The organism is Mesorhizobium sp. B2-7-2 (assembly GCF_006440775.1).
Lineage (GTDB): Bacteria > Pseudomonadota > Alphaproteobacteria > Rhizobiales > Rhizobiaceae > Mesorhizobium.
In genome coordinates this window covers 1-55983 of record NZ_VFTZ01000009.1, presented here as the reverse complement: position 1 = coordinate 55983, position 55983 = coordinate 1, and the positions used below count along the sequence as shown (strand labels likewise).

At 63.5% G+C, this 55983-nt stretch carries 53 protein-coding genes (1 of these 53 only partly in view); 18 read left to right on the top strand and 35 right to left on the bottom strand.

The window, feature by feature from the left end; genetic code table 11:
* The 4 genes from ptsP to FJ425_RS14315 all read left to right on the top strand — a co-directional run.
* Nucleotides 1–1427, top strand: partial view of a phosphoenolpyruvate--protein phosphotransferase gene (ptsP, locus tag FJ425_RS14330; protein ID WP_181175922.1) — the 3' portion only. 148 nt of this gene lie to the left of the window's left edge; 1427 of the gene's 1575 nt are visible here — the last part of the coding sequence; its start codon lies off the left edge, out of view; the stop codon is at nucleotides 1425–1427.
* 7 nt (nucleotides 1428–1434) lie between these two features.
* Entirely contained in the window at nucleotides 1435–1866 is a 432-nt protein-coding gene (locus tag FJ425_RS14325; RefSeq protein WP_140724343.1) for a hypothetical protein, read from the top strand.
* Nucleotides 1867–1943: 77 nt separating this feature from the next.
* Complete coding sequence (gene dhaK, locus FJ425_RS14320; RefSeq protein ID WP_140628939.1) at nucleotides 1944–2930, top strand: dihydroxyacetone kinase subunit DhaK; 987 nt, start codon at nucleotides 1944–1946, stop codon at nucleotides 2928–2930.
* Nucleotides 2931–3195: 265 nt separating this feature from the next.
* The gene (locus tag FJ425_RS14315) at nucleotides 3196–4221 is read left to right on the top strand and encodes a nucleotidyltransferase family protein (protein ID WP_140628936.1); all 1026 of its coding nucleotides are present in this window, start codon (nucleotides 3196–3198) and stop codon (nucleotides 4219–4221) included.
* Between the two features lie 20 nt (nucleotides 4222–4241).
* On the opposite strand, the gene FJ425_RS14310 is transcribed toward FJ425_RS14315, so the two are convergent.
* The 3 genes from FJ425_RS14310 to FJ425_RS14300 are packed head-to-tail and all read right to left on the bottom strand — an operon-like array spanning nucleotide 4242 to nucleotide 5937.
* Entirely contained in the window at nucleotides 4242–5222 is a 981-nt protein-coding gene (locus tag FJ425_RS14310; protein ID WP_140628933.1) for a serine kinase, read from the bottom strand.
* Nucleotides 5219–5650, bottom strand: coding sequence for a lasso peptide biosynthesis B2 protein (locus FJ425_RS14305; protein WP_140544101.1), 432 nt, complete (start codon nucleotides 5648–5650; stop codon nucleotides 5219–5221). The genes FJ425_RS14310 and FJ425_RS14305 overlap by 4 nt, the downstream gene beginning before the upstream one ends.
* The gene (locus FJ425_RS14300; RefSeq protein WP_140628930.1) at nucleotides 5650–5937 is read right to left on the bottom strand and encodes a PqqD family protein; all 288 of its coding nucleotides are present in this window, start codon (nucleotides 5935–5937) and stop codon (nucleotides 5650–5652) included. The genes FJ425_RS14305 and FJ425_RS14300 overlap by 1 nt, the downstream gene beginning before the upstream one ends.
* Before the next feature lie 458 nt (nucleotides 5938–6395).
* On the opposite strand from FJ425_RS14300, the gene FJ425_RS14295 reads away from it, so the two are divergent.
* The 3 genes from FJ425_RS14295 to FJ425_RS14285 all read left to right on the top strand — a co-directional run bounded on the left by FJ425_RS14295 (nucleotide 6396) and on the right by FJ425_RS14285 (nucleotide 9612).
* On the top strand, nucleotides 6396–8303 hold the full coding sequence (locus FJ425_RS14295; protein WP_140724340.1) for a propionyl-CoA synthetase: 1908 nt from the start codon (nucleotides 6396–6398) through the stop codon (nucleotides 8301–8303).
* Between the two features lie 121 nt (nucleotides 8304–8424).
* Nucleotides 8425–8748 (top strand): hypothetical protein, encoded by a 324-nt coding sequence (locus FJ425_RS14290; RefSeq protein WP_246677939.1) that lies wholly within the window; start codon nucleotides 8425–8427, stop codon nucleotides 8746–8748.
* Nucleotides 8749–8898: 150 nt separating this feature from the next.
* Entirely contained in the window at nucleotides 8899–9612 is a 714-nt protein-coding gene (locus FJ425_RS14285) for a metallophosphoesterase (protein ID WP_246677938.1), read from the top strand.
* Nucleotides 9613–9788: 176 nt separating this feature from the next.
* Here the strand turns inward: FJ425_RS14285 and FJ425_RS14280 are convergent, their stop codons facing one another.
* From FJ425_RS14280 to FJ425_RS14255, 6 genes are all read right to left on the bottom strand, one after another.
* Entirely contained in the window at nucleotides 9789–12170 is a 2382-nt protein-coding gene (locus FJ425_RS14280; protein ID WP_140724333.1) for a polysaccharide biosynthesis tyrosine autokinase, read from the bottom strand.
* 167 nt (nucleotides 12171–12337) lie between these two features.
* Nucleotides 12338–13234 carry a UTP--glucose-1-phosphate uridylyltransferase GalU gene (gene galU, locus FJ425_RS14275; RefSeq protein WP_140724330.1) on the bottom strand — a complete coding sequence of 299 codons (897 nt, stop codon included), beginning with the start codon at nucleotides 13232–13234 and terminating at the stop codon, nucleotides 12338–12340.
* A 28-nt stretch (nucleotides 13235–13262) separates the two neighbouring features.
* The gene (locus tag FJ425_RS14270) at nucleotides 13263–14249 is read right to left on the bottom strand and encodes a glycosyltransferase family 2 protein (protein WP_140724327.1); all 987 of its coding nucleotides are present in this window, start codon (nucleotides 14247–14249) and stop codon (nucleotides 13263–13265) included.
* Complete coding sequence (locus FJ425_RS14265; protein ID WP_140724324.1) at nucleotides 14239–15177, bottom strand: glycosyltransferase family 2 protein; 939 nt, start codon at nucleotides 15175–15177, stop codon at nucleotides 14239–14241. The genes FJ425_RS14270 and FJ425_RS14265 overlap by 11 nt, the downstream gene beginning before the upstream one ends.
* The gene (locus FJ425_RS14260) at nucleotides 15177–16160 is read right to left on the bottom strand and encodes a glycosyltransferase family 2 protein (protein ID WP_181175924.1); all 984 of its coding nucleotides are present in this window, start codon (nucleotides 16158–16160) and stop codon (nucleotides 15177–15179) included. Before FJ425_RS14260 ends, FJ425_RS14265 begins: the two co-directional genes overlap by 1 nt.
* 26 nt (nucleotides 16161–16186) lie before the next feature.
* Nucleotides 16187–17359, bottom strand: a complete 1173-nt coding sequence (locus FJ425_RS14255; protein WP_140724321.1) for a glycosyltransferase family 4 protein — start codon at nucleotides 17357–17359, stop codon at nucleotides 16187–16189.
* Between the two features lie 71 nt (nucleotides 17360–17430).
* Between FJ425_RS14255 and FJ425_RS14250 the strand changes: the two genes are divergently transcribed.
* The gene (locus FJ425_RS14250) at nucleotides 17431–19008 is read left to right on the top strand and encodes a polysaccharide pyruvyl transferase family protein (protein ID WP_246677937.1); all 1578 of its coding nucleotides are present in this window, start codon (nucleotides 17431–17433) and stop codon (nucleotides 19006–19008) included.
* Here FJ425_RS14250 and FJ425_RS14245 read toward each other — a convergent pair.
* The 9 genes from FJ425_RS14245 to FJ425_RS14205 all read right to left on the bottom strand — a co-directional run bounded on the left by FJ425_RS14245 (nucleotide 18910) and on the right by FJ425_RS14205 (nucleotide 29424).
* A complete protein-coding gene (locus FJ425_RS14245; RefSeq protein ID WP_140724318.1) occupies nucleotides 18910–20376 on the bottom strand; it encodes a lipopolysaccharide biosynthesis protein in 1467 nt (488 codons plus the stop codon). The genes FJ425_RS14250 and FJ425_RS14245 overlap by 99 nt on opposite strands.
* Nucleotides 20373–21542, bottom strand: coding sequence for a glycosyltransferase (locus FJ425_RS14240; RefSeq protein ID WP_140724315.1), 1170 nt, complete (start codon nucleotides 21540–21542; stop codon nucleotides 20373–20375). The genes FJ425_RS14245 and FJ425_RS14240 overlap by 4 nt, the downstream gene beginning before the upstream one ends.
* A 164-nt stretch (nucleotides 21543–21706) precedes the next feature.
* Nucleotides 21707–22786: a glycosyltransferase gene (locus FJ425_RS14235; protein ID WP_140724312.1), complete on the bottom strand. Its 1080-nt coding sequence runs from the start codon at nucleotides 22784–22786 to the stop codon at nucleotides 21707–21709.
* Between the two features lie 49 nt (nucleotides 22787–22835).
* Entirely contained in the window at nucleotides 22836–24056 is a 1221-nt protein-coding gene (locus tag FJ425_RS14230; RefSeq protein ID WP_181175920.1) for a glycosyltransferase family A protein, read from the bottom strand.
* 88 nt (nucleotides 24057–24144) lie between these two features.
* Entirely contained in the window at nucleotides 24145–25476 is a 1332-nt protein-coding gene (locus tag FJ425_RS14225) for a UDP-glucose/GDP-mannose dehydrogenase family protein (protein ID WP_140628899.1), read from the bottom strand.
* Nucleotides 25477–25605: 129 nt separating this feature from the next.
* The gene (locus tag FJ425_RS14220; RefSeq protein ID WP_140724306.1) at nucleotides 25606–26490 is read right to left on the bottom strand and encodes a glycoside hydrolase family 16 protein; all 885 of its coding nucleotides are present in this window, start codon (nucleotides 26488–26490) and stop codon (nucleotides 25606–25608) included.
* A 138-nt stretch (nucleotides 26491–26628) separates the two neighbouring features.
* Nucleotides 26629–27006, bottom strand: coding sequence for a hypothetical protein (locus FJ425_RS14215; protein ID WP_140544964.1), 378 nt, complete (start codon nucleotides 27004–27006; stop codon nucleotides 26629–26631).
* Nucleotides 27007–27128: 122 nt separating this feature from the next.
* Nucleotides 27129–28157 carry a glycosyltransferase family 2 protein gene (locus FJ425_RS14210; protein WP_140628893.1) on the bottom strand — a complete coding sequence of 343 codons (1029 nt, stop codon included), beginning with the start codon at nucleotides 28155–28157 and terminating at the stop codon, nucleotides 27129–27131.
* A 4-nt stretch (nucleotides 28158–28161) separates the two neighbouring features.
* Nucleotides 28162–29424 (bottom strand): nucleotidyltransferase family protein, encoded by a 1263-nt coding sequence (locus tag FJ425_RS14205; RefSeq protein WP_140724303.1) that lies wholly within the window; start codon nucleotides 29422–29424, stop codon nucleotides 28162–28164.
* A 500-nt stretch (nucleotides 29425–29924) separates the two neighbouring features.
* Here FJ425_RS14205 and FJ425_RS14200 point away from each other — a divergent pair, with 500 nt between their 5' ends.
* From FJ425_RS14200 to FJ425_RS14175, 6 genes are all read left to right on the top strand, one after another.
* Nucleotides 29925–30077: a lasso RiPP family leader peptide-containing protein gene (locus FJ425_RS14200; RefSeq protein ID WP_095769314.1), complete on the top strand. Its 153-nt coding sequence runs from the start codon at nucleotides 29925–29927 to the stop codon at nucleotides 30075–30077.
* A 156-nt stretch (nucleotides 30078–30233) separates the two neighbouring features.
* Nucleotides 30234–30533 carry a PqqD family protein gene (locus tag FJ425_RS14195; RefSeq protein WP_095769315.1) on the top strand — a complete coding sequence of 100 codons (300 nt, stop codon included), beginning with the start codon at nucleotides 30234–30236 and terminating at the stop codon, nucleotides 30531–30533.
* A 25-nt stretch (nucleotides 30534–30558) separates the two neighbouring features.
* Nucleotides 30559–30933 carry a lasso peptide biosynthesis B2 protein gene (locus tag FJ425_RS14190; protein ID WP_246673220.1) on the top strand — a complete coding sequence of 125 codons (375 nt, stop codon included), beginning with the start codon at nucleotides 30559–30561 and terminating at the stop codon, nucleotides 30931–30933.
* 3 nt (nucleotides 30934–30936) lie between these two features.
* Entirely contained in the window at nucleotides 30937–32847 is a 1911-nt protein-coding gene (locus FJ425_RS14185; protein WP_140628879.1) for a lasso peptide isopeptide bond-forming cyclase, read from the top strand.
* Nucleotides 32844–33824: a serine kinase gene (locus tag FJ425_RS14180; RefSeq protein WP_348639804.1), complete on the top strand. Its 981-nt coding sequence runs from the start codon at nucleotides 32844–32846 to the stop codon at nucleotides 33822–33824. Before FJ425_RS14185 ends, FJ425_RS14180 begins: the two co-directional genes overlap by 4 nt.
* Before the next feature lie 8 nt (nucleotides 33825–33832).
* Nucleotides 33833–35728: an ABC transporter ATP-binding protein gene (locus FJ425_RS14175; protein WP_140724300.1), complete on the top strand. Its 1896-nt coding sequence runs from the start codon at nucleotides 33833–33835 to the stop codon at nucleotides 35726–35728.
* On the opposite strand, the gene FJ425_RS14170 is transcribed toward FJ425_RS14175, so the two are convergent.
* Nucleotides 35702–35974: an exopolysaccharide production repressor exox gene (locus tag FJ425_RS14170; protein WP_140544959.1), complete on the bottom strand. Its 273-nt coding sequence runs from the start codon at nucleotides 35972–35974 to the stop codon at nucleotides 35702–35704. The genes FJ425_RS14175 and FJ425_RS14170 overlap by 27 nt on opposite strands.
* A gap of 607 nt (nucleotides 35975–36581) precedes the next feature.
* On the opposite strand from FJ425_RS14170, the gene FJ425_RS14165 reads away from it, so the two are divergent.
* The 4 genes from FJ425_RS14165 to FJ425_RS14150 all read left to right on the top strand — a co-directional run bounded on the left by FJ425_RS14165 (nucleotide 36582) and on the right by FJ425_RS14150 (nucleotide 41135).
* On the top strand, nucleotides 36582–37259 hold the full coding sequence (locus FJ425_RS14165; protein WP_140544958.1) for a sugar transferase: 678 nt from the start codon (nucleotides 36582–36584) through the stop codon (nucleotides 37257–37259).
* 184 nt (nucleotides 37260–37443) lie between these two features.
* Nucleotides 37444–38622: a polysaccharide biosynthesis/export family protein gene (locus tag FJ425_RS14160; protein ID WP_140724623.1), complete on the top strand. Its 1179-nt coding sequence runs from the start codon at nucleotides 37444–37446 to the stop codon at nucleotides 38620–38622.
* Nucleotides 38623–38737: 115 nt separating this feature from the next.
* Nucleotides 38738–39832: an acyltransferase gene (locus FJ425_RS14155; protein WP_140628873.1), complete on the top strand. Its 1095-nt coding sequence runs from the start codon at nucleotides 38738–38740 to the stop codon at nucleotides 39830–39832.
* 19 nt (nucleotides 39833–39851) lie between these two features.
* Nucleotides 39852–41135 carry an O-antigen ligase gene (locus FJ425_RS14150; RefSeq protein WP_140724298.1) on the top strand — a complete coding sequence of 428 codons (1284 nt, stop codon included), beginning with the start codon at nucleotides 39852–39854 and terminating at the stop codon, nucleotides 41133–41135.
* A 270-nt stretch (nucleotides 41136–41405) separates the two neighbouring features.
* Here the strand turns inward: FJ425_RS14150 and FJ425_RS14145 are convergent, their stop codons facing one another.
* From FJ425_RS14145 to FJ425_RS14070, 16 genes are all read right to left on the bottom strand, one after another.
* Complete coding sequence (locus tag FJ425_RS14145) at nucleotides 41406–41981, bottom strand: DUF1349 domain-containing protein (RefSeq protein WP_140724295.1); 576 nt, start codon at nucleotides 41979–41981, stop codon at nucleotides 41406–41408.
* A gap of 121 nt (nucleotides 41982–42102) precedes the next feature.
* Nucleotides 42103–43542, bottom strand: a complete 1440-nt coding sequence (locus FJ425_RS14140) for an aldehyde dehydrogenase family protein (protein ID WP_140724292.1) — start codon at nucleotides 43540–43542, stop codon at nucleotides 42103–42105.
* A gap of 126 nt (nucleotides 43543–43668) precedes the next feature.
* The gene (locus FJ425_RS14135; RefSeq protein ID WP_140724289.1) at nucleotides 43669–44154 is read right to left on the bottom strand and encodes a hypothetical protein; all 486 of its coding nucleotides are present in this window, start codon (nucleotides 44152–44154) and stop codon (nucleotides 43669–43671) included.
* A gap of 213 nt (nucleotides 44155–44367) precedes the next feature.
* On the bottom strand, nucleotides 44368–45435 hold the full coding sequence (gene ugpC, locus FJ425_RS14130) for a sn-glycerol-3-phosphate ABC transporter ATP-binding protein UgpC (protein ID WP_140724286.1): 1068 nt from the start codon (nucleotides 45433–45435) through the stop codon (nucleotides 44368–44370).
* Between the two features lie 3 nt (nucleotides 45436–45438).
* Nucleotides 45439–46287, bottom strand: coding sequence for a carbohydrate ABC transporter permease (locus tag FJ425_RS14125; protein ID WP_140724283.1), 849 nt, complete (start codon nucleotides 46285–46287; stop codon nucleotides 45439–45441).
* Complete coding sequence (locus tag FJ425_RS14120) at nucleotides 46287–47210, bottom strand: sugar ABC transporter permease (protein ID WP_140628853.1); 924 nt, start codon at nucleotides 47208–47210, stop codon at nucleotides 46287–46289. Before FJ425_RS14120 ends, FJ425_RS14125 begins: the two co-directional genes overlap by 1 nt.
* A 189-nt stretch (nucleotides 47211–47399) precedes the next feature.
* The gene (locus tag FJ425_RS14115) at nucleotides 47400–48677 is read right to left on the bottom strand and encodes a sugar ABC transporter substrate-binding protein (RefSeq protein ID WP_140628851.1); all 1278 of its coding nucleotides are present in this window, start codon (nucleotides 48675–48677) and stop codon (nucleotides 47400–47402) included.
* Nucleotides 48678–48702: 25 nt separating this feature from the next.
* The gene (locus FJ425_RS14110) at nucleotides 48703–49923 is read right to left on the bottom strand and encodes a PLP-dependent transferase (RefSeq protein ID WP_140628849.1); all 1221 of its coding nucleotides are present in this window, start codon (nucleotides 49921–49923) and stop codon (nucleotides 48703–48705) included.
* The gene (locus FJ425_RS14105) at nucleotides 49920–50651 is read right to left on the bottom strand and encodes a FadR/GntR family transcriptional regulator (protein WP_140628846.1); all 732 of its coding nucleotides are present in this window, start codon (nucleotides 50649–50651) and stop codon (nucleotides 49920–49922) included. The genes FJ425_RS14110 and FJ425_RS14105 overlap by 4 nt, the downstream gene beginning before the upstream one ends.
* A 140-nt stretch (nucleotides 50652–50791) precedes the next feature.
* The gene (locus FJ425_RS14100; protein WP_140544936.1) at nucleotides 50792–51451 is read right to left on the bottom strand and encodes a DUF2161 family putative PD-(D/E)XK-type phosphodiesterase; all 660 of its coding nucleotides are present in this window, start codon (nucleotides 51449–51451) and stop codon (nucleotides 50792–50794) included.
* A 51-nt stretch (nucleotides 51452–51502) separates the two neighbouring features.
* Nucleotides 51503–52780, bottom strand: a complete 1278-nt coding sequence (locus FJ425_RS14095) for an L-fuconate dehydratase (protein ID WP_140628843.1) — start codon at nucleotides 52778–52780, stop codon at nucleotides 51503–51505.
* Between the two features lie 52 nt (nucleotides 52781–52832).
* Nucleotides 52833–53564, bottom strand: coding sequence for an SDR family oxidoreductase (locus tag FJ425_RS14090; RefSeq protein WP_140628840.1), 732 nt, complete (start codon nucleotides 53562–53564; stop codon nucleotides 52833–52835).
* 16 nt (nucleotides 53565–53580) lie between these two features.
* Nucleotides 53581–54027, bottom strand: coding sequence for a MaoC/PaaZ C-terminal domain-containing protein (locus FJ425_RS14085; RefSeq protein WP_040993608.1), 447 nt, complete (start codon nucleotides 54025–54027; stop codon nucleotides 53581–53583).
* Nucleotides 54028–54035: 8 nt separating this feature from the next.
* Entirely contained in the window at nucleotides 54036–55109 is a 1074-nt protein-coding gene (locus tag FJ425_RS14080) for a Gfo/Idh/MocA family oxidoreductase (RefSeq protein ID WP_140724281.1), read from the bottom strand.
* A complete protein-coding gene (locus FJ425_RS14075; RefSeq protein WP_140628834.1) occupies nucleotides 55102–55431 on the bottom strand; it encodes an L-rhamnose mutarotase in 330 nt (109 codons plus the stop codon). The genes FJ425_RS14080 and FJ425_RS14075 overlap by 8 nt, the downstream gene beginning before the upstream one ends.
* Before the next feature lie 10 nt (nucleotides 55432–55441).
* Nucleotides 55442–55983: enolase C-terminal domain-like protein (locus tag FJ425_RS14070; RefSeq protein WP_281407505.1), on the bottom strand; the 542-nt coding region annotated here is incomplete at its 5' end.

The window sequence follows — 55983 nt, the reverse complement described above, 5'->3', positions numbered from 1 at the left end:
GGCTGGCGGCGCTGATCGAAACCGCCAATGGCGACGCCGCCGGCATTCTCGAATTCCACATCGCCATGCTGGAGGACGACGCGCTGAGCGGTCCGGCCTTGTCGGCGATCGGTTCCGGACAGCCGGCGGACGCCGCCTGGCGCGCGGCGCTGGACAGCGAGATCGCCAGCTATGAAACGTCGGACCAGGACTATTTCCGTGCCCGCGCCGCGGATTTGCGCGACATCCGCGACCAGGTGCTGCGGGCGTTGAGCGAGGACAGCGAGGCCGCGACACCGCCGGGCGCGATCCTTTATGGCGACGACATCGCGCCGACGCGCTTCCTCGAAACCGATTGGAGCAAGGGCGGCGGCATCGCGCTCAGGCGCGGCAGCACCGCCAGCCATGTCGCTATGCTGGCGCGCTCGCGCGGCGTGCCGATGGTTGTCGGTCTCGGCGATGAGGGTGAAACGCGCACCGGTGTCGCGCTGCTCGATGCCGAACGCGGCGCGATCGTCTTTTCGCCCTCGCCCGCCGAGATCGAAGCCTTCCGGCAGTCCGCCTCCACCTTCGCCGACCGCCAGGGCGCTGCGCGGACATTCCTGACGGAGCCGGCGGTGACCAAGGCCGGCACCGCCGTGCGCGTCCAGGTCAACATCGCCTACCCTTCCGATGTCGACGGCATCGAGATCGAAAGCTGCGACGGCGTCGGCCTGATGCGCACGGAGTTCCTGTTCGGTAAGACAGTGCCGGATGAGGAGACGCAATACCGTGCGTATCGCAATGTGCTGGAATGGGCAGGCGACAAGCCGGTGACCATCCGCACCGTCGATGCCGGCGGCGACAAGCCGGTGCCGGGTTTCACCGTCGAGGAAACCAACCCGTTTCTCGGTCTGCGCGGCATAAGGCTTTCGCTTAAGCGGCGCGACATTTTTCGCGTGCAGATACGGGCATTGCTGCGCGCCGCCATCCACGGCAATCTGAAGGTGATGTTCCCGATGATCGCCACGCCCGAGGAGTACAGCCAAGCCGCCGCGCTGTTCGCGGAAGAACAAGCCGCGCTTGCCGCGCAGGGCGTCGCGCACAGGCTTCCGCCGCTCGGCATCATGGTCGAGGTGCCGTCCGTCGCGCTGGCGCCGGAAGCCTTCGCCGATGTCGCCTTCTTCTCGATCGGCTCCAACGACCTGACGCAATACGTGATGGCGGCCGCGCGGGACAACGCGGCGGTCGCGCATCTCAACTCCGTCCGCAACCCGGCGGTGCTGCGGCTGATCGCTGCGGTCACCGCCTTCGGACGTGAGAGAGGTATTCCGGTCAGCCTATGCGGCGACGCGGGCGGCGATCCGGCAGCCATCCCGGCCCTGCTCGAGGCCGGCTTGCGCGACCTGTCGGTCGCCCCTGCGCAACTCGCCATGGCCAAGGCGGCCATCGCAGACGTTGCGGTGTAGACGCGGCATGGCCAGGACCGAGAAGATATCGGAAACAGGCTCGGAGGAGGCGATCCGCGCCTACAAGACAATCCTGTCGCAGGTGATCGACCAGCGTCCGTCGGGTATGCGCCAGCGGCTTGCCGACGCGCTCGGCAAGCACCGCAGCTTCGTCACCCAGATTTCCAGCCCGGCCTATTCGATCCCGATCCCGTCAAGGCATCTGCCGTCGATCTTTTCCGTCTGCCACTTCAGCCAGGCCGAGCGCGACCAGTTCATGGCCGCCTATCACCAGGCGCATCCCGGCAAGGCGCCCGTAGCCTCGGGGCCGCGCAAGACGCGCCACGTCTCGCTCATCGTGCCGGATTTCGGCGACGACAGGCAGAACGCCGCGCTCGACCGGGCGATCAACGAATTCATCCAGAAAATAACCAGCATCGCCGGCAAGGGCAGCGGCTGAGCAAGAGCAATTCCAGGAAAAGTGTCCAGCGGTTTTCCGTTCGGAATTGCGTAAACTAAGACGTCGGGAGGACTGCCATGAAGAAATTCATCAATTCGGTGGACACGGTCCTGACCGAGAGCCTCGATGGCTTCGCAGCCGCCCATGCCGATATCCTTGTGCTTGGCGACGAGCACAAATTCATCCGCCGCAGGGCGTTGAAGCCGGGCAAGGTGGCGCTGATCTCGGGCGGCGGCTCCGGCCACGAGCCGCTGCATGGCGGTTTTGTCGGCCACGGCATGCTGGACGCCGCCTGCCCCGGCCAGGTCTTCACCTCGCCCACGCCCGACCAGATGCTGGCGGCCGTGCGGGACGTCGATACCGGCGCCGGCTGCCTGTTCATCGTCAAGAACTACGAAGGCGATGTGATGAATTTCGACATGGCGGCAGAGATGGCGGATGGCGTGCTGCAGGTGGTGACGAATGACGACGTCGCGGTCGAGAACTCGTCCTACACGACCGGACGGCGCGGCGTCGCCGGCACGCTGGTGGTGGAAAAGATCGTCGGCGCGGCCGCCGAGCAAGGCATGCCGCTGCCCGCGCTCAAGGCGCTGGGCGACCGCGTCAACGCCGCGACGCGCTCGATGGGCGTGGCGCTGACCAGCGGCACGGTGCCCGCCGCCGGCAGGCCGACCTTCGAGATCGGCGACGGCGAGATGGAATTCGGCGTGGGCATCCACGGCGAGCCCGGCCGGCGGCGCGACGCGCTGAAGAGCGCCGACGCCATCGCCGAGGAGGTCTGTGCGGCGATTGCCGGCGACCTCGGCGATCGCGCCAAAGGACCGGCGCTGCTGTTCGTCAACGGCTTCGGCGGCACGCCGTCCATGGAGCTTTATCTGATGTACAACAGCGCCCGCAGGATGTTCGAGAGGCAGGGCGTGACAGTGGTCCGCTCGCTGGTCGGGTCCTATGTGACCTCGCTCGACATGGCGGGATGCTCGATCACGCTGACCATGCTGGACGACGAAACGTCGGCATTTTGGGACGCGCCGGTACACACGGCGGCGCTGCGCTGGGGGATGTAGCCAGCTTCAGCCAAAACCGAAGCCCGAACGCCTCAAAACGCCGGTGACGCCACGGCCACCACGCTGGACAGTTTTCCAGCCTTGCGCAGCAAAGGCGCCGCATATTTCTTTTTCGTCATTTCCAACACCCTCCGGATCGAATCCGGAGAATGGACGATCCGCTCGGAAAGTCAAACTCACAAGCTGGCTCTGCCGCCGCACTGGTTTCCGGCGTGCTTTTCTGTAAGCATGGCTTGTTCCTGTCGTTCGAACGCCGCCCGGGTTGATGCTGCCTTCTCTTGCGCCTGCCGATGAAAAGCTGCTGCTGACCTTTGCCGACCCCGAAGCACTGCCTGCTGTCGGCCGGGATATTGCAGCCGCAACCCTGCTGGCGCTGCTCGTCAACGCCGAGTTCCATGGTGTGCTGCCAATCATGCTGCGCAAACTCCGGCAAATCGGCGACGCTCAACTGCCGCAGGACGCAGCCTTGCAGCGGAAGTTGTCGGAGTTGCGCGACGAGGCGACGATGGCGACCGGCCAATCGATGCTGTTGCAGTACCACGGCGACCGCATCATGAAGGCGCTGGCGGCAAAGGGCGTGCCGGCCCGGATCGTCAAGGGACCGGTGTTCGCGCGCAAGCTCTATAGCCAGGTTGCGGACCGTCCCTTCACCGACATCGACATTCTCGTCGACCCCGCCAGCATCGATGAGGCCAACAAGACCATCGGCGAATGCGGCTTCGAGCTCGGCAGCGACGAGGCCGAGTCGCACGAGCTGCAGGAATTCAAATGGCTGGAGAAAGAGAACTCCAGCCTGCTGATCGAATTGCATGGCAATCTGGTGCACGACACCGTCATGCGCAGACGCCTGTCGCTTGGCTTTCGCGAGTTGCAGGCGATCGACGGCGGCGAAACCGACACACCGGCCGCGCTGCTCACCATCGCCATCGTCCATGCCGCCGGCGGCCACAAGTTCCACCGCCTGCAGCTCTGCGTCGACGTGCTGCAAGGCGTGCGGGCGCTGAAATCGCCTCAAGAGGAAGCGCGGCTGCTCGATGCCGCCCGCATGACCGGCATCGAGCTCGAGCTGGCCACGGTCCTCAACGTCACCGGACGCCTGTTCGGCGCGCCGCGCGCGATCGAGCTTGCCGACCGCATCAAGCCGGACCTCTCGATACGGTTGGCGAAATGGCTGATCACCGGCAACATGCTGCTTCGCGTCAATTCGCGCGAGAAGCTGCGGTCGCGCCTCAGCCGCGATGCCTTCCGCTGGGTGCAGAGGCTGGCGCGGCCGCGACCATATCCAGCCTGAGAGAGGAAACTCACTCACAGCTAAATCTCAACCGCAGCCTGGATCAGCGCCGCCGCCTCGACCGGCCTTGCCCCGACTTCCAGCGTGAAGGTCGGCACCGCCTGCACCAGTGCCACGATCGTCGCCATGCGCCTTTTCTGCAGCGACAGCAGGCCGGTCATGCCGGTCCTTACATTGTCGGTGGCCAAAGCCACCATGGCATCTGTCCTGGCCATCGGCAGCAGCCGGGTCTCGGCGTCTGCCGAGCGTGCAAGGTGCAAGAGCGCCGCGACGGGCCTGGCGCGCACATCCTCGACACGGATGATTTCGCCAAGGCGGTCCAGCGAAACGGATTGCTCGCCCTCGGCGTCCCACTTCTCGCCCAGGCAGGGCGCGACGAAGGGCAGCATCGCCGCCGTGTTGCGGTGGACCTTCACCTTGCGCGGCATGCCCCAGGCCGTGATGCCCTGCGCGCTTGCGTCGAGGATCATCACGTCGTCCGAGCAGAGGCCGAAGCCCCGCGAGGCAAGCGCGAGCGATGTGGTGGACTTGCCCGTGCCGCTTGGCGCATGAATGAGAACCAGGGCGTCCTTTCCAGGCAAGGTGAGACCCGCGGTGTGCAGCATATGCTGGCCGTCCGCGTCGAGTGCTGCATCCAGCACCATCATCAGCAAAGTCCACTTGATCTTGCTGTCGGGATGAAGACGGATTTCGGCCCGGCTCTCGCCGTCGTGGATCGACAGCGTCTGCTGGCCCGGAAAGACGAGATGGAAGGCGCGTCCGGCGTCGATCATCCGGCAATGGCCATCCAGCGGCACTTCGCCGTCGAAAGCCAGCTTTCCTTCGGGGTTCTCGTGCAACTCAAGCGTTTCGACAATGTCGACGCGAAAACCGGGCTGGACAGGCTCGTTCATACGCAGGGCGCCGAGCATCAGGTCGAAGCTCGGCCACAGATCGGCACGCGCGGCGGTGATGCCTATGACCTGGCCGTTGAGATCATAGCGGAAGGTCTGGTTGCTCAAGCGGCTGGCGCCTTCATGCTGGCCGGGTGGCGGTAGATCTCCACCATGCCGGGCTGGCTGTCGCTGATCACCGGCGTGCCGTCGAGGCAGACCCAGCAATGCGCCGACAGGCGAGGCTCGTGCATCGACTTGGCGTCGACGCCGAAACGCAGCTCTGGATCAAGACCGGCCATGCGCAGAAAGCGGAAGCCGAGCAGACCTTCGCGAAGGCATCTGCGGTCGCGCATCAGCCAGGGGCGTCGCACCGTCCGCTTGACGCGATGGACGATGTAGGTCCAGGGCAAGTCGCGATAGGGTGCGGGCGACTGCAGCGGCGCCAGTTTCAACACGCTTTCGAAATCGCGCCGGCCGACCAGCACCGGCATCAGCCGGGCGCTGAGCCACAAATGGACGCGGAACAAGGCGCGCAGGACCGGTCCGTCGGCCATCACGCGTCCGGGTCGGCGAGGATGCCTTCAGCCACCAGCTCGGCGGCCAATTCGGCCATATCCTGATCGAGCGTTGCCTTGTCGATCTCGAATTCCTCCGACAGCAGATCGACGATCTGGTCGAGCTTGCGCGCGCCGTTCACCTTGTCGAGAAAAGCCTCGGTCGTGTCGTTGCAGGTGTAAAGCTGACCGCTGCGCGCCAAAAGCACGACCGCGCCATCGCCGACATGCTGCACGGACGCATCGTCCGCCATGCGCAGCACCGTTTCAGAGCCGATTTCAGCCATCCGCCCGCTCCCTTCGCTGAAAAAGCAATTAGCGCGGCGCCGCAAGGCTGTCCATCGCCATGCATAGCGAAGGAGGACGATCGACCCTGCAGGTGTCTGCCCGCTAGCAGGCAATATTAGCGAAGTCTTGCCTTGCTTCCCCTAAGTAAGCTATGAGTCCGCCGGGCTTTGGGGAGTGATCTGTATGCGTTACAATTGGGAACGGGCTCCGACGGCGTTCGAGCGCCATCGGAAGGCGCTTGCGGCGGCCATCCTGATCGCCGGCGGCGTCGGGCTGATGCTGGCGGCGCTGCCGCTTTAAGCCGGCTGATATCTCGGACCGTGACGGCGACGCCTCCACCGAAGGCGCCGAACAGAGACGTTTGCCGGCGATGTCGACCAAAATGCAGGAAGACATGGCCGCCACGCGCGGCTTAGTCTATGGCAGGGCGGCAGAACGTTTCTTGGGAGGAAGGCGGATGGCCTCACGCTATCACGAAGTCTATGAGGGCTGGAAAAGCGACCCCATAGGGTTCTGGGCCGAGGCGGCGAAGGCGATCGACTGGTATAGGCCGGCCGAAAAGGTCTTCGATCCGAAAGCCGGCGTCTATGGACGCTGGCTCACCGGCGCCACCTGCAACACCTGCCATAACGCAATCGACCGCCATGTCGCGGACGGCCGCGCCGACCAGCTGGCGCTGATCCATGACAGCGCGATCACCGGCACAATCCGGACATTCACCTATGCCGAATTGAAGCGCGAGGTCGTCGCGCTGGCCTCGGTGCTGAGGCATCGCGGCATCGACAAGGGCGACCGCGTCATCATCTACATGCCGATGGTGGCGGAAGCCGCTATCGCCATGCTCGCCTGCGCGAGGCTAGGCGCCGTGCATTCGGTGGTGTTCGGCGGCTTCGCCTCGCACGAGCTCGCCACCCGCATCGACGACGCCAAGCCGAAGCTGATCATCACCGCCTCCTGCGGCCTGCAGCCAGGCCGTGTCGTCGCCTACAAACCGCTGCTCGACAAGGCGATCGAGATGTCGAAGCACAAGCCTGACGCCTGCCTCATCCTGCAGCGCGAGCAGCTGCGCTGCGAGATGAAGGACAATTACGACTTCGACTATGCCGATGCGGTTGCGCGCGAACGCGCCGCCGGCGCCAATGTCGATTGCGTGCCGGTTTTAGCCACTGACCCGCTCTACATCATCTACACCTCCGGCACGACCGGCCAGCCGAAAGGCATCGTGCGCGACAATGGCGGCCACATGGTCGCGCTGAAATGGACCATGGACCACGAGTTCGGCGTCAAGCCGGGTGAAGTGTTCTGGGCGGCTTCCGATGTCGGCTGGGTGGTCGGCCATTCCTATATCGTCTACGGGCCGCTTTTGCATGGCTGCACCAGCGTGCTGTTCGAAGGCAAGCCGATCGGCACGCCGGACGCCGGCACCTACTGGCGGGTGATCTCGCAGCACGGCGTGGTAGCGCTGTTCACCGCGCCGACCGCCTTCCGCGCCATCAAGGGGCAGGATCCCAGGGGCGAGTTCGTGCCGAAATACGACCTGTCGAAGTTCCGCACGCTGTTCCTTGCCGGCGAGCGCGCCGACCCCGAAACGATAAAATGGGCGGAGCAGAAGCTCGACCGTCCCGTCATCGACCATTGGTGGCAGACCGAGACCGGCTCGCCGATGACGATCAATCCGGCGGGGCTCGGGCTTTTGCCGGTGAAATACGGGTCGCCCGGCGTGCCGATGCCGGGCTACGACATTCGCATCCTCGACGATGCCGGCCACGAGGTGGCGCGCGGCACGCTCGGCAATGTCGTGGTCAAGCTGCCGCTGCCCGCCGGCTGCCTGCCGACGCTGTGGAACGCCGACGCCCGTTTCCGCCAGGCTTACCTCGAGGAGTTCCCCGGCTACTACAAGACGGCCGACGCCGGCATGATGGACGAGGACGGCTACCTCTATGTGATGGCCCGCACCGACGACATCATCAACGTCGCCGGCCACCGGCTCTCGACCGGCGCCATGGAAGAGGTGCTGGCGGCCCATCCCGATGTCGCCGAATGCGCGGTCATCGGCATTGCCGATGCCATGAAGGGCCAGGTGCCGCTCGGCTTCGTGGTGCTCAATGCCGGCGTGTCGCGCGATAGCGGCGCGATCGAAGGTGAGGTTGTAGGGCTGGTGCGCGAGCGGATCGGCCCGGTTGCCGCCTTCAAGACCGTGGTGACGATCAAGCGGCTGCCCAAGACCCGCTCCGGCAAGATACTGCGCGGCACGATGCAGAAGATCGCCGATAAGGAGGAATGGACAATGCCGGCGACGATCGACGATCCGGCGATCCTGGACGAGATCACGGCGGCGCTGAAGGGACGCGGCATCGGGGTGTAGTCGCCGGCAGACGACCGCGTTAAGGATCAATTCACCAATTTGTCCCGCACTGCAATCGCTTATTGTGCAACGCAGCAATAAACTTTAAAATTTGCGTGGGGGGCCATACCGAAGGTACGGCATGGCCCAGCACAAGACGACATTCGGCGGCGTCGACATACTGCGGTTCCCGGCTGCCGTCATGGTGATGTTCTATCACTATATGGCGGCTGTCGCGCTGATGGCGTTGTCGCTGCGCCCCGACTTTTCCTGGCCCGGCTGGCGGCGGATCGGGCTGATGACCTATCCGCTCTATCTCATCCATGATGTCGTCGGCGCGGCGATGCTCGGCGCCCTGATGCGCGCCGGCGTGCCTTATCTGGCCGCTATTGCGACCGAGGCCGAGCCGCGCATCCGGCTGCTCTTGGACCACACGCTGTTCCGCTATCGGTTGAAGGTCGCCTGACGACGCGACTGCCGATCGCGCGCCGGTGTGGAATTGTTTGCATTCGGCATGATATCGAGGCGCAGATCAGTGCAAGTAGCCGAGCCTCAATCCGTGAATCTTTTCCAACGATCGAGACGCCCTCGACCCGCGCCACGCGAGCGCCTCGTCATGGACATGCGCGATATGGTCGTCTACGCAATCGGCGACGTGCACGGCTGCCACGACGAACTGCGCGCGCTGGAGCAAAAGATCCAGATCGATGCGCAGCGCTTCCGCGGTCGCAAGATCATCATCATGCTGGGCGACTATATCGACCGCGGGCCGCAGTCGCGGCGCGTGATCGACCATCTGATGGCGCCGCCGCCGAAGGGCTTCCAGCGCATCTGCCTCGTGGGAAATCATGAAGTCGCGCTGCTCCTCTATCTGGATGGTCATCTCTCGCGTGAAACCTGGCTCGGCTATGGCGGCCGCGAAACCCTGTTCTCCTACGGCGTTGACCCTGACCGGCTGATAAGCCTCTACGGTTCGAGCGAGCAGGCCGATGCGCGCATACGCGAGGCCATTCCAGCCAGCCATGTCGAGTTCCTGCGCACGCTGCCGGCGATGGTCTGCTCCGAGCATTTCGTCTTCGTGCATGCCGGCATCCGTCCCGGCCTGGCGCTCGAGGCGCAAGACGAGGGCGATCTGCTCAACATCCGCGAGGAGTTCTTCCAGGCGGCGCACCGTCTCGACCGCTGGGTGGTGCACGGACACACGATCGTGAATGTTCCGACACTCGACGGACGCCGCCTCGATATCGACACCGGCGCCTTTCAAACGGGACGACTGACGGCGCTCAGGATCGTCGGCAAATACGGCCGGCTGCTGTCTTCGCGGGATTAGGACGGTTCACGCTCCTAGAGCCGGATGATTTCAGGTCGAGTCGACCTGAAATCTGAATCCGGCTCTAAATCAAAGAGATAGAGCATGATGTCGTCCGAAAACCGCTCCACACTTTTCGGCATCATGCTCTAGGCTGAACCGCCCCCGATCTCTGTCTCTCCGAACGGAAACACGCCTCAGGCGGCCTGCTTGGGACGCTGCTCCGATTTTTCCAGATAGTAGCTCGAATAGCGGTCGAAGAACCTTTCCGAGCCGCCGAGCGAGCCGTATTTCGCCAGCTTCTTCAGATCAACCTTGTTGAGCACCGCGCCGATCACCTTATTGGCGATATAGGGCTCGGATTCCAGCATCGAGCGCACCATGTTGCGGGGCGTGCGGCCCCATTCGGTGACCAGGACGAAGCCATCGACCAGCGGCGCGAAGGCCTTGGCGTCGACGACGGGCCCGAGCGGCGGCAGGTCGACGATGATGTATTCGAACGTCTCCTTGGCGTTTTCGATGAAGCGCCGCATGCCGGCCGAGCCCAGAAGCTCGCTGGTGTGCGAGAACTGGCCGCGCAGCACGGCGGGAATGATCGCCAGCTTGGTCTGACGATCGACCTTGCCGACGGACTGCCAGGTCTGGCCATTGACCACCGCTTCCATCAGGCCCTGCTCGGCCTCCATGCCGAGGCTGCGGCTCAGGCCTGGATTGCGCAGGTCGCCGTCGATGAGCAAGGTCTTGGCACCGTTGGCCGCGAGCAGGCCGGCGAGATTCGCGGCCACCGTCGACTTGCCTTCTCCAGGCAGCACCGAAATGACGCCGATGACCCGGCTGCCGCGGTCTTCCATCACCACGTCGAAGGCGATTTTGGCGTTACGCAGCGTCTCGGCGAACATCGAAGCCGGGGCGTCGATGCTGACGCGCATGCGCGCCCGTCTCTCAGCCGCGGAGAGGCTGGCCACCTTGCCGTCGGCCGGCAGGTCGTCGGCTTTGGTATCCTTGGCCTTGCCGCCGCCGATCGTCGGCAGATAACCGAGGAATTTCAGGCCGACGCGGTCGCGAACGTCCTCGCCCGTCCTGAAGAAGCGCTCGTTGAACTCGTTGAGGCCGCCGAAGCCGGCGCCAAGCATCAGGCCGAGCACCAGCGAGAGCGCCAGCACGCGCAAGGTGCGCGGGCTGGAAGCCGCGAGCGGCATCGTCGCGTCGGAAATGATGCGGACCTTGCCGACCGGGAAGGATTGCTGCTGCGAAGCTTCCTCATAGCGGCTGAGGAAGGTCTGATAGAGCGTGGTGAGCGCCTGTGCCTGCTGGTCAAGCTCCTTGAGCTTCACCTGCGACTGGTTGTCGATCGAGCTCTTGCCGGCGGCGGTGGAAATCTTGTCGCGCAAAGCCGTTTCGCGCGCCTGCGCCACCTCGAAATCGTTGCGGTAGCTTTCGGTGAGCTGTTTCAACTGGCCGAAGATCTGCGCCGAGACATCGGCCTTTTCCTTGGCCAGCGCGACCGCTTGCGGGTGATCCTTGCCAAAATTCGTCTCGACGTCCTGCAGGCGCTTGGCAATGGCCAGATAGCGGGTCTTGAGCGCGATGATGACCGAGCTGCTCGGCTGGTCGGCGCCGATGGCCGAATCGTTGAAGGCGCTTTCGGAACCGCTTTCGACGATCGCCTTGTATTGCTGATAGCGGGCGCTGGCTCTGGCGGTATCGGCCTGGGCGACGATGAGCTGTGCGTTGAGATCGGCGAGCTGCTTGTCGCTCAGGAGTTGTCCGTCGCTGTTGGCAGACAATCCATGTTCGGCCCTGAACTTCTCGACGGCCATAGCTGCCCGCTGAGAGCTTTCACGCAACTCCGTGAGCCGGCCCTGCAGCCACAAGGCCGCGCGCTCGGTGGCGTCGAAGCTGGCGTTGAGCTGGTCGGCCAGATAGGCGTCGGCATAGGCCTTGGTGATGGCCGTGGCGAGTGCCGGATTTGTCGACTGATAACCGATGCTGATAACGTTGGCACGGCCGACGCGATCCGCCAGCAACCCGGTCTGCAGCATGAGAACCGCGTAGTCGTGGGTCGCGGTCTTGATCATGGCTTCGCGCGTCGCGGCGTCGACATTCTCGATGCCGGGGAGCTCGCTTGCCGAGCTGCCGCGGAAATAGCCGACAATACTGCGCAGGAACCCCACACCCTTGGCCAAAGCCGACTGCGGCGGGCTCATGAAGTCCGGGTTCTGATCGAGCTTCAGCTTGTCGACCACCACAGACGCCAGCCGCGCCGAGTTGAGAACCTCTATCTGGCTGAGAATCGTCGCGTCCGTTTGCACCGTGGCGCTCGCCGCCGAGATGTCGTCGACGACCTTGTTCAGCCCTTCATCGATCAAAACGCTGGCGACCGCCGTATACTGCTTGGGCGTAGTCTGCAGATAGATGACGCCCAGGCACAGACCGATAATGGCGCAGACCGCCACCACCTTGGCCTGTCGGGCGGCCATGCCAAGCAGACGCTCGATATCGATGAAGTCTTCACCCTTTTCCGGATCGGTGCTGGGCAACGGCATCCTCTTGTCGAGGGGGAAGGTGGCATAGTTCATTTTCGGTCCAATTCCAGGTTGCAGGCGCTATCGGCCTTGGTAGATCGGCGTCGTGACCAGAAAAGACCGCGCAACGTTGCTGCCAGGATGCGCCGGGCCGGAAGGCCCGGGCGCTGGTGTGGCTGTCGCGCCATCGCGAAACCGCATATGCACCCGAAAGATGGGCATTATGCGGCTACTTCCCGGCGCTCATGCGACCGGACAAATTGCTGCAGCATCTCGAAGACAGGGCCCTCCATGTCGTCGCGCGCCAGGGCGAAGGCGATGGTCGCCTCGATGAAGCCCTCCTTGGAGCCGCAGTCGAACATGCGACCGTCGAAAGGCTGAGCGTAAAAAGGCTGGCTCTGAGCCAGGCGAACCATGGCGTCGGTGAGCTGGATCTCGTTGCCGGCGCCGCGCTGCTGATTGCCAAGCAGGGCAAATATCTCCGGCTGCAGAACGTAGCGACCATTGATGTAGAAATTGGACGGCGCATTGGCCGGCGCGGGCTTTTCGACCATCGCCGTCACTTCGAAGCCGGATGCCACGTCGGCGCCGCGGCCGACAATGCCGTATTTGCTGGTTTCGGCCGGCTCGCAGCGCTCGACGGCGATCACATTGCCGCCGGTCCGCTGATAGAGATCGACCGTCTCGGCGAGACAGCCGCGCGCGCCGAAGGACACCATGTCGGGAAGCAGCAGCGCGAAAGGCTCATTGCCGATCACCTCGCGCGCGCACCATACGGCGTGGCCGAGGCCCTGCGGCGACTGCTGGCGGATGAAGGAGGTGGCGCCGGCCTCCGGCAGCAGGCTCTCCAGCGACTGCAACTGCGCCTTCTTGCCGGTCTGCTCCAGCGTGCCGATCAGTTCAGGATGCAGGTCGAAATAATCCTCGATGACCGCCTTGTTGCGGCCGGTGACGAAGACGATGTGCTCGATGCCGGCCTCGAACGCCTCGTCGACGGCATATTGCACGACAGGCTTGTCGACGACGGGCAGCATCTCCTTGGGCATCGACTTGGTCGCCGGCAGGAACCGCGTTCCGAGCCCCGCCACCGGGATGACTGCCTTCCTGACTTTCTGCATCTGCTCTTCCTTCTGAGAGAAAAGATTTCTACCTGTCGCCGGCTATCAAATCGCCAGCATGCTTCATCTCCCCACCCCCACGGCGAACTTGCGCCGCAAGCCTTCTGAGCCGGACGGCGATCGGCATCGACATATGCCCGATCGCGGCCGGATCCCTGAGCGCCGCGCCGATCGCCTTGAGCGGGGCGCGTGCCTTGATGTGCTGAACCAGGGACAGGAACGACGCCGCCTTGCGCAGGCTGCGGCCACGCCTGGCGAAAGCCGCCTTTGCGTCGCTGTCCATGGGATATGCCACCGCGAACACGGCATCGGCGCGCGTCATCGCCTCGACGTGATGCAGTTCGAGCACGCGCGAGATCGAGCCGGTGCGGATGTGGTAGGCATAACCGACGGTCGGCTCGACCACGCAACGGCCGCCGCTGGCCAGCGCGCTTGCGAGCAGAATGTAGTCCTCGCCGATGCGCAGCTTCTCGTCGTAGCGCAGCTTGTTGTCGTCAAGGAACCGGCGCTGGAAGATCGGCTTGAGATAGCCGAAATTGAAGCGCGATTCGAAGACCAGATTGCCGGCGATGTAGTCGGCCAGCGAGATTTCGCGCAAGCCTTCGAGATAGCCGGCCGGGAACATGGTGTCGTCGGGCGTGCCGTCCTCGCGCACGACCTGCACATTGTCGACCGCAATCTGGGCGTCCGCGGCTTCGGCGCGGGAGATCATCGCGGCCAGGCGGCCGGGAAGGACCGCGTCGTCGGAATCGAGCACCGCCACCCAGCGGCCGCGCGCCAGGTCGAGGCCGGCATTGCGGGCGCCGCCCGGACCGCGATTGGCGGGCAGCGCCACAACCTTGACGATATCTTGCGGATAAGCGCGCGCCACATCCAGCGTGCCGTCGCTCGACTGGTCGTCGACGACGATGACCTCGACGGTCACGCCGAGTTGCGCGATCGCGCTGGCGATGGCGCGGTCGAGAGTCGCCTCGGCGTTGTAGGCGGCGATGACGAAGCTGACGTCAGGCTGCACGCTTGTTCCCTTGTTCTGGCGACGTGAGGCCGTATTGGCGGATTTCACGGACGCCGACCAAACCGCTGACGACACCAACGTGCATAATGCCGCGCAGCACGCTGCGGTTCCGCCGCACCGGGCTGATGGCGGTCAAAATAGCCATGCCGAAGCAGTAGGCGGCCTTGGCCGAAGCGAGCCCGACCTGGCCGGCGCGGCGCAACCCGCCGGCGCCGTGTCCTATCAGGTGGCCATGCGTCTGGCCGAAGCGGAAGCGCCGGCGGCGCAGCCAGTCGAACGCGGCCCGGGCGCGGGGCACGACCTCGTCGACGAAGGCTTGCGGCGCGAAGGCGATGCGGCCGCCAGCCTTGACCATGGCATCGAAAAACTCGGTGTCCTCGCCGCCGGTCTGGCCGCGCGCCAGGCTGAAGCGCCGGCCACGAAGGCTCGCGTCGGCCATTTTGAGCAAGACGTTGCAAGTGTAGCCGGTGCGGATCTCGCCGCGCACCCAGACCGGCAAGGTGGAGTGGAAGTCGCCCTTCTGCATCCAGTCCGGCGCGTCGGGGCGATAATGCGCCCGCACCGGACCGAGCACCGCCGCAGCGCCCGTGGCATCGGCCGCCGCCATCAATTCGACTAGCCAGGAGGGCGACGCCGTCTCGTCGTCATCGATGAAGGCAACGAAGTCCGACACGCTGGCGTCGAGGCAGGCGTTGCGGGCAATCGAGATGTTGCGCGCCGGCGCGTGACGATAGCGGACCGGCAGCTGCAGCTCCTCGGCCAAAGCCTTCACTAGTTTCTGCGCGCCGGGCTCATCGTCATTGTCGGCAACGACGATACCAATCTCGGCTCCCACCGGCTTCTCCAGCGCCGCGACGGAGCGCAGCGTGTCGGCCAGTTCCGGCCGGCGGAAGGTGCAGATGCAAATGTCGATCGAGCGCCCAGCCATCACGCCACCTTACGCTGCAATCGAGACGCCAAAAGCTGCTGCCAGAAACCGGCCGACCAGCCGAAATGCATGACCATCGCCGAAACCCCGGCCAGCGTTATGCCGGCGTTGCGCTGGCGTATCGCCGTTACCAGGCCGTAACCGAGGCACACCGCCGCCCATAAGAGGAACGGCACCGCCGCCAGCCAGTGGACGAAGGAAAACAGGGCGAGCAGCACCACCGGCGCAACCAGCAGCGGAATCATCTGCCGGACCTTCGGCACCATGCGGTGCTTCAAGACGTTTCTCGCGCGGCCGCGGCCATAGCCGAGATACTGGAAATAGAGGCTCTTCAGCGTCGAGCGCGGATAATAGACCATCTGCGTCCTGCCGCTCATCCAGATGCGATAGCCGGCCTGGCGGAGCCGATAGTCGAGCTCGGCGTCCTCATTGTGGCTGAAGCTCTCGTCGTAACCGCCGACATGCCTGAAGGCGGCGACGCGCATCAGCGCGTGATGGCCGTGATCGACCCATTCGCCCTCGGACATGTGCCGGTGCTTCGAGCCGCCGGTGCCGAGCTTGGAGTTCTGCGCCGCCGCCACCGCCTTCTGCACGGCCCCAGTGCCGGCGGTCAGCATCGAAACGACGACCGAATCGGCGCCGGTGGCAAGGGCCTCCGCGACCAGCCGGTCGCAGTAGTCGTCCGGATAGCCGCCATGCGCGTCGATGCGGATGAGATAGTCGGCGCCATCGCCAAGGTCCGCCACCGCGAGATTGATGGCGGCGCTCTGGAGGCGCTTCGGATTGGCGAGCAGGATGACCCGGGGATCCTTCGCCACGACGTTTTCGACGATGGCTTGCGTGCCGTCGGTGCTGCCGCCGTCGGCGACGACGATGCGGCCGCCGAGCCGGGCCGCCGCGGGCCGCAATTGGTCGAGCAGGCCGCCGATATGGGCGGCCTCGTTGAGGCAGGGAATGACGATCAGGATCGTGGACTGCGCCATCGGTTTTTGTTCGCCCTGTTGCGCCATCACGCGGCCGCCTCCGCCGCAAAAGCCGAAGGCATGGCGGCGAGGCCGCGCAGCTTGTCGACGAAGGCCGCGCAGTCGCTGCGGTCGTAGCTCCAGGTCTTCGGATTGCGCGCCGACACGCGCGACTTCAGGCCGCGATATTCATCTTGATCCATCCGGCTCAGCATCGCCTCGAGGCTTTCGGGCGTCGCTTCGGGCAGAAGCACGCCGATATCCCGCTGCTTCAGGAACCTGCCGGTTTCGGTGTCCGCCATGGAGATCGGCACGGCGCCGAAGCGGCAGCCCTCGTAGAGGCGGTTGGGAAGCAGCCATTCGGAATTCTGGCCGGCCTCGAAAAAATCGATCGCCCAGGAGAAATGCACCTCACCGTAGATGGCTGCCATGTCCTCCGGATTGCGGTAGGGGCCGCGGAAGGAAAGCCACGGCTCGGCCTCGACGAAACCGTGAAAGTCCGGAAATTCGGACAGCGCCGGACGGCCCCTGAGCACGACTTCGAAACGGCCCGCCTGCCGACGGGTGAAATCGGCCAGCAGCTCCAGCGAGCGGCGGCAGCGCAGAGCGCCGAACCAACCGATGCGCCAGGGCGGCGGCGACGGGCTGTCGTCCTCGACAGAATGCGCGGCGACAACGGATGCTGCCTCGAAATATTTGTTCTCGATCAGCTCGACAGGTGCGACGATCTGCCCGAAAGGCTCGAAATAATTGGCGATGAAGGCCGGCGAGCTCGTCACCAGAAGCTTCACGTCGCGCGCGAGATGGCGTTCGGCGCCACGCAGCGTCCTGCCGACGAGGTCATCGCGCAGCACCAGGCGATGGATATCGAGGCATTCATAGACGATCGGCACGCTCGCCCCGAGCGCGCCGTTGGCGCGGCGGGCCAGCGCCAGCATTTCGAGGTTGCGTGCGATGATCAGATCGGGCCTTGGCATGGCGCCAAGTTTCGCGCCGATTGACATGGCTGCCTTGGCGACCGCACCGAGGCGCTGCGCGAATCGGCCGTCGCGCGTCGCGCCAAGGTCGACAGGCTCGATGCCCTCGATCTCGGAGACCGGGCTGGTGGTGCGGCGGAAGCCCGCCAGGGTGACCCCGGCGCCGCCTGCCTTGAGCATCTGTATTCTCCGGCGCACCGCCGGGTCGGATACGTCATGCACAAGGTACAAGACATGCAGCATGTAACTCGACCGCTGTTGGGCCCACCCATCGGGGATGCTAGTACAGCTTTTGCTGCATCGCAACAATTTTGGTGCGGCGTAGCAAGCGCCCGCACATTTTTTGTTGCACTGCAAAAATCATAAGCTACTCTCAGCCTGCTTGGCGTCGATCCGGATTTCGCGTTGGCTATCAGCGCGGAGCAGCACGCCAGATCGCGACGCGGATCGCGTGGCGGCACTCCGGCAAACATGCCGTTTTAACCGACGTGGCCTGCCACGGACGCGAAACGAGGTTCCCCATGAAAGTCGTGATCGAAAACACGGTGTGTCTGAACACTGGCGATGCCGCGATCCTTTTGGCTATCCGCCATATTCTCAGATCGATCGTCGGCGGCGATGTGCAGTTCCTGGTTTTCGACAGTCAGCCCGACGTCGCGGCCAGGCTTTACCCGAAGAAAGATTACCCGGATCTCGAATTCCACAAGCTGCTGTCGGAATCCCTGTTCAGGGATCAGCATGGCGGCGGGATAAAGGGCTGGCTCAAGTCGATCTACAATCGAGGAGTCTTGCGCGCCTTGCGCCGCTTTGCCCAAAACGGCGCCAGCAGCGTTTTCTTCAGCAGAAGCGACCGCCACGGCCTCGAGGCCTATGCGAGCGCCGACCTGGTGGTGACGACAGGCGGAACCTATCTCGTCGAGAACTACGATCTTGAAAAGCGACTCAATCAATTCCGCATCGATGCGATCTTGGGCAAGGACCCGATCTTCTTCACGCAATCGCTCGGCCCGTTCAACAAAAGCTACAATCGCCAGGAGCTAGGTCCGATCTTCGATCGGGCTCCGCTCATCCTGCTGCGTGACGAGCGATCCAGAAATCACATACTGGATCTGGTGAAAGATCCGGGCAAATGCCATGTGGTCGCCGATGCCGTCTTTGCCCTGGCTGATACAGACAGGATCAAGAAACATCTCGGCAGCGCACCGGCGCCAACGGGCCGTGTCGCTATTTCCGTCCGCCACTGGAGCTTCGTCAGCGACGGTGAGGACGGCATGCGCCGCTATCTCGATTCGATCCGGGAGATCGCCACAATTCTTGTCAGGGACCACGCCAAGGAGGTGACCTTCATCTCAACCTGCCAGGGTGTGCCGGAATATGCACATGACGACGCCAGGACTGCACGGGCGATCGTGGCCGAACTCGACCCGGAAATCGCCGAACACGTCAATGTCGACGCCGCATTTCATACGCCCGACCAATTGATGGCGCTGGTGAAGGATTGCGACTTCGTCGTCGCCACGCGCATGCATATGATGATCATGTCGCTTTGCGTCGGCACGCCGGTGCTGCCGATCGCCTATGAATTCAAAACCAAGGAAGTCGCCAAGCACATCGGCGTCGCCGACCTTCTGCTCGACATCGATACCGTAACGCCGTCGGAAGCAGCCGAAAAACTCGGCAGATTCATCGCCAGTCTCGACCACTATCGCCGGGCAAGCCTCGAGGCCGTGCTGGAAGAGCATGCGTCGGCAATGTCGGCAACCAGGCCGTTGTCCTCCTTGATAGGCAACCGCTCACCCAATGTTGCTGACGACGTTGGCAAGAGTGGCGAACAACGCCTTGCGCGACTGCGGAACAGCAAGCATGAGGGCCAAGGCGAACCCGTAGTTTAGGACAACCGCCACAAGGATCGTGAGCAGGTCCGACTGATTGGTCAGCAACGCCGGCAGCGACAGATACGAGAGCCAGGCGAGCAGGGACGAGACGATGAAGAGCCCCTGTATGCCCAGAAAATCGCCGGCGGTCACCGGGCCGACACGATGGATCAGGGCGGCAAGCACCGGGATACGCAGCACGTAACCGCTGATGGCATAGGCAGCCGCGACGCCGATGGCGCCCCAATGCAGGCCGACGACAAAGGAGGCGACGGTCGTCAAAGACGAATAGATGCCCCAATGAAACATCGTCTTCGTCTTGCCCTGGCAGATGAATATCCACCCCGTGGTGCTCGATACGGACTGCATCAGGCCGGCGATGCCCAGCCAGGCGAAAATGGGCGCCACGGCCATCCAACGCTCGCCGAAGAGAAGCCTGACCACCTGCTCCGAAGTCAGTGTCAAGGTGGCAATGCCGGGCATGGTGATAACGGCCAGCAGCCAGTTTGTCCGGACATAGATGTCTCGAAATCGTTGCTTGTCCTCATGGATGCGGCTGAGCAGCGGCACCATGATACGCGTCAGCGGTTGGTTGATGTTCTGCAGCGGAAACAGCAGAAGCTTGTAGGCGCGATCATAGTAGCCCAGCTCGACCGCGCCGGAATATTTTCCGATGAGGATGTTGTCGAGGTTACGAGACAAAAAATTGACGAGGTTGAAGCCCGTAAGGTTCGCGCCGAACCTGAATATATCGGCGTCGACCTTCAGATTCGGCCAAGACGGCGTCCAGCGCGTCACCAACCAGCCGGCAACCAGCGCTACGACAGCCGACACAGCCGGACCCAAAACCAGAGACCAATAGCCAAATCCTAAATACGCCGCGGTTGCGGTGGCGAGCAGCCCCACGGCCGCGGTGATTGCGTCGTTGAGCGCAAGCTGGCCGAATTGCAGATGGCGGTTCATCAGGGCAAGCGGCACTGCGGCAAGACTGCCAAAAAGCAGCGGCGCGGCGGAAGCAAGTGTTATCCCCCACATTCGCTGATCGCCGTAGAAAGCAGCAATGGCGGGGGCTAGGCAAGCCACGACCGCCCCGGCGCACAGGCCGACAACCGCGCTCAGCCAGAAGACTTGATTGAGTTGCCGTTGATCGATCTCCTTGCGCTGGATGACCGCCTGCTGGAGGCCCAGATCCTGAAGCAGGCCGACGAAGGCCACGATCGGTCCCACGGAAGCCACCAGGCCGAAATCCTCGGGGACGAGCAGTCGGGCAAGGATGACGACCGAAAGGAACTGGATCGCTATCTTGAAGCCTTGCGCGCCGGCCGTGACCAGCCCGCCGCGCAAGGCAACGCGACCAAATTGCGGGGGCGGCGGATTGGCATTCATGTGACGGATCCGGTCTCCGCTAGCCGCGCGACGATCTGCGCAAAGCGTTCATTCAAGGTATCGGCATTGAAATCCGCCTCTACCTTCCTTCGAGCGGCAAGCGCTATCGGCTCGCACAGGCCCGGGTTCTCCGCGATCCAGGTGAGTGTGCCGGCAAGCGCGGCGACGTCCCGTTCGGGCACGAGGAAGCCAGTCTTGCGATCCTCGATCAGCTCCGGAATCCCAGAATGGTAGGTGCTGACAGCGATCAGGCCGCCGGCCATCGCCTCCATGAGCGCGACCGGTATTCCTTCCAGATCGCCGTCTCGCCCGGCGACGCTTGGCAGAAGGAAGACATGGGCGTCGCGCAGGCGCTGCTTCACCTCGCCGTGCGGACGCGGTCCGAGGAAGGTCACCCTGTCGGCAATACCGAGGTCGACGGCGGTAAGCTTCAATTCCTCCAACAATTCCCCGCCGCCGATCACCGAATAGGTCCAATCGCGGTGCGGCAGGCAAGCGAGGGCGCGAAGCGCATATTCGGTCCCCTTTTTCTCGGTCAGCCGGCAGACCGAGATGAAAGACAGCGTACGTCCCTGCCAGGAACGCCAGCGATATTCGATCTCGCTTGGGCGAATGCCCATATGGTGAACCGCGACTTGTGCCGGCGCGGCACCGGCATCGATCAGGGCCTGACGGAAGAATGCGTTCACGGGGAGTTGGAGAGCCCCTTTTTCGAAAACGGGCCTGTACTGGTCCAGGGTGCCGTCATGCAACGGCCTGCCGACATCGGTGCCATGGAATATGGTCACCAAAGGCGCGGAAATCCTGCGCCGCTTCATGACGCGGGCGACGCGCAGGCCGTTATGGCCAAAATGCGCCACGATCACATCGACGTTTCGCAGCTTGCGCGCGTTGGACAGGTCGATGAAGGTCGAAAGCTTGTCCCAAAATCTGCCGGACCATTTCCGGAGCAGTGAGCGGCAGCGATTCAGGCCACCCCACCAGGAAACGACAGGGCCGGGCAATGTCTGCCAACGTGCATCGTCCACATTGCTATCCTTGCCAAAAGCCATCTCGTTGCAGACGACGCTGACTTTCATTCCTCTTTCAAGGCATCCGGCAATCTGATCGAGCACGAATGTCTCGGACAAAGTGGGAAATTTATCGACTACGAAACAAATTCTCATCGGCAGGATGTTCTCGCCCAGATCAGGCTGGAAACGTCGCCGGCAGGGCCTGACGCATGCGGCATGAATTCTGACTCCTGTCGGCGCAACCTATTGCAGGTTTTGCTGCGTCGCAACATTTTTGGTGCTGCGCAGCAAATCGGTTCCATCTCCTTGCTTGCAAGCTACGCAGCGTGGCGGACGCCCTGCCGAGCCGCTCTTTCCAGCAGATCGAGAAACACCACCAATTGCCGCGCGGGATCGAGCTCCGGGCGCTTGGAGAAGGCCAGAGCCGAGGCCGAAAGCCGTTCGTATTCCTGGCGATCATTCCACAGGCGCGTCACCGCCGACGCCCAGTCGGTAAGCGGGGCGTCGTAGTCGAGCACCACGCCGCCGGGACCGATGGCTTCGGGCAGGCCGCCGCGCCTCGAGCCCACGACAGGGATGCCGCTGCAATGCGCCTCGGACGCTACGCGGCCCCAGGCTTCCTCCCATTTGCTCGGGGCAAGCAGGATCCTGGTGCGGCCATAGACCGTCTTCATGTCGTCGGTGCGGTTTTCCAGCGTGACATTCGACAGCGGCGCGATGGTGTTTTCGATGCGGGCGCGATGCTCGTCTTCCAGCTTCCAGCTTTCCACGAACAGGAAGGGAATTTCCGGGCAGGCGGCCGCAATCCTCACCGCCAGATCGAACCCCTTCTCCTCATAGGGATTGATCATAGTGACGAATTCGCCGGTCGTATGCGTGCAGTAGAGCGCGTCGTTGATGGTCGGCGGAAGAACGGTGGACTCGATGCCGAATTGTTCCTTGTAGGTGCGCGCGGTGAACTCCGAATTGGCGATGTACAAAGCCGAATTGAGTTCGCGCGGATCGCCGGCAAGCTCGTGAAATTCGACATTATGCAGATAAACGACCAGCGGCACGCCTTCGGCAAGAAGCGCCTTTCCGAGCAGGACGGATTTGTGGCACTGCACGACCGCGACGTCCGGTTGGGTCTTCTCGACGGCGAAGCCGGCCGCCTCCCAGGGAAACCAGGCGCGCATCACCGGATAGCCGGGGAAATTGTCAACAACCGCGGGCTGCCGCAACAGCTTCATCTTGGCGCGCGCCTTGAGGCCGAACATGCCGTCGCCGAACAGCGAGGCGAGGACCGACGCCTGATGGCCGTGCTCGATCAATTGTTCGACCAGGTGATGCGTGTTGGATTGCACGCCGCCGGTGAACTCGGGAATGTACCCGTTGCCGCTTGCAAAAAGCACTTTCATCGTTCTGCTCCTAATCCGGCCCGGGCGAGTATCCGCAAGCCACGGCTCATCAGCTTGCGCCGCGCGCCAAGGGAAGCTTCGACGTCATCGCCCGACACAGCCGGCCGAGCGAAGCGGAAAGCGACAGCGCCGAATACTCCCGCAACAATTTCGAAGCCGGGATCACCTTTCCCGCCTTCAGGTCCCGCGCCAGATAATGTGGGAAGGAATGCATGTATTCCCTGACGATGTCGGCCTTCAGCGGTCCCGACCTCCATGCCTTCACCGCCGAGACGAATTCGTCGGCCGGGGCGGATGCCAAACCTGTATCGTAGGCTTCGAACGTACGCCGCACGATGGCGCGTTCCTTGTCGCTGAGCGACGTCTTTCCGGCTCGTTCGGCAAGCAGGGCGTAGCGGCGGATGTCCTCGGCCGCGTGATGCCACAAACCCTTCCTGGCCATGATGCTCGATCGCTGCAGCAGCGCCTGCATCTCGAGATCGGCCGTCCTCGACAGGGCCTGCTCCGAGCGATCCAGATACTCATGCAGATCGACCGACTTATAGACCTCTTCCATGATCGCCCGGTCGTACGCGCCCCAGGCCTTGATCCGGTCGGTGTAGGAAATGACCACCTTGGTGCTGCCGCGGACCATGTCGTGCTGGCGCTGGAAGAACATCAAGCCGTCGACCCTGACGCCCTTGAACCGGCGCGCAAGCCTCAACATCATCTCGTAGTCCTGCGACCGGACCAGGGTCTCGTTGAAGCCACCCACCTCGTCGTAGCATCGGCGGCGCACCAGGAGACCCGGCTGGTGGACGTGGCAATATTCGAGATGCGACGGGAAGAAATTGTCCTGGCTGACATGGCCGAAGGCGACGATCTCGTAGTCCTGCTCCTCAATCTGGGCCGAACGCTGGAAACGCGCATATTCGCCGAATGCGAAATCGGCGGCCGGCTCGCGCTCGAAGGCGGCGAGAAACCGCTCAAGCGCCGTCGGGTGCGCGACGTCGTCGTCATCGAATATCCAGACGAAATCTCCTGTGCAGCGCTTCAGGGCAAAATTCAGCGCCGTCGATTTCCCGCCATTCTCCTTGCGGTAGTATTCCACCGGCGCCGGGAAAGAGGCCGCCACCGCGCCGGTGTCGTCCGTCGAGCCGTCGTCCACGATCAGGATCTGATCCGGCACCACGGTCTGCCGCAGCAGGCTGCCGACGGATTCGGGCAGGAATTTTTGCCGGTTGAAGGTGGGGACGATGACGGTGACCGTCGGTTTGCGCTGCGCAGCCATTGATGACCTCATACTGTTGCCGATGCCCCGTTCGCCGGCATGAATCCACAGCCATGGCGACGGCCATTGTCCTTGAGGCAATCAGCAGTCATGCCGCCATCCTGCCGATCGAGAAGTATTCGATGCCGTAGCGCGCGATCACCTTGGGATCGTAGAGATTGCGGCCGTCGAAGATGACCGGCGTGGTCAGCGCGTCCTTGAGCGCGTCGAAGGACGGCGCGCGGAAGCTCTTCCATTCGGTGCAGATCAAAAGCGCGTCGGCGCCGCGCAGCGCCGCCTCCTTGGTGCCGCACAAAAGCAGATCCTCGCGCAGGCCGTAGATCGCCTGGCACTCCTGCATCGCCTCGGGATCGTAGGCCTGCACCTTGGCGCCGGCCGCCCACAACGCTTCCATCAGCGTGCGCGCCGGCGCCTCGCGCATGTCGTCGGTGTTGGGCTTGAAGGCGAGCCCCCAGACGGCGAAGGTCTTGTCCCTGAGCGCGCCCTTGAAATAGTGGTTGACCTTGTCGAACAGGACCGACTTCTGCGCATTGTTGCGCTCCTCGACGGCGCGCAGCAATTTGGCGTCGAACTTGACGCCCTCGGCGGTCTTGATCAGCGCGCGCACATCCTTCGGGAAGCACGAGCCGCCATAACCGAGGCCGGGATAGATGAAGTGGTAGCCGATGCGCGGATCCGAGCCGATGCCCTTGCGCACCTCCTCGATGTCGGCGCCCAGCTGCTCGGCCAGATTGGCCATCTCGTTCATGAAGCTGATCTTGGTCGCCAGCATGCAGTTGGCGGCGTATTTGGTGAATTCGGCGCTGCGCACGTCCATCACGATCATCTTCTCGTGGTTGCGGTTGAACGGCGCGTAGAGCTCGCGCATCACCATCTCGGTGTCCTCGCTGGAGGTGCCGACGATGATGCGGTCCGGCTTCATGCAATCGGCGACCGCCGAGCCTTCCTTGAGGAATTCGGGGTTCGAGGCGACGTCGAAGGCGAGATCCTCGCGGCCGCGCTTCTTCAGCGTTTCGGCGATCCTGGCCTTCACCTTCTCGCAAGTGCCGACCGGCACGGTCGACTTGCCGACGACGATCTTGGCGCTGTCCATCTCGCGGCCGATGGTCTCGGCGACGGCCAGCACGTATTTCAGATCGGCCGAGCCATCCTCGCCGGGCGGCGTGCCGACCGCGATCATCTGGATCTGGCCATGCCTGACCGCCGCTGCCGCGTCGGTGGTGAAGCGGATGCGGCCGGCCGCGTGGTTTTCCCTGACGAGGGCCTCCAGGCCCGGTTCGAAAATCGGGACCAAGCCCTGGTTGAGCCGCTCCACCTTCTTCTCGTCGATATCGACGCACACCACCTCATGGCCGACCTCGGCCAGCACAGCGGCCTGCACGAGACCGACATAGCCAATCCCAAACACCGTCAAATTCATTTGGTTCTATTCCTGTCAAAGGCCGGGCCGCAAAAGCGGTCCGGCCGGTTCAGATGTCCCTCAGGCCCAACGGCCCAGTTGGTTCGGCATGATCCTATCCCAAAATCGGTTCCACTTTGGCGATCATGCCTAGTTGGAATTGCTTATGCTGCATGCCAACGATTCCGGAAATTGGCATGACTGGCCCAAAGCGGTGAAAGCGACGCGCTTGACCTCCATGGTCACCTTGCTGCCGGGATCGACAAAGGCGCCCATCCAGTTGGTCAGCTTGTCGCTGCCCCAGAGGCTGAAGAAGATTTTCTGTGAATGCTTCGGCAACTCGTCGGGGTTGGTCACCTCATGGACGAGCTTGCCGTTGACGTACCAGCGCAGCCGGTCCTTCTCCCAGACGAAGCCATAATCGTTGAAGCCCTTGTCGGCGCCGCCTTCGACGTCGACGAGCTTGCCGTTCTTCGGCTTGCCCTGGATGTAGCTGTTGACCTGCACCTTCGACGGATCCTTGGTGAGGACCTCGAAGTCGATCTCGTCCCAAGGCTGTTTGTCCTGCGGGCCGATATAGGAGAAGAAGGCGGCGTTGAGGCCGGAGCCGGTGCCGGTCTTCATCCGTGCCTCATAGACGCCGTAGCCGTAGCGCTGCTTGGTCTGGATCTCGGCGCAGGCGAACTCGCGGTCCTTCAGCTTGCGCTTTTCGAAGCCCAACGAAAGCACGCCGTCGGAAAGCCGCACGAGATCCTTCGACCACGTGCAGTTCTGATGGGCGCCATTGGTCCAGCCGTCCGAGACGAACCAGCGGGACTGGCTGAAATTCGAGAAATTGTCGACGAAGGACGGCGCGCTTTGCAGCTCTTGCTGCGCCGCTTGCGCATGCGCGGGATGCGGGCTCGCCGCAAGGGCCGCAACGACCCCAAACAGGGCGCCGACCACGCCGAGCCTCAGGCTGGTTAATCCGCTCCCTGGCGCCTGCGATATCGCGCAAGCCGCCTCGGTGGAGGTGTTGTCCGGATCTGCGTTCATAACAAACTCACCTTGTGTTGTCCGCCCAACCCAAAGTCATCCTCGGTTCGCATGAGCGAGCCGCTTCCGATCTTCCGCCCTGTGAACTCCTCTAGTGTCCTGTAACGTCTCGCACCGATGACGGCGCCCGGCGCGCCGTCAGCCTCTTGCCGTCGCCTGCGCAGCAGACCGGTCGGCACCATCCTCGACGATCGCGTCGAGCGAATGGCGCAGTTCCTTCACCAGGCTTTTCTGGCGAGCGAGCTCCGCAATGCGCCGCTCGCAGTTCAGGATCGACTTGGTCATCGCGGCGACATCCGATCCCTTGCTGGCCGACGCCGAACCATTCTCCATCGCCTCGACCAGAAAGGCGGCGTTGGCGGCCGTCGACTTATAACGATTCTCCAGTCCGGTTTTCTCCGCCTCGATCTCGGCCGCGATCTGGTCGAACAGCTTCGCCAGCCGGTCGAAACGCTGAAGATCGGTCTGCCGGTCGCGAGCCGGATCCCGGGATCTGAAGCTAAAAATCGAAGCCATGCTATCGGCCTTTCGAAATTGCTGCATTGCAACATAGAGTGCCATTCCAGTAGCGACTAGGCAACATCATAGTTTCCGGAATGCGATTTTTTGAGGGACGGCGGCTTCCGGGACAATGCGGATCACCCGCTTGCGGCGCTGGTTGCCGCCATCAGGAAGCGCGTCGGCGGCATCTGCTGCGGCGCAACAATCCCGGTGCGGCGGAACAGCGCGTCGAGCTTGTCGGTGGCGACGCCGCGCACGATCGGGATCAGATTCGACTGGCTTGCGAAAGCGTAGGCCGCGGCCGACGCCAGCCCACGCTCGGCTTTCACGTCAAGAAAGTTGCGCAGCCGGTATTTGTCGCGGACATGGCGCTCATGGCGCCGCAACGCGGCCTTTGAGCGCTCCGGAAGGCTGTCTATCTGGAGCAGCGCCAGATCGGCATCGGCAAGACGCTTCAAATCCTGCGTCCTGTGGCGGCCGCTCAGCGAATCGGCGCGCACGATCGCCCCATAGCCGCAAGACTTGATGATCTTGAACCGAGCCCCGTAAGCGACAGCGCGCGCGTAGAGCTCGTAGTCCTCGCCAAGCCTGAGGTTCTCGTCGTAGCTCAACCCATGCCGCTCGAGGAAAGCCCGGCTGATCACCGGCTTGAGGAAACCGAGCTCGCCGCGCCGCACACGGCGGCGCGAGATGTTGCCGTCGATGAAGCGCTCGAAATCGAGAAATTCCGGCTCGGCCGCGAAAGGCGGGGCGGCGACCTTGGCGAGGTCGGTCGCGGCATCGTCGCGGATCAGCATGATGTTGTCGGCGGCGAAATCCCAGTCGGTGCTGGCGAAAAGCCGGCGGAAGCGGCCTTCGAGGAAGAAATCATCGGCGTCGAGAATGCTGATGAAGGGCGATTTGGAGGCCTGGATAGCGGCGTTGCGCGCGGCGGAAGGACCGCGATTGACGTCGAAACGGATGACGGCAAGCCGGCCGCTGCCGTCGTCGGCGGCCAAAGCCACATCCTTGGTGTCGTCGGTGGAGGCGTCGTCGATCACGACGACTTCGGCGACTTCGGCCTCGCGCAGCGCCGAGGCGATGGCGCCGCGAATGGTGCGCGCAGCATTGCGCGCGGCGATGATGACGCAGACCCCGGAGGTCGTTATGGGCGTCGTCACGGGCATGGGCTCACCTTTCGCTTGCATGATTTGCCGCCCCGCCCACGATTTTGATCACTTCGCTCCGCGCCGGCTCGGCCGTGGCCGGGCGCTCGAAGATGCGCCGGCTGAGGTCGGCGGAGGCCGCCCAGCCGGCTTCGGCTAGGTAGCGGACCGGCTCGCGGCCGCAGAGTTCCCACAGCACATGGCGGCGCTGCGGCCAGCGCAGGGACGCGAGCCACGGCGCCATTACCATGTGGAAGAGGTCGGCGTTGTCGATGCGGGCCAGCATGCGGGTGGCGCGATCCGAAAGCAGCGTGCCGTCGCCGCCGAGCAGCACGTCGGCGGCGCGCAATCCCAAGAGCAGCGTATCCGCCAGGCCCTGTTCGGCGGCGTGGTCGAGCACCCTCCGCTGCTCGGCTTCGCTCAGGCGGCTGGCGCTGGCCCTGACGTCGCAGATATAGCCAGCGCAGGGCTCGCGGTTGAAAAAGGCCTTGGCGACGCTGATCGAGGACAAAAGCAAGGTGTCGGCCGCCGAGATGATCGGCATGGCGGCGCCGGCCACCTCGACTTCGCGCTTGCGGCGCAGGAAGCCGTCGGTGTCGCGCGGGCTGGGCGAACCCGGCTGCTGCAGCCGGTGGTGGAGGTCGACCGTCGAGGCCCTCGCGCCGTCCTCGCGCACCATATGCTGCTCACCGAGGAAGCGCACCCACCAGACCGAGCGCGACTTGCCGGCAACCTCGTAGCCCATCGTGCGCAACGCATCGCGGGCCTTGGCGAAACCGGTCGGCGAAACCAGAATGTCGACGTCGCCGGATGGCTTCATGAAATGGTCGCCATAGAGCAGATGCTGCTGGAGCGGCCCTTTGAGGAAGACGAAATCGACCTGCCTGTCGCGCAGCACACGAGCGATGGCCATCGAATCGCCAATGCAGGCGACGTTCATCGACATGGTTCGCCGGCGGTAGCTGTCGAGCCAGCCAGGCAATTCCGCAGGCACGGCATCCGCGGGCGCCCGCGCGAGCGCCTTGAGCAGGAAGACGGCGACCTTGTTCAGCCTGGCGATGTCGGCGACATTGGTTGCCGAAATTGGGGCCGCCGTGATCGGGGCCGCCGAGATTGGGACCGCGGTGTTCGGGGCGGCCGACACCGTCGGCGCGGGCACATCGACCCGGCCATCCGTGATGTTGGCTCGTGGCGCGAAAAACAGCCTCAGGCAGGCCTGCACATAAGCGACTTCGTCGGCGCAGCCGGCGGCGCGCAGCCTTTCATAGGAGCCATCCTGCACCGCCATGCCCGATGTCATTCTCCGCAAAATGCCGCCCAAAGGGGTTATACTGCAACTGCGAAGAAAAGCATCGGAAAAATTGACGCGATCACGTCAAAAGCGGCTGAGGTCGCCTCCTGACCGCAACCCCAGCGTTTAAAATCGTTACGCGTTCAATCACTTTTGAAGACAATTCCGGGGGCATCCCGGCTGGCCGGAAAATGGCGATTTTTTGAGGCAATTTCTTCGCAATTGCGATATGTCTTTTTCGCCTGAGAAATTATCGCAGATAAATCAAACGGTTACCTGAACGGTATGGACCTGCGGTTGAATTCCTGGATGGGTGAAGTTTAGGATGACGCTGCCTACGTCTTGATTAACAACGGATGCGAGCGCAACCAAGAATTGATTAATGCTTGGTAAATCAAGCTTGACTCATGGATGTTGCCATGCAGCAATTGCGCTGCAGCATAGCGATATGTTGGCGGCATTCTGCAGCCGCTTCCAGTCCTTAATTGGAGAGTACAATGGAACAGAATGTTGAAAAGCATGAGTATGAAACCCCCAGCCTGACGGTTCACGGTTCGATTGAAACTATCACGCAGGGCGGTGCGGGCACGACGGCGCTCGACGCGAGCTTTCCCGCGCACACGCCGGTCGGCGAGCTGACTTTCTCTTAAAACTCAGACAGGTATCCGGGTGTCTGAGTTGGGGCTCCGGATGCTCTCCAACAGGTGAGCCGGGGGGCTTTTGTCCCCCGGATTCCTGCCGAGGGTCGCAGGCAACCGATCCCGGTGGAAGCCATAGGGCGGACGGGCCAGCAACGAGGTTTTAGGATGCACTGGAACCCTTCGGACCATGACCGCGTCGTCGCGACGAACGAGGCGGTGGCTTGTGAATTCGGCGCCGGACTGGCGCTGCTCCACCTCAAATCCAATGTCTATTACAGCCTGAACGGCGTCGGCGCCTTCATCTGGGAGCAGATCCAGGAGCCGCGATCGATGCTCGATATCCGCAGCGCCGTGCTTGCGCGCTACAATGTCGATGCCGAACGCTGCAGGGCCGATGTCGAGGGCTTGCTCAAGGGGCTGAGCGAAGCAGGGCTTGCGAGGCTCCACAATGAGGAACTGGTCTAGGCTCCGCTCGCTGAGCGCCCGGGAAATGCTGTTTCTGGCACGCTGCCTGATGGTGGTAAGCGTTGTGCGGCTCGCGCTGACGCTGTCCTCCTATAATCGCGTCCGCAGCCTGGTGACGGGACTGCACGCCAGACGCGACGCCAGCGTCGCCGACCTGCGGCGTGTCGCATGGGGCGTTGCCGCCGCGGCGCGGCTCGTGCCGGGCGCCAGCTGCCTGACCCAAGCGCTGGCCGGACAATATCTGCTCGCCCGCCAGGGCAGCGCCTCGAAAATCAGCATCGGCATCGAGCAAGGGACTGGCAGCGAGCTCAAGGCGCATGCCTGGCTGATGAGCGGCAACCACATCGTGCTTGGCGGCTCGGTCAAAGGATTTGCCCATCTGGTCGACCATAGGTCCTGAGCGATGAGCGGCGTCGCTGGAATCGTGCTCAGCGACAACGGCCGGCCCGCCGCGGCCGGCGATATCCAAGAGATGCTTTCGCGCATGCGCCACCGCGCCCGCGACGGCAGCTCATGGTGGGCGGACGGCAGCGTCGCGCTCGGCCACGCTTGGCTCGACACGACCGGTGAGGACGGGCCCGGGCCGCTGACGATGGCCGACGGCAAACTCGCCATCACCGCCGACTGCCGGCTGGACAATCGCGACGAGCTTCTGGCGCGGCTCGGCCTGCGGGACCGGTCGGTCGCCGACGCAGTGCTCATCATGCGCGCCTACCTTAAATGGGGCGAGGCCTGCCCGACCTATCTGCAGGGCGATTTCGCCTTCGCCATATGGGATGGCGAGCGCCGGGCGCTGTTTTGCGCGCGCGACCATTTCGGCGTCAAGCCTTTCTACTATCATTCGACCGGCAGGCGCTTCGCGTTCGCCTCGGAGATCGGGCCGATCCTTGCGCTGGACGGCGTCGGCAGGCGGCTCAGCGAACACCAGATTTCCGGCTTCCTCGCCGGCTTGACGGACGATCCGCAGGCCACGCCGTACGCCGAGATCTTCCGCCTGCCGGCGCGGCACAGCATGACGGTCGCCGACCGCCGGGTGGTGCTGCAGCGCTACTGGCAGATCGAGCCTTCGCAGCGGCCGCCGCGCCCGGACGCGGCCGAAGAATTCAGGCATCTCTTTGCGCAATCGGTGGAGAACAGGATGCGCGGCACGCCGGCCGTTGGCGCGATGCTGAGCGGCGGGCTTGATTCCTCCTCGATCGCTTGCGTTGCCGGTCTTCGCGCGGCGGCGAGGCGCAACCCGAGGCTCAAGACCTTCTCGCTGGTGTTCGACAGAGGCTCGTCGATGGACGAGAAGCCGTTCATCGATGCGGTGCTCGACGGCAATCCGCTCGACGCCACGCTGATTGCGGTGAGCAATTACGCGCCCTTCGCCGAGTTCGACCGTATCCTGGAGGAGCAGGAAGGCACGTTCCTGGCGCCCGGTCTGTCTTTGACCCGCGATCTTTACCGCACCGCGGGCGCAAAGGGCGTCAAGGTGCTTCTCGACGGGCATGGCGGCGACGAGGTCGTCTCGCAGGGCCATGGGCACCTTCATGAGCTCGCCAATGCCGGCCGTTGGCTGGAGCTGTGGCGCGAATTGCACAGCGCCGCCAACACCTATGGCGAGGGCATGTTCTCCCTCTATTTCAAGTTCCTGACCATTTACGGACCAGCCTGGCGGATCGCCCGGATGAGATCGATGGCCAGACGCCTTGTCGGCAAGGTGCGGCAGAGGCCGGCATCGGCGCCGCGCGCCTGGGCGGGCCTGGTCAATCCGGACCTTGCCAAGCGCACCGATCTTGCCGAGCGCTTTCACCGCAGCGGCTACATGCCCGCCGCCGTGAGCGCCAGCGAAGCGCTGACGCATCGCTGGCTGCTGTCCACCGGACTGGTGCCGCATGCCTTCGAAGTGCTCGACAAGGCCGCCGCCAATTCCGGCGTCGAGCCCCGCTATCCGTTCTGGGACAAGGCGCTCGTCGAGTTCTGCCTGGCGCTGCCCGGCGAGGAAAAACTCAAGGACGGGTTTGGCCGCCACGTGCTGCGCCGGGCCATGCAAGGCATTCTGCCGCCGGCCGTGCAATGGCGGCGCGACAAGATCGATTTCACCGCCAATCTGGTCAAGGGCATGCTCGGCAACCACCGCGAGCTTCTGGACAGGCTGCTGATAGCGGACGGCGAGCGGATCGCGCCCTATGTCAACCTGCCTGAAGTGAACGCCGTCTATGAGCGCCTGCTCAGCCAGCCCGAGCAGGCAACGCTGCCCGACGTCCAGCATGTCTGGCGCTCGGTTTCGCTGTCGCTGTGGCTGCGGCAAGTCCAAGGAAGCCCCGCATGAATCTTCCGATCGCTTCCCTTGCGCGGCCCCTGCCCGCCACCGAAACGATGGCGCCGAGCGGACGCGTCCGCCATTTCTACAAGGCCTACGGGCTGATCGTCAGCTCGGACGTGGCCTTGCCGGAACTGACGCCGACGGCGCCGGCGACACCGGACCTGGAGATCGCGGTCGGGCCGATCGACTTTCCCGACGGCGCATCGCAGGGCGCCACGGCCTTTCGTTTCGAGGCGACGCGCCAATATCTTTCCTGGCAGGCGGTCGGCACCTTCATGATCAGCGATGCCAACCGGATCGATGTCGATCCGGCGCCGGGGATCGACGACCCGCTGCTTGCCTTTCCGCTGCTCGGGCCGGTGATGGCTCTTGCCCTGCATCGGCGCGGGCTGCTCGTCCTGCATGCCAGCGCCATTGCCGTCGGCGGCAAGAGCGTGATCTTCATGGGCGACAAGGGTGCCGGCAAGTCGACGACGGCGGGCGCGATGATCCGCGCCGGCCATCGGCTGCTCACCGACGACGTCGTCGCGCTGGATTTGTCCGACCCTGGACGACCGATGATCCTGCCCGGATTTCCGCAGCTCAAACTGGCCGCGGACGCGGCCGGCGCCATTCACCTCGAGCAGGCGGAAGTGCGCCCGCAGGTGCATCCGCAAATCGACAAGGCGCAGCATCGGCTGCACGACGGATTTGCCACTGAGGCGGTGCCGGTATCCCGCATCTATGTGCTCGAGCGCGGCGAACGCGCGGCGATTTCGCAGCTTGCCAGTGTCGCCGCGCTGCCAGCGATCATTAAATTCTCGTACATCACGCGCTTCGGCCGGCAGGCGTTGACCGGCGATCTCGCCGCCGCGCATCTCAGCCAATGCGCTGAGATCGCCGGGGTGATCGGCGTCAACCGCCTCGAAGTGCCGGCCGGACTCGCCAGGCTCGATGAAGCGGTCGCCGCGATCGAAACCGACCTGGCGTGCGGAACAAGGTGAGCCGGGGTATGGGCTGGTCCTCGAAGTTTCGCCTGTCGCTTTTGCGCGATGTCGCCGGTTTCGGCGCCATGGTGGCGCATGTCGGCGGACGGCGCACGGCGACGGCGCTTGCCTTCCTGATCCTGGGGAGCCTCACCGAAGGCATTTCGATCCTGCTGCTCGTTCCGCTGCTGCGCCTGATCGGCAAGCCCGACCAGGACTATGCGGTGCGGGTGCCGGAGGCCTTGCATCGACTGGTGCCCGGCGGAACGCTGTCGCTTGCGAGCGTGCTCTCACTGCTCGTCGCGCTGGTGGCGCTGCAAGCGATGTTCAACCGCTTCAAGTCGGTCTACATGGCACGGCTGCTCTATGACTTCGTCAACCGCGTGCGCATGAACCTGTTCGAGAGCGTCGGCAAGGCGCGCTGGGGCGTTTTCACCCGCATCCGCAGCTCGGATCTGGACCATGCGCTGAACGGCGACGTCGACCGGGTGCAGGTTGCGGCCTTCTCGCTGCTGATGCTGACCCAAGCCACACTGCTCCTGGCCGGCTATCTCATTGTCTCGCTGTTCATCTCGCCGGTGATGACGTGCTTCGCCATCCTTGTCGGTCTGGTGCTGCTGGTTGCGCTGCAGCCGTTCCGGGCGCGCGCCAGCGCCTATGGCCGCACGCTGACCGGCAATCGCCAGGACCAATACCGCACCGTCTCCGAGTTCCTCGGCGGCATTAAGGTCGCCAAGAGCCTGAACGTCGAGGCAAGCTATTTTGCCGAGCTCGGCGCAACGCTGGACAGGATGAAGGCCGACAACATCGCCTTCGTCCGCAACAACTCGCTCGGCACCGCTCTGTTCCAGGTTACGAGCGTGATCGGGCTGAGCCTCTTCATCTATATCGCGCTGGTTCGCTTCCACCTGTCGCTGGCCGAGATCGTCGTGCTGCTGCTGGTCTTCATGCGGGTCGCGCCGCGCTTCATGGACATGCAGCTTCAGACCCAACAGGTGCTGATCAATCTGCCGGCCTATGCTTCGATGCAAAGCCTTCAGGCTCGCTTCGATGCCGAGCGCGAGCCGGAAGAGAACGTGACCGAACAAGGCGCAAAACTGTCGCTTGAGACCGGCCTCAACATCCGCGATGTGGCGTTCGCCTATGGCGAGGGCGACGGCAAACCGGTGGTCAGCGACATCACCTTCGGTCTGCCGGCCGGCAAGGTGACGGCGCTGATCGGCCCTTCGGGTTCCGGCAAGAGCACGATCGCCGACATGCTGCTTGGGCTGCTTGAACCCACCCAGGGACGTATTCTGGCCGACGGCGTGGAGATCACGGCGCAGAATCGCAGGGCCTGGCGCGATCAGGTCGCCTATGTGCCGCAGGATGTGTTCCTGCTGCACGACACGATCGCCGCCAATCTGCGCCTTGCGGCTCCTGAGGCCAGCGACGAAGAATTGTGGGCAGCCCTGCGAAACGCCCATGCGGCCGATTTCGTGGAGCGGCTGGACTCGCGGCTCGATACGGTGGTGGGCGACCGCGGCGTCCGCCTTTCCGGCGGCGAGCGGCAGCGCATCGCATTGGCGCGTGCGCTGCTGCGCAAGCCCTCGCTGCTCATCCTCGACGAGGCGACAAGCGCGCTCGACTGGCAGAATCAGTCGCTGATCGCCCAATCGATCGAGGCGCTGCGCGGCCAGATGACGATTTTGACCATCGCGCACCGGCCGTCGATGATCGCCTTCGCCGACTGGGTCGTGGCCATCGAGAACGGACGCATCGTCGAGGTCGGACAATATCGGCGGTTGAAGGCGAAAGCCGGCAGCCGGCTTGCGAGGATGCTGTCCGGCGAGCAGGCGGAGCGCGAAAGCGCGCCACCGATCGCGGCCGGGCTGTCCTGCGCGCCGGTCGAACGTTCAGTGGAGGCTGCGTCTGGCGCTTAGCTTTTCGCCTTCGGCGACCTTGCTCAGGATCGGGCCGCGGTCCGCCTCGCGGGTCTTGTCGGCCGATGTCGGCGTGGCTCCTCCGATCATGGCAAAGACCAGAAGGAAATAGCCTGCCTGGATAATGACGGCGCAGACGATAGTGCGAAGCAGGATGGTACCCGCCGACGCGCCATCGAAATAGGACCAGCCGATGACGATCGCGAGCGCGAAGATCATTCCGACGATGAATTTCGGCAAAGACATGACCGCCGCCCTCTCAATCGAGACGAGCATGCAGAAGCTGCGACTTACCCACCCGCGTAACTCCCCGTTGCGCCAAAGAGCTCTTTCTGGCTGCCCAATCCGGCCGGTTGCTTCCGACCTTCCTTACCCATGCAGACTATGACAGGAACAATTTGCGACTCTATTAAGGCCGGCCTGCCGGAGCAAGGCCGTGCAGGTATGGTTTCCAACGATTTTACGAGATCGACTCTGCCATGCTGCGCCGCACACTCTGGCTCCGATAGCTATTCAATGAGACGTCTGCCGCTTCAGTCAAACTCATGGCTTTGATTAGTATTTTATGTGAATAACTTACCATTGCGAGTGCTTCCAGCGGCATGCAACCGCGTTTCTTCTGCAGCAAAGAATGCACTGTCCAAAAATGGCCCGAAAAGCGGACTACATTTTCCTGGTTTTCTCTCACCTTGTCATAAACGCGCCACAAAGGTGAAAATTCGGGCAAGGCAGATTTATTATTTAATCAATTCATGACGTGAACATTTCAACGCGATGGGAAATTGTGTGTTGCGCTGCAGCATTTTTTTGGTATCTTGCCGTAAACCATCCGTTCAACGTATGGAGCTTCTGCATGAGGGACGTCGCCAAGTCGGCAAATGCGAGTTTTGCGCAGGCCGGCGTTGATTTTCCACCCCCCATCGGCGGTCTGCTCAAACGCAGTTTCGATGTCGTTGGTTCCCTGGCTGGGCTGATCCTGCTGAGCCCGCTCTTCCTGATGGTCGCGCTGCTGGTCAAGCTTTCGGATAATGGTCCGATCTTCTATGGCCACAAGCGTATCGGCCGCGGCGGCAGGATTTTCTCCTGCCTCAAATTCCGCACCATGGTGCCGGATGGCGAGCGCGTGCTCGCTGCGTATCTGGCGGCCAATCCGGAAGCCAACGCCGAATGGATCGCGACGCGCAAGCTGAAGAACGATCCGCGCGTCACCCGCGTCGGCCAGGTGCTTCGCAAGCTCAGCCTCGATGAGCTGCCGCAGATCCTCAACATCCTGCAGGGCGACATGAGTCTTGTCGGCCCGCGCCCGGTCGTGCGCGACGAATTGGAAATCTACGGCAGCGCGGCGGTCTATTACCTGAAGTCGCGCCCTGGTCTCACCGGTTTGTGGCAGGTGAGCGGCCGCAACGACGTATCCTACGACACGCGCGTCGCCTTCGATCGCCATTATGTCGAGAACTGGTCGTTGTCCGGGGATATTCGCATCATCTTCAAGACTGTTCCTGCCGTGTGGATGTCACGCGGCAGCTATTGACCGACGGGCCTGCTCCGCCAGATTCGGGGCAGGCATCCGGCAGTGATCTCATCGGGCGGATGGGGCCAAAGCGAATCGGAAAACGTATTTGACAAAAGACCTCTTCGGACTGCCCTTCGCATGCAGTCTCATATCCAGGACCACAGCCCGCTTCGGGGGCGTCTTGCTTGCTGCGTTGCTGGTCATGCCGCAGGTCGCTGCCGCCAGCGACTATCGGCTTGGACCGCTGGACAAGCTCAACATCCGGGTCGCCGAATGGCAGACGGTCGACGGCACGTTCCGCGATTGGTCGGCCCTCAATGGCGAATACGCGGTCGGCCCGGGAGGGACGCTCTCGGTGCCGTTCGTCGGCGACATGCAGGCCGCCGGCAAGACGACGGCGGAGATCGCTTCCGCGATCGGGCTTGCATTGCAGCGCAAGCTGGCGCTGCCCGACAAGCCGGAAGCTTCGGTCGAGATGGCGCAGTTCCGGCCGTTCTACATTTCCGGCGAAGTCCAGAACCCCGGGCAGTTTCCCTTCGTGCCCGATCTGACTGTGCTCAAGGCAATCAGCATTGCCGGCGGTATAAGGCGCAATGCCGACTATGGTCCGCAGCTCGAAAAGGATCTGATCACCGCCAAGGGCAGCTATGAAATCTATGACGACCAGCGCTTGCGGCTGATGGTCAGGCGAGCCCGCATCGACGCCGACCTCGCCGGGAAAACGACTTTCGAGGTGCCTCAGGAAATTCAAGGCGATCCGAGATTGCCGACCATCGTCGCCGACGAAACGGCGATCCTGGTCTCCGACCAGAAATCGCTGAAGCTGAAGCTCGACGCACTCGACGACCTGAAGGGTGTTCTGCAGTCGGAAATCGAATCGCTGCAAAAGAAGATCGCCAACCAGCAGAAGCAGGTCGACCTGGCCTCGAAGCAGGCCGACAGCATCGGTCCGCTGGCGCAGAAGGGCCTGGTCGCCAATGCGCGCCTGCTTTCCTCGCAACAGTCGGTCACCGACCTGCAGGGCAAGATCCTGGACTATGAGACGGCCATCCTCACCGCCAAGCAGTCGATCAGCAAGGCGGAGCAGGACGCCATCGATGCCCGCAACACACTGGGTTCGACCCTCACCGCCGATCGGCAGGCAACGGAAGCGAACCTTAATGAGGCGGCCTTGAGGGTCGGCATGCAGAAGGGCCTAATCGCACAGGCATCGGATCCGGCAACGGCTGCCGCCTACACCGGCAATGAAGAGCCAGCCCTGCTCTATTCGCTGGTGCGCGTCGTCGACGGCAAGACTAGCGAGGTCGAAGCCAAGGAAGACACGCCTATCCTGCCGGGCGACGTGATCAAGGTGAAGCTGGCGCCGACGGCCAGCCAATAGCGCCGCCGGCCCGGGTTTGTCCGAAGCGAACCGGAACGGAGGCGGGAGGGACAAGCCAGGCTCGTTCGCGCGCAGCGCGGGCGAGCGATCTGTTTGGACCGCTTGAAGGCATAACATGCAGCCCGCAGCCCAGCGTCACGTGTATCTGAACCTCGACGCCATCCGCGGCGTGGCGGCGATCAGCGTCATGCTCTACCATTTCTCGCCATTCCTCGCCGACGGCAAGGTGCTGCCGTCGAGCTATCTCGCGGTCGATCTGTTCTTCCTGCTCAGCGGCTTCGTCATCGCGCATGCCTATGACCGCAAGATCGAAACCGGCATGGGCTTCGGCACTTTCGTGGCCATCCGCCTGATCCGGCTCTATCCGCTCTATCTAGCCGGCACGCTGCTCGGCTTCTTCTATTTGCTGGTCAAGAACAGACTGATGCCGGCGGAATACATGCCGCTGTCCGAGATCGGCATGCAGCTGACGACCGGCATGTTCTTCATCCCGCTGGTCAGCGACGCCTATCACACGATCTTTCCTCTCAACCCGGCATCGTGGTCGCTGTTCTTCGAGCTCATCGTCAACATCGCCTATGTCGCTGTCTTCGTGCTCCTGTCGCGGCGGGTGCTGACGGGGATCGTCGGCGCCAGCCTCGTGCTGCTCGTCGTCGCCTCGGTTTTCGCCGGCACGCTCGATTTTGGCATGACTGGCAAGACCATCGTCAGCGGGCTGCCGCGCGTAACCTTCTCGTTCTTCCTGGGCGTGCTGCTCTGCCGATCGATGGCGCGCTGGCAGGGCAGCTTCGGCTTCCTGCGGCGCGGCTTCTGGGTCGAGGGCGCGATCCTGCTCACGCTTGCCGTCTTCGCCATTGCCCCGGCTGCCGGCGGCGCGCGCATTGCCTACGACCTCTGCGCCATCGTCATCGTCTTCCCGATCATGGTGATGACCGGCGCGGTGGCGCCGACCGCGCCGCGACTGTCAGGCGTCTATGGCTGGCTCGGGCGGATTTCCTACCCGATCTACATCATCCACACGCCGATGCTGATGATCATCGCCGGGGCCGGCAAGGCCTTCTCGATCGATCCGTTCGCGCATCATCCCTTGTTCGGCATCGTGATGGCGGCGACGGTTGTCGTCATCGCTGACATCGCCACGCGCGTCTATGATGAGCCGGTGCGGCGCTTCCTGCAGCGGCAGATGCAGCGCGCCCGGGCCGTGGCTTAGCGCGGGACAAAAAGCCGGTATGAAGATTCCGAAATCCATCCTGATCGATCCCGATCGCAACGAGACCTACGGCATTTTCGCCGTCGCGGTTTCCACGCTCGCCTTCGCCTACTCGCCCAATTTCGGCCAGATCCTGATCCTCGCCTACTACGCCGTCTGGCTGCCGCTGCTGTTCGTCGACTATCGGCGCTTCACCTGGAAACTCTCCAGCGCCTGGCTGCCCATTCTGCTTGCGGCCTATGTCTGCCTCTCGGTGTTCTGGTCGCAGGCGGCGGGCATCAGCGCGCGCGCGGCAGTGCAATATTCTTCGCATATCGTCTGCGCCTATGTCGCGGCGCGCACCATTAGCGTGCGCACGCTGGTGGTGGGCTCGCTGATCGGCATCTTCTTCGTTCTGCTCTATTCACTCGGAGTCGGCGGTTACGCGCTCGACACTCTCGACGGCACGGTCAATTTCGTCGGCGCCTTCGGTTCCAAGAACCAGGTCGGCTTCTTCTCTTCGCTCGGCATCTTCTTCTGCCTGGCGTTCCTTGTCTTCTACCGGCGCAACTGGCTGGGCTTCGTCTGGACCGCGCCGATCATGCTTTTGTCGGTCTATATGCTGGCAATCGCCCATTCGGCGACGTCGGTGGCCTCGCTGCCGGCGGTCATTGGCATCGTGGCGCTGCTCACCATGACCAAGGTCCTGTCGCGACGCTATCGCCGGGTGCTGTTCATCGTCGGCGCCGGGGCGCTGGTGACGGGCGTGGTGGCAGCGCTCAACCTCGGGCTGCTGGACGTCGTGCTCGGCATCTTCGGCAAGGATTCGACGCTCACCGGCCGCACCTATCTGTGGGAACAGGGCTGGGAAGCAGCGCAGCAGCGTCCGCTGCTCGGCTATGGCTATGCCGCCTATTGGGTGCAGGGTTTTGCCGATCCGGAGCGGCTGTGGGCGGAATTCTATATCTCGACGCGCTCCGGCTTCCACTTCCACAACACCTATGTCGAGACGCTGGTCGAAATCGGCTTCATCGGCGTCACCTTGCTGGCGCTGGTCATCCTGCGCGCCTTCTACGGCCACGTATCGAAGGTGGTGTTCGGTGGGTGGAGTGCCGATTCGGTGGTGCTTGCCGGCGCGACCGGGCTGATGCTGATCCGCTCCTTCTTCGAGGTCGAGATGCTCGGCCCCTATTTCATGGCGTCCTTCGTCGTCTATTACAGCCTGTTCAAGCTGAGCCCATTACCGGCTTTCCGGCGCCGCCAGATGGCCGTTCCCGCCGAGGACGAGAGGCCGGCCATCGGCCGCATGCCGGCACCGACCTGAGAGGCTTTTGGCGTGCTCGCCAACGATCTGGGGATCCGCCCGATCGGCTTGCCCAAGCTCGAAATCCTGCACGTGCCGTGTAAACGCCTATGTTACATCGGCCTGCCGCGCCGGGCGGCTTTCCAACGGCGCAACCTGGTACGCAGAAATGCCTTGCCCCCAAACGGCAGCGAAGGTTTGCCTGGCCGCCGGCCCGTGCCATGCTGCGTCAGGCAAGGCGCCGTGTTACCCTTGTCGCGGCAATCGCGAAAGAACCACGCGGTTCCGTCCTCACCCATGCAGGTCCCTTGCAATCGCCGGCCCGATCGTGAAGCCGGAGAAGGTCGCCTCAAAGCCCTCGCGCTGCGGCGAGCAGCACATCATGCCGACATCGACCGATTTCGAGATCGGGAAATAGGCCAGGCGCACCGGTTTCCAATGGCCGTCCGAGGCGTCCAGATACTGGATGCGGATCGCCTCGGCGTGGCGGGTCAGGCGGATCCTGACGCCGTCCTTACCGGCGGCAATGGCGACCAGCGACCAGTCGGAGGTGTCGTTGGTGACGACGACGGAGAAGTATGCCAGCCCGTCGGTGTATTCGATGCCGGCCTTGATCCAGTGCGTTTCGCTCAGGCGCAGCATCAGCCCCGCCTGATCGTAGAGCACCTTGTAGTCGCCCATGACAGTGACTTCGGCGCTGAAATCACCCTCGACGGAACGGTAGAGGAAATGGCCGTTGTCACGCCAGAAGCCGTAGAAGGTCTCGCGCCAGAAGTCGGTGTCCTTGCCTGTTCGGACGGTGAGCGTTCCGTCGCCGACCGTGTGGTGCGGCGGCGGGTTGAGCCATGTCATGTCGGCCACGCTCATCGATCTCCTCCCGGATTGGACTAGTGCTTTTCACCGTTTCATGGAAACGGCGAAACGCCCTATCTCCTTGTTTTTACGCAATTCCGGACGGAAAACCACCAACACTTTTCCTGGAATTGCTCTAGCCGGCGAATGTATAGGCGGTCTTCACCGTGGTGTAGAACTCCATCGCGTAACGGCCTTGTTCGCGCGGGCCGTAGCTCGAGCCCTTGCGGCCGCCGAACGGCACGTGGAAATCGACGCCCGCCGTCGGCAGGTTGACCATCACCATGCCGGCTTCGGAATTGCGCTTGAAATGCGTCGCGTGCTTCAGGCTGGTGGTGCAGATGCCGGAAGTGAGGCCGAACGGTGTGTCGTTGGCGACAGCCAGCGCTTCGTCATAGTCCTTGACGCGGATGACATTGGCGACCGGGCCGAAAATCTCCTCGCGCGAGATGCGCATCGCATTGGTCGAGCCGACAAACAGCGCAGGCTGCAGATAAAAGCCAGGCGCGCCGCGTTCCAGCCGGTCACCGCCGAAAGCGAGCTCGGCGCCTTCCTGGCGGCCGATGGCGATGTAATCCTCGTCCTGCTTGAGCTGGGTCTGGTCGACGACCGGACCGATCTGGGTCTTGGCATCGAGCGCATCGCCGATGACGAGCTTGTCCAACCGCTCCTTGATTGCATCGACGAAACGGTCGTGGATGCCGTCGGCGACGATCAGGCGCGAGGACGCCGTGCAGCGCTGTCCGGTCGAGAAATAAGCGCCGTTGACCGCGCAGTCGACGGCCACCGCGAGATCGGCGTCGTCGAGCACGACGAGCGGATTCTTGCCGCCCATTTCGAGCTGGAATTTGCGCATGTGCTCCACGCTTGCCGCGGCGACGCGCTTGCCGGTACTGACCGAGCCTGTGAAGGAGATGGCGTTGACATCGGGATTGTCGAGCATCGCCTGGCCGACCACCGAGCCCTTGCCCATGACGAGGTTGAGCACGCCCTTGGGCAGGCCGGCACGGTGCAGGATATCGACGATGGTCCAGGCGCTTTCAGGAACCAGTTCGGCCGGCTTGAAGACGATCGTGTTGCCGTAGGCCAGCGCCGGCGCAACCTTCCAGGCGGGAATGGCGATGGGAAAATTCCACGGCGTGATGATGCCGACGACGCCGACGCCCTCGCGCGTCATCTCAACGCCGACGCCAGGCCGAACGCTCGGCACCATCTCGCCCGACAGGCGCAGCGTCTCGCCGGCAAAGAAGTCGAATATCTGCGCGGCGCGGATCGTCTCGCCGACGCCCTCTGCCAGCGTCTTGCCTTCCTCGCGCGCGAGCGACCGGCCGATCTCATCCTTGCGTGCCATGATCTCGTCGGAGGTTTTCTTCAGCACGGCATGGCGGGCCAGCGGGCCTGAGCGCGACCAGGCCGGAAAGGCCGCCTTGGCGGCCGCGATGGCCTGCTTTGCCTGCTCAGGCCCGGCCGAAGCATATTCGCCGACGATGTCGTTGGTGTTCGAGGGGTTGATGTTGCGCGAGCCGGCCTCGCCAAGCCACTCGCCGTCGATCAGGTTCTTACGCAGCACGGTCATTGTCTTGTTCCTTGAAGCTGGGGGTAGCGGCAGTCCGTCGGCCGGTCAATTGTCGGACAAATGATATAATGATTGTCCCATGGCAGGTCTACCGGCCTTCTGCGACAAACCTAGGGCCTTGCCGCGTCAGGTCGAGAACGACCAGAACAGGCAGGCGAGCGTGACCGCGCCGAAGGCGACGAAGAACAGGCTTCTGAGCAGGATGTTGCGGCGAAGCTCGTTCATGGTGAGTTGCGCCGCAACGATCACTGCCACGAACAGGAAACGCCAGTTGAAAAGCGCCCAGAGCACCTCGTGCTGGCCGAAGGCCCATCTGGCAAGCAGCGAGCCGACGATGGTCGCGAACAATACGATCGTCGCCCAGAAGATCGCATCGGCCGCATGGGTCAGCACGACGCCGGCGGCGCGGATGGGCAGGATCATCATCAGCATGGCAGCGAAAAAATAGACGGCGGCGATCGCCAGGAACGAGCCGGCGTCGGCGATGCCGTCGAGACGCTTCACGCCGAACGCGCCATAGGGATAGCCGTGCCTCGCCACGGCCAATGACAGCGCCATCAGCAAAGCGCTCAAAACCGTGACCAGTGCGAATGTGCCGAGGGCCTTGCTCATGCCTTTTCCTGTCGAGACGAATCAACAGGAGTTTAGCAGAGCGTGGGCCTCGAAAGCCGCAATTCACTGCTCGACATTCTCGAAGACGTCGACCCTTAAGCGATCAAGTTGGTTGCCATGACCAGCGAGACGATCGCGCCTGAGTTGAACACCCACGTCTGCGGCCGGTGAGTTGCTGGTGGAGCCTTCCGATGACGCGCCGCTGCTGGCCAGCTAGCCGATACGATCGCCACTCTTCGGATCGAACAGATGCAGCGCCGTCGGATCGGCGGTGAGGCGGATCCTGCCGCCCGGCCTCACATCGCTGCGGCCCATGACGAAGACGCAGATCTGCTGGTTGGCCAGCCTGACATAGAACTGCGTCGACAGGCCGAGCGGCTCGACCACCTCGACCTCGGCCTTCAGCGCGCCGTCGTCCACGAGCTTGATGTGCTCCGGCCGCAGTCCGATGGTGAGGTCGTCGCCATCGCTCAGCGGCAGGCCATCCGGCAGCCGCAGCTTCTGGCCATCGGCGAGCACGGCATCCGCCTTGCCGCCCTTGGCGACCTTAGCCGGCAGGAAGTTCATGCCCGGCGAGCCGATGAAGCCGGCGACGAAGGTGTTGACCGGACGGTCGTAAAGCTCCAGCGGGCGGCCGACCTGCTGCACATAGCCGTCATGCATGACGACGATGCGGTCGGCCATGGTCATGGCCTCGATCTGGTCGTGGGTGACATAGACCGAAGTGGTCTTGAGCTGCTGGTGCAGCGCCTTGATCTCGGCGCGCATATGGACGCGCAATTTGGCGTCGAGGTTGGAGAGCGGCTCGTCGAACAGGAACACTTTGGGGTCGCGCACGATGGCGCGGCCCATGGCGACGCGCTGGCGCTGGCCGCCGGAGAGCTGGCGCGGCAGGCGACCGAGATAGGCGTCGAGGCCGAGCCGCTTGGCGGCGGCCCCCACCCTGCCGTCGATCGTCGTCTTCTCGGCCTTCTTCAAAAGCAAGCTGAAGCCCATGTTGGAGGAGACATCCATATGCGGGTAGAGCGCGTAGGACTGGAACACCATGGCGATGTCTCGGTCCTTCGGCGCGACGTCGTTGACCAGCCGCTCGCCGATATGGATCTCGCCGCCGGTAACTTCCTCCAGGCCGGCGATCATGCGCAGCAGCGTGGACTTGCCGCAGCCGGACGGGCCGACCAGCACGACGAACTCGCCATCGGCGATCTCGAGATCGACGCCGTGCAGGATGCGCAGCGCGCCGTAATCCTTCTCGACGTTTTGCAGCGTGACGGAAGCCATTTTTCATCCTTTGACCGCGCCGGCGGTGAGGCCGGTGACGAGATAGCGTTGCAGGAAAGCGAAGAAGGCGCAGACCGGGATCAGCGCCAGGATGGAAGCCGCCATCATCTGCCCCCAGTCGACGGCGAACTTGCCGATGAAGGTGAGCAGGCCGACGGCAAAGGTCTTCTGCTCGTCGCTGGAGATCAGCATCAGCGCGAACAGCAACTCGCTCCAGGCGGCGGTGAAGACGAAGCCCAGCGTCGCGCCCATGCCGGGCAAGGTCAGCGGCACGATCACCCGGCGCATCGCCTGAGCGCGGGTGCAGCCGTCGATCATCGCCGCTTCCTCCAGGTCTTTCGGGATGCCGTCGAAGAAGGACTGCATCAGGAAGGTTGCGAAGGCGATGTTGAAGGCGGTGTAGATGATGATCAGGCCGATCAGGCTGTTGGTGAGGCCGAGGTCGCCCATGATGCGGTAGATCGGCGGAATGACCATGACCAGCGGGAAGGTCTGGGTGAGCAGCAACAGGATCGCCAAAGTCGCCTTGCCGCGGAAAGTGAAGCGCGACATGGCGTAGCCGGCAAGCGTAGCGATGACCGTGACAAAGGCGGCCGTCGACACCGAGACGATGACGCTGTTGAGGAAATAGCGCGGAAAGTCCGATGCCTCGAGCACGGTGACGAAATTCTGAAAGGTCGTCTGCGACGGCCAGAAGGTGGTGCCTTCGGAATAGAGCAGGCGTTCGGGCGTCACCGAGATCTTGAGCGTCCAGAAGATCGGAAACAGCGCGAAGATCACGTAGGCCGCGATAGCGCCGTAGAGACCGATGCCGCCGAAGATGCGCGAGGAGGTTGAGCGACCGGCGATCATCAGACGTGCCTCACCAGCGTGCGGCGGATGGCGATCAGGCCGATGGCGTAGGCGATGAGCAGCACCAGAAGCAGCACCGCAACCGCCGAAGCGTAGCCTTTGTCGAGCGACTTGAAGGCGCTGACATAGATGTAGACCGGCACCGTGCTTGTGGAGCCGGCCGGCCCGCCCTCGGTCATGACGAAGATCAGGTCGGCGAAGGTGGCGATCCAGATGGTGCGCAGCATGACTGTGATGACAATGGTCGGCGCTAGGAAGGGCAGCGTCACCTTGGTGAAGCGCTGCCAGGGCGAAGCGCCGTCGATGGCCGCCGCCTCATGCAGCTCGGAAGGGATCGACTTCAGCGCCGCCAGCAGCGTGATGGCGAAGAACGGGATGCCGAACCAGATGTTGGCGACGATCGGCCCCCACATGGCGGTGGCGGGATCGGACAACACGTTGGTCGGCTCCGCCTTCAGGCCAAGCGCGAACAGCCAATGCGGCAGCGGCCCGATGATCGGGTTGAACAGCCAGGCCCAGGTGAGGCCTGAGAGAAAGGACGGCACTGCCCAGGGCAGGAACACGACAGCCTGCACTATCCTGCGGCCGTAGAAGGGCTTGTCGAGCAGCAGCGCGAGACCCAGGCCAAGAAAGAACTGAAAGAACAGGCTGGCAACCGTCCACCACAACGTGTTGATCAGCGCCTGGCCGAGCATCTGGTCGGAGAGCATCGCCTGGTATTGGGCGAGGCCGACATATTGCGACTTGAAGGCCGAGAATTTGCGGAAGGAATAGCTGATGCCGATGACCAGCGGCACCAAAAGCACCAGGACCAGCAGGACGATCGCAGGCGATAGGTAGAGCCACGGCTCGATCGCGGCCTTGCTCAGCCGTTGCTTTCGCGGCCGGGCGGCGGATCGGATTTCGGAGACGGCGTAGGTCATACGTTTTGGCTCTACGGTGGTGAGTGGGTGCCGGGGACGGCGACAGCGTCCTTCTCCCCGTTCAACGGGGAGAAGATGCCGGCAGGCAGATGAGGGGCAGCGCGAACTTACGAAGGTGTGGCGCTGCCCCTCATCCGGCCCTTTGGGCCACCTTCTCCCCGTGAACGGGGAGAAGGGAAACCCTGCGCATTACTTCTTGTTCTTCGCCATCCAATCCTGCTGTTCCTTGGTCAGGAACTTGGCCCATTCGTCGGCGACATCCTTGGCCGGCTTCTGGCCGAGCAGCACTTCCTGAAAATTCTTGATCGCCACCTGGTCGACGAAGTTGCCGAGGTTCTCCAGATGCGTCGGCGGCGTCACCATTTCGTATTTGGAGCTGTCGCTGAGCTCTGTGAACCAGCCCTTGAACTGCTCGGTCTTGAAATGCGCGTCCTGGTCGGCGCCATTGTGGATCGGCACGACGCCGACTTCCTTGGCCCATTCCAGATTGTCCTTGGGCGACAGCAGCGTCGCCATCAGCTTCCAGGCCTCGTCCTTGTGCTGGGAATTGGCGAACATCGCCCAACCTGCATAGCCGAGCGTCGGGTAGGATTTGCCGCTCGGGCCTACGGGCAACGGCGCGACCGCAAAGTCGTCGGCGCTCATCTTGTCGGCGATGCCGAGCAGCGCGTCCGGATCCTGGTTGAGCATGGCGCAGGTGCCGGAATAGAAGCCGGTCACCGTCTCGTTGAAGCCCCAGCTCACGGAATCTTTCGGCGCCAGGCCGTTCTTGTACATGTCGGCCAGCATCTGCAGACCCTTGACCGAGCCTTCGTCATTGATGGTCGAGACGCCGTCGTCGGTGAAATAGCCGCCCTTGCCGTCGGCGATGTTCATGAACATGTGCATGCCGTTGAAGGCGCCGGGGCCGCCGCGCAGGCAGTAGCCGTATTTGCCGGGGATGGCGGAGATCTTCTTGGAGAACGAGACGAACTCGTCGAGGTTTACCGGCGGACGGTCCAGTCCGGCTTCCTTGAACAGCTTCTTGTTCCAGAACAGCGCGTTCACATAATAGCCATAGGGAATCATGAACTGGGTGTTGTTGACGGTCGAGCCGAACTGCTTGGCGCGGTCGCCGAGCGTCTTGGCGTCGGGCCATTTGGCCATGAAGGGACCGAGATCCTCGAGCTGGCCGTTGTTGGCATAGAGGCCCATCCAGCGTTCCGGCATCTCGACGACGTCGGGCGTGTCACCGGCCTGCACCATGGTGAGGAACTTCTCGAAGGCCTGGCCCCAGGGCAGCGAGACCACTTCCACCTTGATGCCCGGATTGGCGGTCTCGAATTCGGCGATCTGCTTCTTCAGGAATTCGGTGCGCGGCGGGCTGGTGATGACCTCGACCAGCTTGATGGTAGTGTCGGCCAGCGCGCCGCTGGCGGAAATCGCAAGGCCGGCCACGGCGGCAAACATGAAGGTCAGTCTTTTCATCTTCGGGACTCCCATTTTTGGACTACTATTTTTTTGATTTGTCGAAGGCTTTACTTTTGTCGAAGGCTTGGGCGATGTCGGCCCAGAGGTCCTCGACATTTTCCAATCCGACATTGAAGCGGATGGTTCGGGGGCTGACGCCGAAGCGCGCCATCGAATTGATGCCCGGCGTCTGCTCGAGCGAGGCCTTGGCCGGCACGACTAGGCTTTCGTGGCCGCCCCAGCTGACGCCGATACGGAAGAACTTCAGCGCATCGACAAAAGCCGGGATGTCGACATCCTCGGCGACCTCAAAGGAGAACAGGCCGGCATAGCCGGCTAAAGTTTTCTTGCCGGGGTGGTTGGAATAGGCGGGATGGTTGACCCGCTCGACCTTGCCATGCGCCTTCAGCCGCTCGGCAATGATGAGCCCGCTCTTCATGTGATGCGGCAGCCTGAGCGGCAGCGTGCGCAGGCCGCGCAGCAACAGCCAGCCTTCGAAGGGCGACAGCTTGCCGCCAAGCTGCGAATAGGTCTGTTCGTTGATGTGCTTGATGTGGGCGGCTGAGCCGGCCACCACACCGGCGACGGTGTCGCTGTGGCCGCCCAGATATTTGGACGCCGAATGCAGCACCAGGTCGACGCCATGCGAGATCGGCTTCTGGAAGACGGGGGTGGCCCAGGAATTGTCGATGGTGGTGACGATGCCCTGCTCCTTCGCCAGCCGCGTCAGATGCTCCAGGTCCTGCAGCTCGAACATCATCGAGGTCGGGCTTTCGAGATAGAGCAGCTTGGCGCCGGGAAGTGCTGCCGCAACCGCGTCGGGATCGGAGCCGTCGACATAATCGACCTTGATGTGCAAGCGCGGGAACAGCCGCTCGAACAGGCGGTAGGCGTCGCCATAGCAGTTGCGCACGGCGACCATGCGCTCGCCGGCGCCGACAAAGGCGAGGACCGTGGCGCTGATGGCCGCCATGCCGCTCGAAAAGCCGCGCGCGGCCTCCGCGCCTTCGAGCGCGGCGACACGCGCTTCGAATTCCATCACCGTCGGATTGTCGCCGCGCGAATAGATCGGCTGCTTTCGCCGTCCGGCGAAGGTGTCGGCCATGTCGGCATAATTGGCGAAGGTAAACAGCGAGGTCTGGTAGATCGGCGGCACCACCGCACCGTCTGGAAACGGATCGTCATGCGCCAGAAGCGTCGCCGCCTCGCCGAGGTAGTCGCTGGCCATCGAGGCCGGGTCGAAAGTGCTGGGCTGCTCGTTCATCTGCGGTCCGAAAGTTTGAGGTTGGCAGCGCCGCGCTTCAAATCGTCCTCGACGGTGGCGATGAGTTTTAGCGCCTCGGCGCGAGCGCCATCGGGGTCACGCGCGGCAATGCAATTGAAGATGGTCCGGTGATAAGGAAAGCTGGCATGGCCGAAGTCGCGCACGCCGAGAGGATGCTCCCAGAAGCGGTGGAACAGCTCGTACATGGCGGCGATGATCTGCTCGAACAGCGGATTGCCGGAAGCGCGGAAGATCGCCTGGTGGAACTCCCAATCCTCGTCCGAGGACATGCCGGCGCGGGTCTGGAAGGCCTCTTCCATGAGGTCGAGCTTGCGCTCGATCTCGGCGAGCTCAGCTTTGCCGGCACGAATGGCGCAGAGCGCAGCGGCCTCCGCTTCCAGCGCGCGCCGGATCTCAAGCGTGGACATCAGGCCGGCGAAATCATTGCCACCGGCTAATGTCAGCGGCATGTGCAGCATATCGGGCGAGACGGCGGCCTTGAGGTAGGTGCCCGAACCCTGCCGCCGCTCGACAAGGCCGAGGCCTTCCCAGCGCGTCAGCGCCTCACGCACCGTGTTGCGGCTGACCTTGAGGCGTTCGGCGAGGATGCGCTCGGTCGGCAACTTCCCGCCGGGACCCAAAGCCTCCTGCCGCACGAACCCCGCCAAGGCCTTCAGCACCGCGTCGTCGCGCGCCGTCGTCTGGATGGGGGGCAGGAAATCGGTCACACCGGCCAAGCCTAAAGTGGTTCAATGGTCCAACCAATTTCTGCACATGCGGAAAGATGAGTCAACAACCGAAACCAGGCCCGACGCCGAATGGCGGGTTCTCCGGTCACAACGCCGAGTGGTAAGTCGGCAAATCGTCCTTACAACGTCGCCGGCAAAGGTCCGATGGCGGCCAAGCCGGCTTCGGTCAGCGCGTAGACGCCGCGCTCGGCCCTGGCGAACCAGCCATAGTAATTGTGCAAAAGGATGTTGGCGGCGCGCGGCGAAAGGGTTTTGAGATCACGCGGCCGTTTCGGGCCGTCGACCATCGCGGCGGCGCAGGCGAGCGCTTCCTGCCGGTAGGCGGTCATGATCGGCTTCTTGCGCGTGCTGCCGCCGACGGACGGATCGCCCTTGCGGCGGTGATGCTCCTCGACCAGACGCGAGCGCCGCCTGGGATCGCGGCGCGGCGGCAAGGCGGCAGGACTGAGCAGCAGTTCCACCTCGCCCTTCTTGCCGACGCCCAACAGGCCGAAGCCGAGACGGCGGCAGAGCGCGCGGAAGCGACGGTCATGCTCACGGCCCTTGCCGCGCGCCGACATCAAGGCGGCCAGCCAGACCTCGTCACAGGCCGCCGCGCGGTCGACGGCCTGCAGGACGAGCTCGAGGTTGAATTGCAACTTGAGCTCGCAAATGACGACGACGTCCGGCTCGCCCGCGCGCACGCCGACCATGTCACAGCCGCCGATCTCGCCCTTGACGGCGAAATCCATGCTCTCGAGGAACCGCTTCACCGGCCCGTAGAGGGAGGTTTCCTGCATGGCAGAGGCATAGCCGATTCGCAGCGGTCCGGCACGCCGGGCCACCCCATGTCAGCCGCGATGCAGATAGTCTTCGATCGACCTGGCCTTCATCTCGATCGAGAAGCCGGGCGCCGTCGGCGGCATATAGGCGGCATCGCGGATCACGCAGGGTTCGATGAAATGTTCATGCAGGTGATCGACGTATTCGATGACCCGTCCGTCCTTGCTGCCTGAGACAGCGATGTAGTCGATCATCGACAGGTGCTGGACATATTCGCACAGGCCCACACCGCCGGCATGCGGCCAGACCGGCAGGTCGAATTTGGCGGCGATCAGCAACACCGCCAGAACCTCGTTCAACCCGCCCATGCGGCAGGAATCGATCTGCACGACGTCGATCGCGCCGCCGGCGATGAACTGCTTGAACATGATTCGGTTCTGGCACATCTCGCCGGTCGCGACCTTGATCGGCGCCACCGCCTTGCGGATTTTCGCGTGGCCGGCGACGTCGTCCGGACTGGTAGGCTCCTCGATGAAGAAGGGCTTGGCGAAGGCAAGGTCCTTGAGCCAGTCGATCGCCTGGTCGACCTCCCAGACCTGGTTGGCGTCGATCATCAGGTAACGGTCCGGGCCGATCACCTCGCGGGCGATCTTGAGGCGGCGGACATCGTCGGCGCGGTCGCGGCCGACCTTCAGCTTGATGTGGTTGAACCCATCGTCGACCGCTTCCTGGCAAAGACGCCGCAGCTTGTCGTCGGGATAGCCGAGCCAGCCGGCGGAGGTGGTGTAGCAGGCGTAGCCTTCGCGCTCGAGCGTGGCGATGCGCTCGGCCCCGTGGGCCTCGGCCTTCTTCAGGATCGCCAGCGCCTCGGCGGGCGTGATGGCGTCGGTGAGATAGCGGAAGTCGACGATGCGCACGATCTCTTCCGGGCTCATCTCGGCGATAAGGCGCCAGACCGGCTTGCCGGCTTCCTTGGCCCAGAGATCCCAGACCGCGTTGACCACCGCACCAACCGCAAGATGCATGGCGCCCTTGTCCGGGCCGATCCAGCGCAGCTGGCTGTCGCCCGTCACGTGGTGCCAGAAGCGGCCGGGATCCTCTTTCACCCAGTCGAGATCGAGCCCGACGACGAGGTGGCGCAGCGCTTCGATCGCCGCGCAGCAGATCTCGTTGCCACGGCCGATGGTGAAGGTGAGGCCATGGCCTTTCAGCGACGGGACATCGGTGTCGAGGATGACATAGGCAGCCGAGTAATCCGGGTCCGGATTCATCGCGTCCGAGCCGTCGAGACTTTGCGACGTGGGGAAGCGCAGGTCGAAGGTTCTGAGGTCTGTTATTTTTGTCATTGCTGCCTCTTAACTGGCCTGTCTCGTAACTCAACCGGCGGCCGAAACGGCCTCAGATCGACCAGCCGCCGTCGATATTATAGGCCTGCCCGGTCGTATAGGTGGCGCCGGCCAGGTAGACCGCAAGGTTGGCGATCTCCTCCGGCGTGCCGATCCTGCCCATCGGCTGACGGGCGATGAAGGCGGCGCGCGCCGCATCATAGTCGCCCTGCGCCTGCATGCGGCCCTGAAGCGAGGGGCTCTCGACGGTGCCCGGGCAGATGGCGTTGCAGCGGACGCCCTTGGCGACATAATCGGCGGCAATCGACTTGGTCAGGCCGATCACGGCCGCCTTGGTCACGCCGTAGGCGAAGCGGTTCGGCACGCCCTTCGGGGCGCCAGCCACCGACGCCATGTTGATGATCGAGCCATCGCCGCGCTCCAGCATGCCGGGCAGCACGGCGCGGATGGTGCGGATCATGGCGCGCACATTGAGGTTGAAGGCAAAGTCGAGATCCTCGTCCTTCATCTCCAGGATCGAGCCGGCATGGACGAAGCCGGCGCAGTTGAACAGCACGTCGACTTGGCCGATTTCGGCGAAAGCCGCCTTCACCGCGTCGTCGCTCAGCACATCGAGTTTTCGCGCCGTAATGCCGGGCGTCTTTGCGAAATCGGCCAGGGCCGCCTCGTTGATGTCGGTGGCGTGGACGATGGCGCCGGCCTTGGCGAAAGCCAGCGCGCTTGCCCGTCCGATGCCCTGCGCGGCCGCCGTGACCACCACGACCTTGCCAGTGATATCCGCCATGTTCTTGCCTCCGTGTTCAGCCGGGCCGTCGCTCGACGATATAGATGTGATCCGCCGCCAGCACGACCTCGTCGCGCTGGTTCAAAACCTCGACGCGTTCGATGACGCGTCCCGCGTTTGGCCGTTTCGGGTCGTCTTCCTTGGCGGCGATGGTGGTGCGCGTGCGGATCGTGTCGCCGATGAAGACCGGCTTGATGAAGCGCAGCCGGTCGTAGCCGTAGGAGAAGGCGACCGGGTTGATGACGCTCGCCGTCAGCCCGACGCCGACCGAGAAGACCAGCGTTCCATGCGCGATGCGCTGGCCGAAGGGCGTCGTCTTCATGAACTCGGCATCCATGTGATGCGGGAAGAAATCGCCGGTGTGGCCGGCGTGGACGACGAAGTCCGTCTCGGTAATGGTGCGGCCGCTGGTGAGGCGCGAGGAGCCGATCTCATAGTCCTCGAAATAGGTGGTCTGTTCCATGTCCGGCCTTACGGCTTTGCGGCCAGCGGCGTCGCCGGCGCTACGCTCGATTTATAGGCGGCCTCGACCAGCGCCATGGTATGCCAGGCGTCCTCGACGGAGCTGACCAGCTCCGCATCTTCGCCGGAGGCGAAGCGCTGCACATTGGCCATGCGGCCGACAAAGGCATCGGGGAACCATTCGCCGGCGAGCGGCACGGCGACCCAGTCCGACCCGCCTTTCGGATGGATTTCCAGAATATCCGGCTCGCCGCGCGGATAGTCGAGGTTGAGGCCGAGCTTGACATAGGCCGCGCCCTCGGTGCCGCAGATGCGGAACTCGCAGGCCTGGTGGCGGCGCCCGAATTTGTGGTCGTGGTTGATCGAGAGCGCGCAGCGCACCGTATCGCCATAGTCGAGGATGGCGCTGGTGCGGGTCTGCGCCACCTTGTGGTTGGGGTGGCCGAGCGTCTTGGCATGCACGCCAAGCGGATTGCCGAGAAGCTGGCGGATCAGGTCGAGATAATGGATCGAATGCATGGCGATCTCGACGCGTGGCGCCTTGAGCAGGAATTCCCACAGCTGCCAGGGCGTGTCGAGCGCCAGCAGCGCATCGAAGTCCACCACCTCGCCCAGCCATCCCTTGGCAACGGCGTCCTTCAGCGCCAGCATCATCGGCGCGAAGCGGAGCTGGAAATTGACCGCCGCCTTGAGCCGCTTGGCGCGGCAGATTTCGAGGATTTCCGTTACCTCGCCGAGATAATTGCCCATCGGCTTCTGGATCAGCGCCACAGCGCCATCCGGCAGGGCCTTCAGCACCTCGGCATGGCGGCCCGGCGGCGTAGCGAGGTCGAAGATAGCATCCTTCACGGCCGCTGCTTCCTCAACCGAACGGAACGCCGTCACGCCCCATTTGTCGGCAAGCTTCTGCGCTTTGGCCTGATCCGGATCGTAGAGGCCGGAAATAGGGAAGCCGCCCTTGCGGTAGGCGGGGAAATGCGCATCGCCGACGATTGAACCGGCGCCGAAGGTGACGATCGGGCGCGGCTTTAAAGGCTTTGGCCAGGACTGCGCCAGCGATGCCGGATCGAAGGCATCAGTCATGATGGAAGACCTCGTCCATCGTCGCCCACCATTCGCCTTCCTTGCGGGTCGGCAGCGGCTCCTGGCAGGGCATGCAGACCGACCACCATTCCTGCGTCTTCGGGTCGGCGGCCATCTTGGCCATGTCGGCGGCGTAGTCGGTGCCGTGATATTCGAAGTAGGAGAAAAGCAGGTTCTCCGGCCGCTTCAGGTAGATCGAATAGTTCTTGATGTTGCAGGCCGAGATCATGGTCAGCACGTCCGGCCATACGGCGGCGTGGAGGCGGACATATTCCTCGACCTTCTGGGGCTTCAGGCCCAGCACCATTCCCATCCGCTGCATATCCGCCTCCCTATTTCACGATCGCCATAGTGAACTCGGCGATGCTTTTTGCCTTCACGGCGTCCCAGTCCCAGTCGATGCCGATGCCGGGCTCGCTGGGCGCCAGCGCATGGCCATTCTCGATGCGCATCTTGGCGCCCGTCAACTCGTCGAGCTGCGGAATATACTCGACATATTTGCCGTTCCGGATGGCGCAGACCAGACTGACATGCAATTCCATCAGGAAATGCGGGCAGACCGGCATGTCGAAGGCCTCCGCGGCGTGGGCGACTTTCAGCCAGGGGGTGATGCCGCCGATGCGACCGGCATCGACCTGAATGATGTTGCAGCCGCCCTTCTGCATGTACTCGCGAAAATGCCTTATCGAATAGAGCGACTCGCCGACCGCGATCGGCGTCGCGGTCGAGTTCGACAGCCGCACATGGCCGTCGATGTCGTCGGCCGGCAGCGGCTCCTCGATCCAGGCGAGATCGAGGTCGCGCAGGCGCTCGGCGCGGCGGACCGCCTCGTCGACGGAAAAGCCCTGATTGCAATCGGTCATGATCTCGTAGC

Excerpts from the sequence above, each read along its gene's own strand:
- FJ425_RS14085 (WP_040993608.1), bottom strand. The coding sequence starts at position 54,027 with ATGGAACAGACCACCTATTTCGAGGACTATGAGATCGGCTCCTCGCGC.
- FJ425_RS14080 (WP_140724281.1), bottom strand. The coding sequence starts at position 55,109 with ATGACTGATGCCTTCGATCCGGCATCGCTGGCGCAGTCCTGGCCAAAG.
- FJ425_RS14145 (WP_140724295.1), bottom strand. The coding sequence starts at position 41,981 with ATGAGCGTGGCCGACATGACATGGCTCAACCCGCCGCCGCACCACACG.
- FJ425_RS14180 (WP_348639804.1), top strand. The coding sequence starts at position 32,844 with ATGAATCTTCCGATCGCTTCCCTTGCGCGGCCCCTGCCCGCCACCGAA.
- FJ425_RS14280 (WP_140724333.1), bottom strand. The coding sequence starts at position 12,170 with ATGAACTATGCCACCTTCCCCCTCGACAAGAGGATGCCGTTGCCCAGC.
- FJ425_RS14315 (WP_140628936.1), top strand. The coding sequence starts at position 3,196 with ATGCTGCCTTCTCTTGCGCCTGCCGATGAAAAGCTGCTGCTGACCTTT.
- FJ425_RS14230 (WP_181175920.1), bottom strand. The coding sequence starts at position 24,056 with ATGGCTGCGCAGCGCAAACCGACGGTCACCGTCATCGTCCCCACCTTC.
- FJ425_RS14120 (WP_140628853.1), bottom strand. The coding sequence starts at position 47,210 with ATGACCTACGCCGTCTCCGAAATCCGATCCGCCGCCCGGCCGCGAAAG.
- FJ425_RS14140 (WP_140724292.1), bottom strand. The coding sequence starts at position 43,542 with ATGACCGTGCTGCGTAAGAACCTGATCGACGGCGAGTGGCTTGGCGAG.
- FJ425_RS14300 (WP_140628930.1), bottom strand. The coding sequence starts at position 5,937 with ATGGCTGAAATCGGCTCTGAAACGGTGCTGCGCATGGCGGACGATGCG.
- FJ425_RS14075 (WP_140628834.1), bottom strand. The coding sequence starts at position 55,431 with ATGCAGCGGATGGGAATGGTGCTGGGCCTGAAGCCCCAGAAGGTCGAG.
- FJ425_RS14255 (WP_140724321.1), bottom strand. The coding sequence starts at position 17,359 with ATGCTGCATGTCTTGTACCTTGTGCATGACGTATCCGACCCGGCGGTG.
- ugpC (WP_140724286.1), bottom strand. The coding sequence starts at position 45,435 with ATGGCTTCCGTCACGCTGCAAAACGTCGAGAAGGATTACGGCGCGCTG.
- FJ425_RS14100 (WP_140544936.1), bottom strand. The coding sequence starts at position 51,451 with ATGCAGGAAACCTCCCTCTACGGGCCGGTGAAGCGGTTCCTCGAGAGC.
- FJ425_RS14285 (WP_246677938.1), top strand. The coding sequence starts at position 8,899 with ATGGACATGCGCGATATGGTCGTCTACGCAATCGGCGACGTGCACGGC.
- FJ425_RS14295 (WP_140724340.1), top strand. The coding sequence starts at position 6,396 with ATGGCCTCACGCTATCACGAAGTCTATGAGGGCTGGAAAAGCGACCCC.
- FJ425_RS14170 (WP_140544959.1), bottom strand. The coding sequence starts at position 35,974 with ATGTCTTTGCCGAAATTCATCGTCGGAATGATCTTCGCGCTCGCGATC.
- FJ425_RS14220 (WP_140724306.1), bottom strand. The coding sequence starts at position 26,490 with ATGAACGCAGATCCGGACAACACCTCCACCGAGGCGGCTTGCGCGATA.
- galU (WP_140724330.1), bottom strand. The coding sequence starts at position 13,234 with ATGCAGAAAGTCAGGAAGGCAGTCATCCCGGTGGCGGGGCTCGGAACG.
- FJ425_RS14125 (WP_140724283.1), bottom strand. The coding sequence starts at position 46,287 with ATGATCGCCGGTCGCTCAACCTCCTCGCGCATCTTCGGCGGCATCGGT.
- FJ425_RS14185 (WP_140628879.1), top strand. The coding sequence starts at position 30,937 with ATGAGCGGCGTCGCTGGAATCGTGCTCAGCGACAACGGCCGGCCCGCC.
- FJ425_RS14215 (WP_140544964.1), bottom strand. The coding sequence starts at position 27,006 with ATGGCTTCGATTTTTAGCTTCAGATCCCGGGATCCGGCTCGCGACCGG.
- FJ425_RS14190 (WP_246673220.1), top strand. The coding sequence starts at position 30,559 with ATGCTGTTTCTGGCACGCTGCCTGATGGTGGTAAGCGTTGTGCGGCTC.
- FJ425_RS14090 (WP_140628840.1), bottom strand. The coding sequence starts at position 53,564 with ATGGCGGATATCACTGGCAAGGTCGTGGTGGTCACGGCGGCCGCGCAG.
- FJ425_RS14235 (WP_140724312.1), bottom strand. The coding sequence starts at position 22,786 with ATGAAAGTGCTTTTTGCAAGCGGCAACGGGTACATTCCCGAGTTCACC.
- FJ425_RS14245 (WP_140724318.1), bottom strand. The coding sequence starts at position 20,376 with ATGAATGCCAATCCGCCGCCCCCGCAATTTGGTCGCGTTGCCTTGCGC.
- FJ425_RS14265 (WP_140724324.1), bottom strand. The coding sequence starts at position 15,177 with ATGGCTGGGCGCTCGATCGACATTTGCATCTGCACCTTCCGCCGGCCG.
- FJ425_RS14210 (WP_140628893.1), bottom strand. The coding sequence starts at position 28,157 with ATGCCCGTGACGACGCCCATAACGACCTCCGGGGTCTGCGTCATCATC.
- FJ425_RS14195 (WP_095769315.1), top strand. The coding sequence starts at position 30,234 with ATGCACTGGAACCCTTCGGACCATGACCGCGTCGTCGCGACGAACGAG.
- FJ425_RS14135 (WP_140724289.1), bottom strand. The coding sequence starts at position 44,154 with ATGAGCAAGGCCCTCGGCACATTCGCACTGGTCACGGTTTTGAGCGCT.
- FJ425_RS14305 (WP_140544101.1), bottom strand. The coding sequence starts at position 5,650 with ATGGCCGACGGACCGGTCCTGCGCGCCTTGTTCCGCGTCCATTTGTGG.
- FJ425_RS14325 (WP_140724343.1), top strand. The coding sequence starts at position 1,435 with ATGGCCAGGACCGAGAAGATATCGGAAACAGGCTCGGAGGAGGCGATC.
- FJ425_RS14240 (WP_140724315.1), bottom strand. The coding sequence starts at position 21,542 with ATGAGAATTTGTTTCGTAGTCGATAAATTTCCCACTTTGTCCGAGACA.
- FJ425_RS14290 (WP_246677939.1), top strand. The coding sequence starts at position 8,425 with ATGGCCCAGCACAAGACGACATTCGGCGGCGTCGACATACTGCGGTTC.
- FJ425_RS14115 (WP_140628851.1), bottom strand. The coding sequence starts at position 48,677 with ATGAAAAGACTGACCTTCATGTTTGCCGCCGTGGCCGGCCTTGCGATT.
- FJ425_RS14150 (WP_140724298.1), top strand. The coding sequence starts at position 39,852 with ATGAAGATTCCGAAATCCATCCTGATCGATCCCGATCGCAACGAGACC.
- FJ425_RS14205 (WP_140724303.1), bottom strand. The coding sequence starts at position 29,424 with ATGGCGGTGCAGGATGGCTCCTATGAAAGGCTGCGCGCCGCCGGCTGC.
- FJ425_RS14110 (WP_140628849.1), bottom strand. The coding sequence starts at position 49,923 with ATGAACGAGCAGCCCAGCACTTTCGACCCGGCCTCGATGGCCAGCGAC.
- FJ425_RS14160 (WP_140724623.1), top strand. The coding sequence starts at position 37,444 with ATGCCGCAGGTCGCTGCCGCCAGCGACTATCGGCTTGGACCGCTGGAC.
- FJ425_RS14260 (WP_181175924.1), bottom strand. The coding sequence starts at position 16,160 with ATGGCGCAGTCCACGATCCTGATCGTCATTCCCTGCCTCAACGAGGCC.
- FJ425_RS14155 (WP_140628873.1), top strand. The coding sequence starts at position 38,738 with ATGCAGCCCGCAGCCCAGCGTCACGTGTATCTGAACCTCGACGCCATC.
- FJ425_RS14200 (WP_095769314.1), top strand. The coding sequence starts at position 29,925 with ATGGAACAGAATGTTGAAAAGCATGAGTATGAAACCCCCAGCCTGACG.
- FJ425_RS14175 (WP_140724300.1), top strand. The coding sequence starts at position 33,833 with ATGGGCTGGTCCTCGAAGTTTCGCCTGTCGCTTTTGCGCGATGTCGCC.
- FJ425_RS14225 (WP_140628899.1), bottom strand. The coding sequence starts at position 25,476 with ATGAATTTGACGGTGTTTGGGATTGGCTATGTCGGTCTCGTGCAGGCC.
- FJ425_RS14165 (WP_140544958.1), top strand. The coding sequence starts at position 36,582 with ATGAGGGACGTCGCCAAGTCGGCAAATGCGAGTTTTGCGCAGGCCGGC.
- FJ425_RS14095 (WP_140628843.1), bottom strand. The coding sequence starts at position 52,780 with ATGACAAAAATAACAGACCTCAGAACCTTCGACCTGCGCTTCCCCACG.
- dhaK (WP_140628939.1), top strand. The coding sequence starts at position 1,944 with ATGAAGAAATTCATCAATTCGGTGGACACGGTCCTGACCGAGAGCCTC.